54 protein-coding genes and 1 other RNA gene (2 of these 55 running past the window's edge) are annotated in these 56,573 nt (G+C 66.8%); 32 read left to right on the top strand and 23 right to left on the bottom strand.

Annotation, left to right across the window (positions count from 1 at the left end; translation table 11 throughout):
- From LK996_RS09730 to LK996_RS09720, 3 genes are all read left to right on the top strand, one after another.
- Positions 1–1,209, top strand: the 3' portion of a protein-coding gene (locus LK996_RS09730; RefSeq protein WP_230526986.1) for a S8 family peptidase. The gene continues 576 nt to the left of window position 1, outside the view; 1,209 of the gene's 1,785 nt are visible here — the last part of the coding sequence; its start codon lies beyond the left edge, outside the window; its stop codon occupies positions 1,207–1,209.
- 102 nt (positions 1,210–1,311) lie between these two features.
- Positions 1,312–1,743 carry a protease inhibitor I42 family protein gene (locus LK996_RS09725; protein ID WP_230526985.1) on the top strand — a complete coding sequence of 144 codons (432 nt, stop codon included), beginning with the start codon at positions 1,312–1,314 and terminating at the stop codon, positions 1,741–1,743.
- A gap of 50 nt (positions 1,744–1,793) precedes the next feature.
- Positions 1,794–4,082 carry a winged helix-turn-helix domain-containing protein gene (locus LK996_RS09720; RefSeq protein ID WP_230526984.1) on the top strand — a complete coding sequence of 763 codons (2,289 nt, stop codon included), beginning with the start codon at positions 1,794–1,796 and terminating at the stop codon, positions 4,080–4,082.
- 17 nt (positions 4,083–4,099) lie between these two features.
- Here the strand turns inward: LK996_RS09720 and LK996_RS09715 are convergent, their stop codons facing one another.
- Positions 4,100–4,546, bottom strand: a complete 447-nt coding sequence (locus tag LK996_RS09715) for a MarR family winged helix-turn-helix transcriptional regulator (RefSeq protein ID WP_230526983.1) — start codon at positions 4,544–4,546, stop codon at positions 4,100–4,102.
- Positions 4,547–4,794: 248 nt separating this feature from the next.
- Here LK996_RS09715 and LK996_RS09710 point away from each other — a divergent pair, with 248 nt between their 5' ends.
- The 3 genes from LK996_RS09710 to LK996_RS09700 all read left to right on the top strand — a co-directional run bounded on the left by LK996_RS09710 (position 4,795) and on the right by LK996_RS09700 (position 7,266).
- The gene (locus LK996_RS09710; protein ID WP_230526982.1) at positions 4,795–5,241 is read left to right on the top strand and encodes an Ohr family peroxiredoxin; all 447 of its coding nucleotides are present in this window, start codon (positions 4,795–4,797) and stop codon (positions 5,239–5,241) included.
- Between the two features lie 262 nt (positions 5,242–5,503).
- Complete coding sequence (locus LK996_RS09705) at positions 5,504–6,787, top strand: epoxide hydrolase family protein (protein ID WP_230526981.1); 1,284 nt, start codon at positions 5,504–5,506, stop codon at positions 6,785–6,787.
- A gap of 86 nt (positions 6,788–6,873) precedes the next feature.
- Positions 6,874–7,266 carry a hypothetical protein gene (locus LK996_RS09700; protein ID WP_230526980.1) on the top strand — a complete coding sequence of 131 codons (393 nt, stop codon included), beginning with the start codon at positions 6,874–6,876 and terminating at the stop codon, positions 7,264–7,266.
- Positions 7,267–7,371: 105 nt separating this feature from the next.
- Here LK996_RS09700 and LK996_RS09695 read toward each other — a convergent pair whose 3' ends face one another.
- Positions 7,372–7,833: a hypothetical protein gene (locus LK996_RS09695; RefSeq protein WP_230526979.1), complete on the bottom strand. Its 462-nt coding sequence runs from the start codon at positions 7,831–7,833 to the stop codon at positions 7,372–7,374.
- A gap of 138 nt (positions 7,834–7,971) precedes the next feature.
- On the opposite strand from LK996_RS09695, the gene LK996_RS09690 reads away from it, so the two are divergent.
- The 4 genes from LK996_RS09690 (at position 7,972) to LK996_RS09675 (ending at position 10,781) form a co-directional block, all read left to right on the top strand.
- Complete coding sequence (locus tag LK996_RS09690; protein WP_230526978.1) at positions 7,972–9,114, top strand: DUF1254 domain-containing protein; 1,143 nt, start codon at positions 7,972–7,974, stop codon at positions 9,112–9,114.
- A gap of 69 nt (positions 9,115–9,183) precedes the next feature.
- Positions 9,184–9,738, top strand: a complete 555-nt coding sequence (locus LK996_RS09685) for a hypothetical protein (protein WP_230526977.1) — start codon at positions 9,184–9,186, stop codon at positions 9,736–9,738.
- Between the two features lie 36 nt (positions 9,739–9,774).
- Complete coding sequence (locus tag LK996_RS09680; RefSeq protein ID WP_343225874.1) at positions 9,775–10,056, top strand: hypothetical protein; 282 nt, start codon at positions 9,775–9,777, stop codon at positions 10,054–10,056.
- Positions 10,053–10,781 carry a DUF72 domain-containing protein gene (locus tag LK996_RS09675; RefSeq protein WP_230526976.1) on the top strand — a complete coding sequence of 243 codons (729 nt, stop codon included), beginning with the start codon at positions 10,053–10,055 and terminating at the stop codon, positions 10,779–10,781. Before LK996_RS09680 ends, LK996_RS09675 begins: the two co-directional genes overlap by 4 nt.
- 33 nt (positions 10,782–10,814) lie before the next feature.
- On the opposite strand, the gene LK996_RS09670 is transcribed toward LK996_RS09675, so the two are convergent.
- A complete protein-coding gene (locus tag LK996_RS09670; protein WP_425493761.1) occupies positions 10,815–13,121 on the bottom strand; it encodes a GH92 family glycosyl hydrolase in 2,307 nt (768 codons plus the stop codon).
- A gap of 150 nt (positions 13,122–13,271) precedes the next feature.
- On the opposite strand from LK996_RS09670, the gene LK996_RS09665 reads away from it, so the two are divergent.
- From LK996_RS09665 to LK996_RS09650, 4 genes are read left to right on the top strand one after another with little or no spacing between them, the layout of a single operon-like run.
- A complete protein-coding gene (locus LK996_RS09665; RefSeq protein WP_425493759.1) occupies positions 13,272–14,552 on the top strand; it encodes a sugar MFS transporter in 1,281 nt (426 codons plus the stop codon).
- Entirely contained in the window at positions 14,549–15,529 is a 981-nt protein-coding gene (locus LK996_RS09660) for a carbohydrate kinase family protein (RefSeq protein WP_230526974.1), read from the top strand. The genes LK996_RS09665 and LK996_RS09660 overlap by 4 nt, the downstream gene beginning before the upstream one ends.
- On the top strand, positions 15,526–16,758 hold the full coding sequence (locus tag LK996_RS09655; RefSeq protein ID WP_230526973.1) for an AGE family epimerase/isomerase: 1,233 nt from the start codon (positions 15,526–15,528) through the stop codon (positions 16,756–16,758). Before LK996_RS09660 ends, LK996_RS09655 begins: the two co-directional genes overlap by 4 nt.
- A 9-nt stretch (positions 16,759–16,767) precedes the next feature.
- Complete coding sequence (locus LK996_RS09650; protein WP_230526972.1) at positions 16,768–18,159, top strand: glycoside hydrolase family 47 protein; 1,392 nt, start codon at positions 16,768–16,770, stop codon at positions 18,157–18,159.
- On the opposite strand, the gene LK996_RS09645 is transcribed toward LK996_RS09650, so the two are convergent.
- Together LK996_RS09645 and LK996_RS09640 are read right to left on the bottom strand one after the other, a co-directional pair.
- Positions 18,122–18,550 carry a hypothetical protein gene (locus LK996_RS09645; RefSeq protein WP_230526971.1) on the bottom strand — a complete coding sequence of 143 codons (429 nt, stop codon included), beginning with the start codon at positions 18,548–18,550 and terminating at the stop codon, positions 18,122–18,124. The two genes, LK996_RS09650 and LK996_RS09645, sit on opposite strands and share 38 nt — an antisense overlap.
- Positions 18,551–18,683: 133 nt before the next feature.
- Positions 18,684–20,351: a M4 family metallopeptidase gene (locus LK996_RS09640; protein WP_230526970.1), complete on the bottom strand. Its 1,668-nt coding sequence runs from the start codon at positions 20,349–20,351 to the stop codon at positions 18,684–18,686.
- 173 nt (positions 20,352–20,524) lie between these two features.
- Here LK996_RS09640 and LK996_RS09635 point away from each other — a divergent pair, with 173 nt between their 5' ends.
- A complete protein-coding gene (locus LK996_RS09635; RefSeq protein WP_230526969.1) occupies positions 20,525–22,135 on the top strand; it encodes a tetratricopeptide repeat-containing sulfotransferase family protein in 1,611 nt (536 codons plus the stop codon).
- Positions 22,136–22,145: 10 nt separating this feature from the next.
- On the opposite strand, the gene LK996_RS09630 is transcribed toward LK996_RS09635, so the two are convergent.
- The gene (locus tag LK996_RS09630) at positions 22,146–22,631 is read right to left on the bottom strand and encodes a YybH family protein (protein WP_230526968.1); all 486 of its coding nucleotides are present in this window, start codon (positions 22,629–22,631) and stop codon (positions 22,146–22,148) included.
- A gap of 199 nt (positions 22,632–22,830) precedes the next feature.
- Here LK996_RS09630 and LK996_RS09625 point away from each other — a divergent pair, with 199 nt between their 5' ends.
- Both LK996_RS09625 and LK996_RS09620 read left to right on the top strand, forming a co-directional pair.
- Positions 22,831–25,956: a hypothetical protein gene (locus LK996_RS09625; protein ID WP_230526967.1), complete on the top strand. Its 3,126-nt coding sequence runs from the start codon at positions 22,831–22,833 to the stop codon at positions 25,954–25,956.
- 77 nt (positions 25,957–26,033) lie between these two features.
- A complete protein-coding gene (locus tag LK996_RS09620; RefSeq protein WP_230526966.1) occupies positions 26,034–26,213 on the top strand; it encodes a hypothetical protein in 180 nt (59 codons plus the stop codon).
- A 406-nt stretch (positions 26,214–26,619) separates the two neighbouring features.
- Here the strand turns inward: LK996_RS09620 and LK996_RS09615 are convergent, their stop codons facing one another.
- The 7 genes from LK996_RS09615 to LK996_RS09580 form a co-directional block, all read right to left on the bottom strand.
- On the bottom strand, positions 26,620–27,540 hold the full coding sequence (locus tag LK996_RS09615) for an aquaporin (RefSeq protein ID WP_230526965.1): 921 nt from the start codon (positions 27,538–27,540) through the stop codon (positions 26,620–26,622).
- A 35-nt stretch (positions 27,541–27,575) separates the two neighbouring features.
- Entirely contained in the window at positions 27,576–27,950 is a 375-nt protein-coding gene (locus LK996_RS16765) for a VOC family protein (protein ID WP_425493737.1), read from the bottom strand.
- Positions 27,951–28,125: 175 nt separating this feature from the next.
- Positions 28,126–28,680, bottom strand: coding sequence for a hypothetical protein (locus LK996_RS09600; protein WP_230526963.1), 555 nt, complete (start codon positions 28,678–28,680; stop codon positions 28,126–28,128).
- A 64-nt stretch (positions 28,681–28,744) separates the two neighbouring features.
- On the bottom strand, positions 28,745–29,419 hold the full coding sequence (locus LK996_RS09595) for an aquaporin (protein WP_343225873.1): 675 nt from the start codon (positions 29,417–29,419) through the stop codon (positions 28,745–28,747).
- Positions 29,416–29,829 (bottom strand): arsenate reductase ArsC, encoded by a 414-nt coding sequence (locus tag LK996_RS09590; protein WP_230526962.1) that lies wholly within the window; start codon positions 29,827–29,829, stop codon positions 29,416–29,418. Before LK996_RS09590 ends, LK996_RS09595 begins: the two co-directional genes overlap by 4 nt.
- Positions 29,799–30,287, bottom strand: a complete 489-nt coding sequence (locus LK996_RS09585; protein WP_230526961.1) for an ArsI/CadI family heavy metal resistance metalloenzyme — start codon at positions 30,285–30,287, stop codon at positions 29,799–29,801. Before LK996_RS09585 ends, LK996_RS09590 begins: the two co-directional genes overlap by 31 nt.
- Positions 30,284–30,622: an ArsR/SmtB family transcription factor gene (locus LK996_RS09580; RefSeq protein WP_425493736.1), complete on the bottom strand. Its 339-nt coding sequence runs from the start codon at positions 30,620–30,622 to the stop codon at positions 30,284–30,286. The genes LK996_RS09585 and LK996_RS09580 overlap by 4 nt, the downstream gene beginning before the upstream one ends.
- A gap of 83 nt (positions 30,623–30,705) precedes the next feature.
- Between LK996_RS09580 and LK996_RS09575 the strand changes: the two genes are divergently transcribed.
- Positions 30,706–31,194, top strand: coding sequence for an arsinothricin resistance N-acetyltransferase ArsN1 family B (locus LK996_RS09575; RefSeq protein WP_230526959.1), 489 nt, complete (start codon positions 30,706–30,708; stop codon positions 31,192–31,194).
- 214 nt (positions 31,195–31,408) lie between these two features.
- Complete coding sequence (locus LK996_RS09570) at positions 31,409–32,011, top strand: hypothetical protein (RefSeq protein WP_230526958.1); 603 nt, start codon at positions 31,409–31,411, stop codon at positions 32,009–32,011.
- A 170-nt stretch (positions 32,012–32,181) separates the two neighbouring features.
- On the opposite strand, the gene LK996_RS09565 is transcribed toward LK996_RS09570, so the two are convergent.
- The 5 genes from LK996_RS09565 to ssrA all read right to left on the bottom strand — a co-directional run bounded on the left by LK996_RS09565 (position 32,182) and on the right by ssrA (position 35,519).
- On the bottom strand, positions 32,182–32,895 hold the full coding sequence (locus tag LK996_RS09565; RefSeq protein WP_230526957.1) for a hypothetical protein: 714 nt from the start codon (positions 32,893–32,895) through the stop codon (positions 32,182–32,184).
- A 1-nt stretch (position 32,896) separates the two neighbouring features.
- The gene (locus tag LK996_RS09560; RefSeq protein ID WP_230526956.1) at positions 32,897–33,199 is read right to left on the bottom strand and encodes a helix-turn-helix transcriptional regulator; all 303 of its coding nucleotides are present in this window, start codon (positions 33,197–33,199) and stop codon (positions 32,897–32,899) included.
- 65 nt (positions 33,200–33,264) lie between these two features.
- Positions 33,265–33,744: a hypothetical protein gene (locus LK996_RS09555; RefSeq protein ID WP_230526955.1), complete on the bottom strand. Its 480-nt coding sequence runs from the start codon at positions 33,742–33,744 to the stop codon at positions 33,265–33,267.
- Positions 33,741–35,003 (bottom strand): tyrosine-type recombinase/integrase, encoded by a 1,263-nt coding sequence (locus tag LK996_RS09550; RefSeq protein WP_230526954.1) that lies wholly within the window; start codon positions 35,001–35,003, stop codon positions 33,741–33,743. The genes LK996_RS09555 and LK996_RS09550 overlap by 4 nt, the downstream gene beginning before the upstream one ends.
- A 162-nt stretch (positions 35,004–35,165) precedes the next feature.
- Positions 35,166–35,519: a transfer-messenger RNA gene (gene ssrA / locus LK996_RS09545) on the bottom strand.
- 108 nt (positions 35,520–35,627) lie between these two features.
- On the opposite strand from ssrA, the gene LK996_RS09540 reads away from it, so the two are divergent.
- A complete protein-coding gene (locus LK996_RS09540; protein ID WP_230526953.1) occupies positions 35,628–37,487 on the top strand; it encodes a sensor histidine kinase in 1,860 nt (619 codons plus the stop codon).
- A gap of 40 nt (positions 37,488–37,527) precedes the next feature.
- Here the strand turns inward: LK996_RS09540 and smpB are convergent, their stop codons facing one another.
- Positions 37,528–38,049, bottom strand: coding sequence for an SsrA-binding protein SmpB (gene smpB / locus LK996_RS09535; RefSeq protein WP_230526952.1), 522 nt, complete (start codon positions 38,047–38,049; stop codon positions 37,528–37,530).
- A 46-nt stretch (positions 38,050–38,095) separates the two neighbouring features.
- Between smpB and LK996_RS09530 the strand changes: the two genes are divergently transcribed.
- Together LK996_RS09530 and LK996_RS09525 are read left to right on the top strand one after the other, a co-directional pair.
- Positions 38,096–38,527, top strand: coding sequence for a type II toxin-antitoxin system RatA family toxin (locus tag LK996_RS09530; RefSeq protein ID WP_230526951.1), 432 nt, complete (start codon positions 38,096–38,098; stop codon positions 38,525–38,527).
- A gap of 5 nt (positions 38,528–38,532) precedes the next feature.
- Positions 38,533–38,805 carry an RnfH family protein gene (locus LK996_RS09525; protein ID WP_230526950.1) on the top strand — a complete coding sequence of 91 codons (273 nt, stop codon included), beginning with the start codon at positions 38,533–38,535 and terminating at the stop codon, positions 38,803–38,805.
- A 43-nt stretch (positions 38,806–38,848) separates the two neighbouring features.
- Here the strand turns inward: LK996_RS09525 and LK996_RS09520 are convergent, their stop codons facing one another.
- Complete coding sequence (locus LK996_RS09520) at positions 38,849–39,241, bottom strand: outer membrane protein assembly factor BamE (protein WP_230526949.1); 393 nt, start codon at positions 39,239–39,241, stop codon at positions 38,849–38,851.
- 50 nt (positions 39,242–39,291) lie between these two features.
- Here LK996_RS09520 and fur point away from each other — a divergent pair, with 50 nt between their 5' ends.
- On the top strand, positions 39,292–39,696 hold the full coding sequence (fur, locus tag LK996_RS09515; RefSeq protein WP_230527520.1) for a ferric iron uptake transcriptional regulator: 405 nt from the start codon (positions 39,292–39,294) through the stop codon (positions 39,694–39,696).
- On the opposite strand, the gene recN is transcribed toward fur, so the two are convergent.
- Entirely contained in the window at positions 39,693–41,363 is a 1,671-nt protein-coding gene (recN, locus tag LK996_RS09510; protein ID WP_230526948.1) for a DNA repair protein RecN, read from the bottom strand. The two genes, fur and recN, sit on opposite strands and share 4 nt — an antisense overlap.
- A 79-nt stretch (positions 41,364–41,442) precedes the next feature.
- Between recN and hrcA the strand changes: the two genes are divergently transcribed.
- The 4 genes from hrcA to dnaJ all read left to right on the top strand — a co-directional run bounded on the left by hrcA (position 41,443) and on the right by dnaJ (position 46,356).
- Positions 41,443–42,489: a heat-inducible transcriptional repressor HrcA gene (gene hrcA / locus LK996_RS09505; RefSeq protein ID WP_230527514.1), complete on the top strand. Its 1,047-nt coding sequence runs from the start codon at positions 41,443–41,445 to the stop codon at positions 42,487–42,489.
- Positions 42,490–42,564: 75 nt separating this feature from the next.
- Positions 42,565–43,071, top strand: coding sequence for a nucleotide exchange factor GrpE (gene grpE, locus LK996_RS09500; RefSeq protein ID WP_230526947.1), 507 nt, complete (start codon positions 42,565–42,567; stop codon positions 43,069–43,071).
- A gap of 89 nt (positions 43,072–43,160) precedes the next feature.
- Positions 43,161–45,080, top strand: a complete 1,920-nt coding sequence (dnaK, locus tag LK996_RS09495; RefSeq protein ID WP_230526946.1) for a molecular chaperone DnaK — start codon at positions 43,161–43,163, stop codon at positions 45,078–45,080.
- Positions 45,081–45,231: 151 nt separating this feature from the next.
- The gene (dnaJ, locus tag LK996_RS09490) at positions 45,232–46,356 is read left to right on the top strand and encodes a molecular chaperone DnaJ (RefSeq protein WP_230526945.1); all 1,125 of its coding nucleotides are present in this window, start codon (positions 45,232–45,234) and stop codon (positions 46,354–46,356) included.
- A 108-nt stretch (positions 46,357–46,464) separates the two neighbouring features.
- Here dnaJ and LK996_RS09485 read toward each other — a convergent pair whose 3' ends face one another.
- Both LK996_RS09485 and LK996_RS09480 read right to left on the bottom strand, forming a co-directional pair.
- Positions 46,465–47,970 (bottom strand): tyrosinase family protein, encoded by a 1,506-nt coding sequence (locus LK996_RS09485; RefSeq protein ID WP_230526944.1) that lies wholly within the window; start codon positions 47,968–47,970, stop codon positions 46,465–46,467.
- 184 nt (positions 47,971–48,154) lie between these two features.
- Positions 48,155–49,684: a tyrosinase family protein gene (locus LK996_RS09480; RefSeq protein ID WP_230526943.1), complete on the bottom strand. Its 1,530-nt coding sequence runs from the start codon at positions 49,682–49,684 to the stop codon at positions 48,155–48,157.
- A gap of 242 nt (positions 49,685–49,926) precedes the next feature.
- On the opposite strand from LK996_RS09480, the gene dapB reads away from it, so the two are divergent.
- The 5 genes from dapB to carB form a co-directional block, all read left to right on the top strand.
- Positions 49,927–50,658, top strand: a complete 732-nt coding sequence (gene dapB, locus LK996_RS09475) for a 4-hydroxy-tetrahydrodipicolinate reductase (protein ID WP_255656683.1) — start codon at positions 49,927–49,929, stop codon at positions 50,656–50,658.
- 168 nt (positions 50,659–50,826) lie between these two features.
- Positions 50,827–51,969, top strand: a complete 1,143-nt coding sequence (gene carA, locus LK996_RS09470) for a glutamine-hydrolyzing carbamoyl-phosphate synthase small subunit (RefSeq protein ID WP_230526942.1) — start codon at positions 50,827–50,829, stop codon at positions 51,967–51,969.
- 5 nt (positions 51,970–51,974) lie between these two features.
- Positions 51,975–52,391 carry a DUF6973 domain-containing protein gene (locus LK996_RS09465; protein ID WP_230526941.1) on the top strand — a complete coding sequence of 139 codons (417 nt, stop codon included), beginning with the start codon at positions 51,975–51,977 and terminating at the stop codon, positions 52,389–52,391.
- A 28-nt stretch (positions 52,392–52,419) separates the two neighbouring features.
- Entirely contained in the window at positions 52,420–53,772 is a 1,353-nt protein-coding gene (locus LK996_RS09460) for a hypothetical protein (RefSeq protein ID WP_230526940.1), read from the top strand.
- A 5-nt stretch (positions 53,773–53,777) separates the two neighbouring features.
- Positions 53,778–56,573 carry the 5' portion of a carbamoyl-phosphate synthase large subunit gene (gene carB, locus LK996_RS09455; protein WP_230526939.1) on the top strand. Its footprint extends 450 nt past the window's final position, so only the first 2,796 of its 3,246 coding nucleotides appear in the window; it begins with the start codon at positions 53,778–53,780; the stop codon falls past the right edge of the window.

Genomic DNA, 56,573 nt, shown 5'->3' with positions numbered 1-56,573 from the left:
GCGAACCTGCTCCCCGGTTACGACATGATCACGGACAAGGACGTGTCGGGTCGCGCGACCGACCTCCAGGAAGCGGGCGGCTGGGATCTCGGCGACTGGACGACCGCCGGCCAGTGCGGCGCCGGTTCCGGCGCGCGCAACAGCTCCTGGCACGGCACGCACGTGTCGGGCACGATCGCCGAAGTCACCAACAACGGTGTCGGCGGCGCGGGCGTCGCACCGGATGCGCGCATCGTGCCGGTGCGCGTGCTCGGCCATTGCGGCGGTTACACCTCCGACGTCGCCGACGGCATCATCTGGGCCGCCGGCGGCACGGTGCCCGGCGTGCCGGTGAATCCGAATCCGGCCGAAGTGATCAACCTCAGCCTCGGCGGCAATGAAACCTGCCCGCAGGTCACGCAGGACGCGGTCAACATCGCGATCTCTCTGGGCGCCACCGTCGTCGTCGCCGCGGGCAACGACAACACGGATGCGTCGATGCATTCGCCGGCGAGCTGCGCGAACGTCGTGACCGTCGGTGCGTCGGGCTACAGCGGCCAGCGTGCGTCGTATTCGAACTACGGCACGAAGGTCGATCTCGCGGCGCCCGGCGGCGCGGGCGTCGAAGGTTCGCCGAACGGTCACATCTGGTCCACGCTCAACAACGGCACGACCGTACCGAACGCCTTCATCTACGCCGGTTACACCGGCACGTCGATGGCGACGCCGCACGTCGCGGGCATCGTCGCGCTGATGCAGAGCATGGCGCCGAAGCCGCTGACGCCCGCGCAGGTCGAAGGCCTGCTGGTGTCGTCGGCGCGTCCGTTCCCGGTGAAGCCCGATCGCGCGATCGGCGCGGGCATCGTCGATGCGACCGCCGCCGTGCAGCGTGCGCAGACGTTCGGCCAGCCGGTGACCGGTCGTCCGATGACCAGCGGCGTCGCGCAATCGGTGCCGCCGCTCGCTGCGGGCCAGAGCGTGATCTACCAGATCGACGTGCCGGCCAACGCCACGCGCCTGGAGTTCCTGACGTACAACGGTCGCGGCACCGCGCGCCTCTATGCGCAGTACGAATCCGAGCCGATGCCCGCGTCGAACATCGGCGCCTCCGCACGCCCGGGCACGAACCAGACGATCGTGCTCAACACGCCGGCCGCGGGGCGTTACTACCTGAAGATCACCGCGGCCGCCGACCTCGCCGGCGTTTCGGTGCGCGCCACCGTTCGCTGATCCATCGCTGCAACACGCAGGCCGGGCGTTCGCGCCCGGCCTGTTTTCCGGAGACGTGTCATTCCTGTTTCGTTCCATCGCCTCGCCGCGTCGTGCCTGCCGGTGCTCCTGGCCGCGTGCAATGCGTCGAGCGGCGCGCCCGACCACGGCGCCACGCAACCCGATGTTCGACCGCAAGCCACGGCGTGCCACCAGGCGATGGGAAGTCCGCTCGGTCCGCGGCGCATCGTCGACATCGATGCGCGCAATGCGCACGCACCCATCCGCATCAACGTCGGCGATGTGCTGCGCGTCGTCCTGCCGGCCAGCCCCGCGACGGGGCATGCGTGGTCGCTCGACGAACGCGTGCCCGCGTTTCTCTGCGTCGAATCCGATCCCGGCAATCGCGCAATGAGTCCGTCGGGCGCCGCCGATACCTGGACATTCCGCGCGCACGACACCGGCCGCGGCTTGCTGCAATTCAGCTTCAGCCGCCATGGCCTGACGGACGCGACGGACGCCCGCGCCACCACGTTCGACGTTCGCGTCGAGTGACCCGATCCCCGCTACGGCGCGCCTGCCGGTTGGTTTAGCATGGTGGGCTCATGCGCCAGCCACGCTATCAATTCGGCGAGTTCGAACTGGATGCCGCGTCGCGCGCATTGACGCGCGGTGGCGACCGCGTCGCGTTGCCGCCGAAGTCGTTCGAATGCATCGCGTATCTGATCGCGCATCGTGAGCGCGCCGTCGGCCGCGACGAATTGATCGCGGCGGTGTGGGGGCGCGTGGAGGTCAGCGACACGGTCGTCGCGCAGACGATGTTGCGCGCGCGCAAGGCGCTCGACGATACGGGCGAACGGCAGGCGTTCGTGCGCACGGTGCCGAGGTTCGGATATCAGTGGATCGCGCCGGTGAAGGAAGTGGTCGCCGTCGTTGCGCCCGAGCCAGTCGCTCCGCCGATGCCGACGCCGACGTCGACGTCGACGTCCATGGACATCCGCGCATCGCGTACATGGCGTCGCTTTGCGGTCCCGCTCATCGCGTTGCTCGTCGTCGCGGGCGCGTGGGGCGCATGGTCGTACTTCCGCAACGAGGCGACGCAGGACGCCGCGCAGGCGAGCGACCTCGTGCTCGTGCTCCCGGTCGCCGTCGCGCCCAACGATGCGGAAGATGCGTGGGTGCGGCTGGGTGCGATGGATTACGTCGCGAGTCGCCTGCGTCGCAGCGGGTTGAAGGTCGTTCCCAGCGAACAGACGCTGCACCTGAGCGCGCTGGCCAAGCCCGGCACCACCGACGACAGCACTGCATGGAAGGCGCTGCGTGCGAACAGCGGCGCACGTTGGGTCGTGTCGCCCGAGGCGCGGCACGACGCGCGCGGATGGCGCGTGCGCCTGAATGTCCACGATGGCGCCGCGCGCGTCGTCGAAGCCGCCGGCAGCACGCCGCTCGCCGCCGCTGCCGCGGCGACCGACGCCTGGCTGCGTCGCATCGGCCGCACCAGCGGCGACGAGGGCACGCCGAGCGCGCTGACCGAACGCGTGCAACGGATCGACGCGGAGTTGTTCGTGGGCCAGCTCGCGAGTGCGCGCCGCCTGATCGATTCGACGCCCGCGTCGCAGCGCAACGAGCCGCGCCTGCGCCTGCGCGAGGGTCAGCTGGAATTCCGCGCAGGGCGCGTCGACGAAGCATCCCGCATCTTCGCGTCGATCCTGCAGGCGGGCGAGTCGGTGGATCGCGTGGTGCGCGCCGAAGCGTTGATGGGAAGCGGCGCGGTCGAGATTCGTCGCGGGGAGTTCGCGAAGGCGGAATCCTTGTACGCGCAGGCGCTCGCGTTGCTGGAGCAGGGCGGCGCGGACGATCCGGTGCTGATCGGCAACGCGTACAACGGGCGCGGCGTCGCGCGCGTGCAACAGGACAAGATGGACGACGCGGTGCACGACATGGGCATGGCGCGCATCGCGATGCAGCGTTCGGGCAACCTCGTCGAAGCGGCAACGGTCGGCGTCAACCTCGGCCGCATCGAAACGCAACGCGGGCACCTGCCGCAGGCCTTGCAGGAATTCGACGGCGCGATCGCCACGTTCCGCAAGTTCGACGTGCGCGATTACCTCGCCGCCGCGTGGCTCGCGAAGGCCGAAGCGCAGATGGTGCAGGTGCAGCCCGCGCACGCCGCTGCCTCCATGGCGGAAGCCGCGACGCTGGCGAAGTCGATCGAGGACCCTTACCTCGCGTCCGCGATCGCGAACATGCGCGCGCGCACGGCGTTGGCCACCGGCCGCCTGCGTGATGCGGGCACTGCCATCGACGACGTCGCGCGCAATGGCGAAGGCCTCGACGCAATCGTGCAGGAACTCCGCCTGCGCCTCGCGCTCGCACGCGGTGCGAACGCGGAAGCCGGCGCGCTTGCGAAGCGGACGCCGCCGTCCGGCGCCGAGGTGCCAGGCTCGCTGGCGTTGGCCGCCGTGCAGGCGGCGCTGCGCAATCGCGATCTCGACACCGCGCGTGGCTGGGTCGCACGAGCACCGGCCGAAGGGCAGGGCGACGTATCGTGGGACGTGGCGCGCGCGTTGCTGGCGTCCGGCGAAGGCGACGCCGCACGCGCGATCCGCATCGCCCGCGAAGCCGCGGTGCGCATGGAGCGCACCGGTTCGCCCGATGGCCGCGTGCTCGCGGGCCTGCTGCACGCGAAGCTGTTGCTCGCCGGCGGCCAGCGCGACGAAGCGGCCGCGATCCTCGGCGACCTCGATGGATTCGCTGGCGCCGACTATCGCGTCGCGTGGACGACGCTGACGCTGTACCGCGCGCTCGGCGAAAGCGCGATGGTGTCGACCGCGCAAACGCGCGTGCAGGCGTTGCGCGGCGAGCGCGACGCGGCGATCGAACCGGCACTGTAACCAGGCGCCAGACGCAGCTACGCGGATTCCTGCGTCGATTCGATCAGCGTATCGCGCAGCAACACGATCTCCTTCTGCAACCGCGCGAACTCCTTCGCGGTCAGGCCGGTGGAGTGCTTCAGGTCGAAGCCCAGTGCCTTCTCGCGCAGGCGCTTGCCGCTCTTCGTCAGCGTCACGCGCACCTGGCGTTCGTTGTTCGGGTCGCGCGCGCGTTCCACGAGTCCCATCGCTTCGAGCTTCTTGAGGATGGGCGTGAGCGTGTTCGACTCGAGGAAGAGCTTCGCGCCGATGCCGCCGACGGTCTGGTCGCCTTCTTCCGAGAGGGCGACGAGCGTGACGTACTGCGTATAGGTCAGGCCGAGCTCATCGAGCATCGGACGGTAGACCTTGGAGAAGGCGAGGTTGGCCGAGTAGACCGCGAAGCAGAGGAACTCGGACAGCTTCGGGGCGGTGGGGGTTGCCATGGGGCGGCTCCGGGGGTGTGTCGCGTCGCCGGATAATACATCGCATGCGATGCAAGCGCGAACGATGTCGCTGATACATAGGGGTCAATCCGTCGACGCGTGATGTTCGTGAGGCATGCGCGACCTCACTTGACGCCCTTGGGACACATGGGCACGATGCGCGCCTCGCATACGAACCCATCGCATGCGATATATCCGCGACGCCACGAGGCGGGCGGATTGCCCCCAGCAGACCCAAAGGTATCCCCATGACCATCATGCGCGAAAACGTCCTCTTCTCCGGCAAGACCCACACCACGCCGACCCGCCGCGAAGGCGCCAACCCCAACAACCATGGCGTCGACCTGCACGTGGCGGCGCCGGGCGCCGAGGCGATCGTGTTCGAAGACGCCGCGCCGCACCCGACCGCCGAGCAGCTGTTCGCCGGCGCGTGGTCGGCTTGCTACATCACCGCGATCGGCCTGGTCGCGATGCAGAAGAAGGTGAAGCTGCCCGCCGACATGGCCGTCGACATCCAGGTCGACCTGTTGCAGGCCGGCGCCGACTACTTCCTGCGTGCGCGCTTCGACGTCGCGCTGCCGGGCCTGGACCAGGCGACGGCGGAAGCGATCGCGCACGAGGCCGATCTCATCTGCCCGTACTCGAAGGCGACGCGCAACAACATCGACGTCGTGTTGAACGTGCACACCTCGTAACGCAGCAATAACGCGGCCGGTTCGATGCGTCGAACCGGCCGCGTGATGTTGTGCGGCAAGCGGGCATTCGCCGATTGCGCAAGGCAATCGTGCGGCGTAAGAAGAGTGAACGACAGACACCTTCGGTGAGCGGCGGTCACGCAACCCCACATCCCGGCGAACGCGTTCGCCAACTGTCGGTGAACACCACAAGCAGGGGTCAACACATGCGGAGCCGCGCTCCACGTGCGGCGTGCGGCTGCGCGTTTTCGAGGAGGCCACCATGGCCAAACCCACACCACAAGTCCCGCGATCCACGCCTTCGAAGATGCCGGCGGACATGCTCGGCGACTCCGGGGCCGTGAATCTGTTGTCGGAGAAGACCAGCGACTCCACCGCGCTGCGTCCCTTCGAATACCACGCGAAGGACGAAGAGCTCGCCGATCTCAAGCGGCGCATCGAAGCGACGCGCTGGCCCGATGGCGAAACCGTCAACGATTCCACGCAGGGCGTGCAACTGGCGACGATCAAGAAGCTCGCCAACCAGTGGGCGACGAAGTACGACTGGCGAAAGATCGAGATGATGATCAACGCCTACCCGAACTACCTGACGAAGATCGACGGCCTCGACTTCCACTTCATGCACATCCGCTCCAGCCACGAGAACGCGCTGCCGCTCATCGTGTGCCACGGCTGGCCCGGCTCGGTGATCGAGCAGATGAAGATCATCGGGCCGCTCACCGATCCCACCGCGCATGGCGGCAAGGCCGAAGATGCGTTCCACCTCGTGATCCCGTCGATGCCCGGTTACGGGTTCTCCGAACGGCCGTCGACGCCCGGTTGGGGTCCCGAACGCATCGCCGACGCCTACATCGCGCTGATGGAACGCCTCGGCTATACGAAGTACGGCGCCACCGGCGGCGATTGGGGTTCCGTCGTCGTCGACCTGATGGCTTTGAAAGAGCCGCCGGGCCTGGTCGGCATCCACACCAACATGGCCGGCGTCGTGCCACCCGAAATCGACGTTGCGTTGTTCAAGCGCGAACCGATTCCCGCAGGCCTTTCGCCCGAGGAACGCCAGGCGGCCGAGGAACTCGCCGAAACGTACAAGCACATCGGCTACGCGCTGACGATGGCCGACCGCCCGCAGACCACCACCGGCATGACCGATTCACCGATCGGCCTTGCGGCGTGGATGCTGGATCACGACCCGAAGAGCTACGACATGATCGCGCGCTCGATCGACGGCAAGCCCGAAGGCCTGACGCCGGACGACGTGCTCGACAACATCACGCTGTTCTGGCTCACCAACACCCACCTCTCCGCGGCACGCCTGTACTGGGAGAACAAGCTGTCGTACTTCGCGGTCAAGGGCGTGAAGATCCCCGTGGCCGTCAGCACCTTCCCCGACGAGCTGTACACCGCCCCGAAGAGCTGGTCGCAGAAGGCCTACCCGAAGCTCGTGCATTGGAACCGCCTGCCGAAGGGCGGCCACTTCGCGGCCTGGGAGCAACCGGAGCTGTTCACGAAGGAAGTCCGCGCGGGGTTCCGCGCCATGCTGCACTAAGCAAGAACAGGGGTCAGAGCACCTTTTCCGGCGGAAAAGGTACTCTGACCCCGATGCTCCGGACCGGCGCGACAACGTGGATGTGCATGGCGACGCTGCTGGCGGCGTCGTTCGCCACGCCCGCGTGCGCGGATGAAATCGCGACTGCGAAGCGCAAGGACGGCACCACGATCCGCCTCACCGACGAAATGCTGCCTGCGTGCAACCAGGAAAGCCTGCACGGCGCGGCGCGCATCGAGCGCGGCAAGACCGTGCAGCAGGCGTGCTGGGGATTCGACTGGAAGAAGCGCGTGTTCTCGGTGATCCCGCTTGCCCCGCGTTCGATGACGCAGGGCATGGTCAAGGGCGTGATGCGCCTGCTCGACGGCGAGCGCGCCGCCGCGTGGCGCGAGATGCGCCCGCAACAAGCGCTCGACGAAGCCCACGCGCTGCGCATGCGCGCCGATGAGTTTGCGTGGAAGGCGAAGCCGCCGGGCTGATCGCGCTCCGATCGCTGCAATCACGAAGGCATGACGTCGCGGCCATTAAAGCTGCGCGCGGATGATCAACGGAGGAAGCGTCATGCCGCGTGGCGACAAATCGTCTTACTCGTCGAAGCAGAAGCGCCAGGCAGAACACATCGAGGAGTCGGAGAAGAAGGAGGGGCGTTCGACCGCCGCCGCCGAACGCATCGCGTGGGCGACGGTCAACAAGCAGGACGGCGGGGCGAAGGGCAGGAAGGCGACGAAGAAGTCGACGAAGAAGGCCGCGAAGAAGTCGACGAAGAAGGCTGCAAAAAAGTCGACGAAGAAAGCTGCGAAGAAGTCGACGGCGAGGAAGTCGCCGGCGAAGAAGAGCGCACGGAAGTCGACGGCGAGGAAGTCGACGGCGAGGAAATCGACGGCGAGGAAATCGACTGGCAGGAAGTCCGCCGCGAAGAAGACCGGGCGGAAATCGGCGGCAAGGAAGACGACGCGCAGGTCGCCGGCGAAGAAGGCAACGCGCAAGTCGACGGCCCGCAAATCGACCGCCCGGAAGTCCACCGCTCGCAAGTCGACCGGCCGCAAGACGGCCCGAAAGTCTTCCCGCAGGTCCTGACACGCCGCCCGCCCGAAGAAATCCGGGTCGCCGGCCAGTAAAACTACGGTAGTCCCGCGGCCTTGCCGCGGGCATCGTCCGAGCCGACACGAGGCGGAGGCGATGCCATGAAGCGCGCGACGACAGTGATGCTGGGCGCCATGCTGGTGTGCGGTTGCACGGATCGGGGCGCGGATGGAGCGCCGACCGAATCCGCCGCGACATCCGCGACTGCGGCCGGGCCCGCAGCGGCCACGATCGCTGCGACTTCGCCCTCGGCGGCCTCGCCCGCGGCGCAAGCGACGCAACCCGAACCCGGCAGCACCCCCGTCACCGCCGACAACTTCGGCCGCGCCGCCACCGACGTCGCGTTCGGCACCATCGTGCAGCAGGGCGGCTTGGGCAAGTTCCATCACAACCGCGAACTCACGCCGCTCGACAACCAGGTCGTCGTGCGCCAGAACCGCGACACGCTGTATTCCAGCGCAGTGTTCGACCTCGACGCGGGCCCGGTGACGATCACGTTGCCCGATACCGGCGATCGCTTCATGTCGATGCAGGTCTTCGACGAAGACCAGTACACGCACCTGGTCGCCTACAAGCCGGGCAAGTACACGCTCACCAGGCAGGACATCGGCACGCGCTACGCGATGGCTGCGCTGCGCATGCTCGTCGACCCGAATGCGAAGGACGACGTCGGGAAGGTGCACGCGCTGCAGGACGCGGTCGTCGTCGAACAACCCGGCGGCCCGGGCGCGTTCGACGTGCCGAAATGGGACAAGGCGTCGCTCGGCAGGATCACCGATGCGCTGACCGTGCTCGGCGACACGCTGCCCGACAAGAACCGCATGTTCGGCACGAAGGCAGAAGTCGAGCCCGTGCGTCGCCTCATCGGCGTCGGCACCGCGTGGGGCGGCAACCCGGAGAAGGACGCGACGTACCTGAATTTCACGCCGCAACGCAACGACGGCAACACCGTGCATCGCCTCGTGGTGAAGGATGTGCCGGTCGACGGTTTCTGGTCGGTGACCGTGTACGACGCGAAGGGGTTCTTCCAGCAGAACGCGCAGAACGCGTACTCGTTCAACAACATCACCGCGAAGAAGGGCGACGACGGCAGCGTGACCATCCAGTTCGGCGGCTGCGACGGCAACGTGCCCAACTGCCTGCCGATCACGCCGGGATGGAATTACCTGGTGCGCCTGTATCGGCCGCGCGCGGAAGTGTTGTCGGGCGGATGGAAATTCCCGGAGGCCGAGCCCGTCGGGTGATCCGGTCTTGCCGACGGGCGAGGGCATTCACGCGCATTGCGAGCGCCGGAGGTTACAAGTCCGGTCGTCATGGACTTGCAGGCGATGCTCGCGTATTGCGGCTATCTCATCTGGTTGCTGGCCGGCACGGGCGACTTCGCGTGCCATCGGCGCACCGACCTGCCGCGTACCTCCGGCGTCGCGGAGTCGTTCGCGCACCTGTTGCAACTCGCGTTGCTTGGCGGGGCGATCTTCGTCTGGCTCGCCTTCGAGGTCGGGCGCGATGCGTTGCTGATGATGGCGGCATGCGTCGTGGTGCATGCGGTCGTCGGCTACCGGGACACGCGCATCGCATTCGCCAGGCGCCGCGTGGTGTCGCCCATCGAACAGCACCTGCACAGCGTTCTCGACATGGCGCCTTTCATCGCATTCGGATGGATCGCATGGACCGCCTGGCCCGTGCATGGCGAACCGGGATTGACGCTGCGCACACCCGCATTGCCCGCGTGGACCTGGATCGCGATTTTGCTGCCTGCGATCGTCCTCGTGGTTGTCCCGGCGATGATGGAATTCCGGAGCGCCCTGCGGGTGCGCGCGCAGGTCGATCCCGTGCTGGGTGAGCGCTCGCGCGAAGGAGGGCATTGAATCGCCACGCTCACGCCGGATGGTCGTTATCTCATCGTGCGCGGCCGCTTGTGGCGGGCGGCCAATCCCGCGCTGCCTGCGTCCACGCGCGACGCGCTGGTCCAGCAACTCATGCACGCGCGCCGCGACGTCAAGGCGGCGCTTCGCAGCAACGATCCGGTCTCGCTGCGCAAGGCCCGTGACGCCGTGCAGGCGGCCAAGGTCGCGCTGGGCGAGCGCGGTCCCGTGTGGTGGACCGATGGCGCCAGCGATTACAACCGGCACATGGTCAAGAACACGCCATACGCGCAATGGTACGAACTCAAGGTCGATGCATGATCCGCATCGGTTGCGCGGGATGGGCCATTGCGGCGCGGCAGGCCGGATTGTTCGGCGATGGCGCGTCCACGCTGGCCCGATACGCGACGCGGTTTGCCGTCGTGGAAGTGAACTCGACCTTCCATCGCGCGCATCGGCCGGGCACCTTCGTGCGCTGGGCCGGCGCGGTCCCGCGCACGTTTCGCTTCTCGGTCAAGTTGCCGAAGACGATCACGCACGAAGCACGGCTCGTGCGGACAGGTCCGTTGCTCCGTGCGTTCGCAAACGAGATCGCGGGACTGCGGTCGAAGCTCGGCGGCGTGCTCGTGCAATTGCCGCCGTCGCTGGAATTCGATGCGCGCGTGGCCGGTGCCTTCTTCCGCAACCTGCGCACGGTGTTCGAGGTGCCGATCGCTTGCGAACCGCGGCACGGCAGTTGGTTCGGAGCGCGCGCCGATGCGCTGTGGCAACGATTCGACATCGCGCGCGTGGCGGCGGATCCACCCGTGCCCGAAGGCGCGGGCATGCCGGGCGAAGCAGGCCGCTGGCGCTACTTCCGCCTGCACGGGTCGCCGCGGATGTACTACAGCGCCTACGACGACACGCGCCTGGAAGCGTTCGCGCAGGCGCTCGTCGACAGCGACCGCGCACGCCGGCCGGCCTGGTGCATCTTCGACAACACCGCGCACTCGCATGCCGTCGAAGACGCGGCACGATTGCGGGACCTGCTGGGTGCGGGGCGCTGACTCGCGCCCCGTCAGCACCGAATCACGCGCGCATCATCGCGACATCGAATACGGCTGCGCTGCGTTCGCCCCCGGCCACGCCATGTTCGGTTCCGCCTGCATCGTGAAGCGCAACTCGCCGCCGGCCACGATGTCTTCGTGGCGGAGGAACGCGCGATCGAGCGGCGTTCCGTTGAGCGTCGCGCTGCCGATGTAGTGGTGCGCGTCGTCGAGTCCTTCGGCGATCACGGTGAACTGCTTGCCGTTGGGCAGGTTCAACGTTGCGCGCGGCAGGAAGGGGCGGCCGATGATGTACTCGTTGCTGCCCGGCGCGATCGGATAGAACCCGAGCGCGGTGAACACGTACCACGCCGACATCTGGCCGAGGTCGTCGTTGCCCGACAGGCCATCCGGTCGCGGCGAGTATTGGCTCGCCATGATCGGGCCGAGGCGCTGCTGCGTGCGCCAGGGCTGGCCCGCCGCGGAGTACAGGTACGCGACATGGTGGCTCGGTTCGTTGCCGTGCGCGTACCAGCCGATCAGGCCGGTGATGTCTTCCATGTGCTCGAAGGTCTTCGGGTCGACCTTCGCGTCGAACACCGCGTCGAGCTTCGCCAGCAACTTGTCCGCGCCGCCGTGCGCCTGCGCGAGGCCGGCCACGTCGTGCGGCACGTACCACGAGTACTGCCACGCATTGCCTTCGGTGTAATCGGACCCGTACCCGCTGGCGGTCGCGTCGAAGGGCTCGCGGAAACTGCCGTCGCGCTTGCGCGCGCGCATGAACCCCGTCTCCGGATCGAACGCGTTACGCCAGTTCGCTGCGCGCTTCCGGAATGTCGCCGCGACGTCCTTGCGCCCCATCGATTCGGCCACGCGCGCGATGGTCCAGTCGTCGAAGGCGTACTCGAGCGTCTTCGACGCCGCTTCGCCTTCTTCGTCGATCGGCACGTAGCCGAGTTCCATGTATTGCGCGATGCCGTCGTAGGGTCCGTAGCTGGCGCTGGCCACCATCGCGTTCAACGCCGCGTCGGCGTCGTAGTCGCGGATGCCTTTCATGTACGCGTCGGCGATCACCGGCACCGCGTGGTAACCGATCATGCACCACGTCTCCTGGCCATGGAACGCCCAGATCGGCAGGACGCCGTACGGGCTCACGCGTTGCGCGGCGATCAGCGAGCGGATGAAGTCGTTGTTGCGCCGTGCCGGTTGCACGAGCGTGAGCAGCGGATGCAGCGCGCGATAGGTGTCCCACAGCGAGAAGGTCGAATAGTTCGTGAAGCCCTCCGCCTTGTGCACGGCGTTGTCGGGTCCGCGATAACGGCCGTCGCTGTCCATGAACAGGCTTGGGCCCATGAAGGCGTGGTAGAGCGCGGTATAGAAGCTGCGCCGCATCGGCTCGGGTGCATCGACATCGATCGCACCGAGCGCCTCGCTCCATTGCGCCTTCGCATCCGCGCGCACGCGATCGAAATCCCAGTCCTTCATCTCGGCGTCGAGATTGGCGACGGCGCTGTCTTCGCCGACCGGCGAGATCGACACCTTCACCACCAGGGGCTGCCCCGACGCGTCGGCGAAGTCGAGCGCGCCGACCAACTGGCGTCCTTCGATCTGCGCACGCTGGCGCGGGTCGTTGCTGCCCGGCGGCGGGAAACCCTTGTAGGGCACGTCCTGTTCGGTGTCGTGGAATTGATGGCCGCTGACCGGCCGCGAGAAGCGCATCGCGAAGTACAACTGGCGCCCCGGCGCCCAGCCGCGCGTTTCGCGAAAACCGGTGAGCGTGCCATCGGGATGCAACCGCAGCCGCGACCACTGCACCTTGCCCGGATAGTCGTACATGCTCGTGCGCAGATCGACGAGCACGTGCGCGGGCTTGCCCTTCGGGAAGGTGTAGCGATGCACGCCGACACGCGCGCTCGCAGTGAGTTCGGCGCGGATGTCGTAGTCGTCGAGCGTCACCGCATAGTAACCGGGCTGTGCGATTTCGCCGTCGTGCCTGAAGCGCGACGTGTAGCCGCTGCCGGGCTTGTCGACGTCGCCGCGTTCGAGCTTCACTTCGCCCGCGATCGGCATGACGAGCACGTCGCCGAGGTCGGAGTGGCCCGTGCCGGAGAAGTGCGTGTGCGAGAAGCCGACGATGGTGCTGTCGTCATGACGATAGCCCGCCGCCCAACCGTAGCCTTCCTTGCGCGACTTGATCTGCGTGTCCGGGCTGAGCTGGATCATGCCGAACGGCACGACCGCGCCGGGGAAGGTGTGGCCTTCGCCGCCTGTGCCGATGAAGGGGTCGACGGCTGCGTATGCCGCCGCGCCCCGCGTCGCCGATGCCGCCAACGCCCCGCCCGGCATCGCGCTGCAAGCCATTGCGCACCCCGCCAACAACAGGCCGGCCGTTCTCGTCATGTGCATTCCTTCCGGTTTCGGATCACGCCAAAGCGCGCAAACTAGCATTGTTCGCCCGCCTGTGATGCAGTCCGTCAACCCCCCGTGCAGGAACCCGGCATGAGCACACCGTTGGTCGCGTCACGCGCCGCACCGGCCGCGAACACGCGCGTCGCGCTGGTGGCGATGACGGCGATCTTCTTCATGTGGGGCTTCATCACCGAGCTCAACGGCGTGCTGATCCCGCACCTGCAATCGGTGTTCGAACTGACGCACGCGCGCTCGATGTTGCTGGATTCGGCGTTCTTCGGGGCGTACTTCGTGATGGCCGTGCCCGCGGGCAAGGTCGTCGGCAGGCTCGGGTTCAAGATGGGCATCGTGGTCGGGCTGCTCGTCGCCGGCGCGGGCGCGTTGTTGATCCTTCCCGCGGCGCGGATGGGGTCGTTCAACCTGTTCCTGCCGGCGTTGTTCATCCTCGCGACCGGCATCGTGCTGCTGCAGGTCTCGGCGAATCCCTACGTCAGCTTGCTCGGCGCGCCGGAACGCGCCGCGAGCCGGTTGAACTTCGCGCAGGCGGTGAACTCGCTGGGACACACCGTGGGGCCCTACGTCGCGGGCGTGCTGATCTTCAGCGCGACGCTGCTCAGCGCCGAACAACTCGCGGCGCTGCCTGCCGCGGAGCGCGCGTCGACGGTGCAGCCGTTGTACGTCGGCGTCGCGGTTGCGCTGCTCGTGCTCGCGCTGGCGGTGTATCTGTTCCGCATGCCGCCGCTGACCGAAGCCACGGAGCAGGCCGACGCCCGCCGCCACACCTTCGCCGAACTGCTCGCGCTGCCGCACGTGCGCTGGGGCGTGCTCGCAATCTTCTTCTACGTGGGCGTCGAAGTGACCGTCGCGCATTTCATGGTGACGTATGTCTCGCGGCCGGAGATCGGCAACATGTCGAACGAGGCCGCATCGGCGTACCTGTCGTTCTATCACCTCGCCGCGATGATCGGCCGGTTCGTCGGCGCGCTGTTGCTGTTGCGCGCGAACCCGCGTCGCATGCTGCCCGCGGCCGCCGCGATCAACATCGCGCTGCTGCTGGTGACGATGAGCACCGCGGGAAGCGTCGCGACCTGGAGCGTGGTGGCGGTGGGACTGTTCAACTCGATCATGTTCCCGACGATCTTCACCCTGGCGATCGAGCGCCTCGGCCCGATGACGGAGAAGGCGGCGAGCCTGCTGGTCATGGCGATCGTCGGCGGCGCGGTGATTCCGCCGTTGCAGGGGCTGCTGGTCGATGCACTGCAAGCCGGGCAGGGCGAAACCCGTGCGCTGCAGTATGCGTTCGTCGTGTCCGCGCTTTGCTATGCGTACATCGTGTGGTACGGCCTGCGCGGTTCGCGCGTGCGGATGGCCGACCCCGCATGAAGATCGTCTGTTTCGGCGAAGCGCTGATCGATTTCCTTGCGCAGCCCGGCGCCACGCCGGACGCGCCGCGTGCGTTCCTGCAGTACGCAGGCGGTGCGCCGGCCAACGTCGCGGTCGCGGCCGCGCGGCTCGGGGCGCAGACGCAGTTCGTCGGCATGCTCGGTACCGACATGTTCGGCGACTTCCTGCTGGAAAGTTTGCGCGACGCCGGCGTGGACACCTCGCGCATCGTCCGCACCGATGGGGCGAACACCGCGCTGGCGTTCGTGCAACTGGATGCCGATGGCGAGCGCAGTTTCAGTTTCTATCGTCCGCCCGCCGCGGATCTGTTGTTTCGCGACGCGCATTTCCATGAAGCGTCGTTCGCGGACACGGCCGTCTTCCATGTGTGCTCCAACAGCATGACCGAAGCTGCGATCGCGCAGGCGACGCTGCAGGGGATGTCGCGCGCGCGGGCAGCGGGTGCCGTCGTCAGCCTCGATCTCAATTTGCGGCCCGCGTTGTGGCCAGAAGGCGAGGAACCACGGCCGCGTCTTTGGGGCGCGCTGCTGGAAGCGGACCTGGTGAAGCTGGCGCGCAGCGAGCTGGAATATCTCGCCGCGGAGATGCCGGGCGGCGAAGAGGCGGTCGTGCAGCGCATTCTCGACGGACACGCACGCCTCGTGGTCGTCACCGATGGCGCGGCGACGTTGCAGTGGCGCACGCGCGACGCGCGTGGCGAAGTGCCGTCGTTCCGCGTGCGCGCGGTGGATACGACTGCGGCGGGCGATGCGTTCGTTGCCGGTGTGCTGTTCCGCCTCGCGCAACAACGCGTGGATGGCGCGACGTTCCCGGCTTTCGTGTCCGACCCCGCGGTCATCGCCGATGCGCTGCGATTCGGCGCCGCCGTCGGCGCGTTGGCGGTCACGCGCCAGGGCGCATTCGCCGCGATGCCGACCCACGCCGAAGTCATTGCATTGCTCGGTGAACCATCATGACCCCGCTCCCCGATTTCCGCTTGGAAGCCTTCCTGCGCACCCACATCGCGCACACGATGGCCTTCTACCACCCGCGCTGCATCGATCCGGCCGGCGGGTTCTTCCATTACTTCAAGGACGACGGCACGGTATACGACCGCGGCCATCGCCATCTCGTGAGCAGCACGCGCTTCGTCTTCAACTACGCGATGGCCGCGCGCGAGTTCGCCGACGACGTCGTGCTGCGGGCGGAATATCTCGATGCGGTGCGCCACGGGCTCGCGTACCTGCGCGATGTGCATCGCAACCCGTCGACGGGCGGCTACGCGTGGACCCTCCGCGACGGCCGCGTCGAAGACGAGACCTACCACTGCTACGGCGTGGCGTTCGTGCTGCTCGCGTATTCCACTGCGCTGAAGGCCGGCTTCGACGAAGCGCGCGCGTGGATGGACGAGACCTGGCAACTGCTCGAGCAGCGCTACTGGGAGCCGAAGTTCGGCCTGTACCGGGACGAAGCCGACGCGCATTGGCATTTCAGCGGCTATCGCGGCCAGAACGCCAACATGCACATGTGCGAGGCGATGCTCGCGGCGTACGAAGCGAGCGGCGAACGTCGCTATCTCGATCGTGCGCTGATGCTCGCCGACCACATGACGCGGCGCCAGGCCGCGCAGGCCGGCGGCCTCGTGTGGGAACACTACGACGTGGATTGGAACGTCGACTGGACGTACCACCTCGACGATCCCAAACACCTGTTCCGCCCGTGGGGGTTCCAGCCGGGCCACCAGACCGAATGGGCGAAGCTGCTCCTGATCCTCGATCGCCATGTCGACGCCGAGTGGCTGGCGCCGACCGCGCGTCGCCTGTTCGACATCGCGCTCGACCATTCCTGGGACAACGAGTACGGCGGCATGTATTACGGCTTCGCCTTCGAAGGATTGCGCGACGCCGCATCGGGCCGCGCGCGCGTCGAAGGCCCCGCGTGGGTCTGCGACGACGACAAGTATTTCTGGGTGCAGGCCGAATCCATCGCGACGGCGGCGCGCCTCGGAGACTGGGCGTGGTACGACAAGTTATGGGCCTACGCATGGCGGTATTTCGTCGATCACGAACACGGCGCGTGGTATCGCATCCTCGATCGCCGCAACGCAAAGTACGGCGACGAAAAGAGCCCCGCCGGCAAGACCGATTACCACACGATGGGCGCGTGCCATGACGTTTTGCACGTCCTGCGCCATCGTTCCACCTGAGGCGAGCCCATGTCGAATGTGCGTGCGTTGTTGCTGGCCCTGTCGTTGATCCCCGTCGTCGGCGTCGCCGCGGAGAAGCCCGCCGTTGCCCCGGCCGCTGCCGCGCAAACCGTCGACGATGCCGAAGCCGCGCGCCTTGCCGCACGCGTCAAGACCGAGTTCCTGCACGCATGGGGCGGCTACAAGCAGTACGCCTGGGGCCACGACGCACTCAAGCCGCTGAGCAAGAAGCCGCAGGATTGGTACGCGCAATCGCTGCTGATGACGCCGATCGATGCGCTCGACACGATGCTGCTCATGGGCCTGGACGACGAGGCGAAGGCAACGCGCGAGCTGATCGCAAAGCAGCTGTCATTCGACAAGGATCTCGACGTCAAACACTTCGAGGTCGTGATCCGCCTGCTGGGCGGATTGCTGTCCGCGTACCAAGCCACCGGCGACGAACGCCTGCTCGCGCTCGCCGAAGATCTCGGCAAGCGCATGCTGCCGGTGTTCGATACGCCGACCGGCCTGCCGTACGTGAACGTCAACCTGCGCACCGGCAAGGGGCAGGGCATCGATACCAATCCGGCGGAAACCGGCACGCTGCTGCTCGAGTACGGCACGCTGAGCAAGCTCACCGGCAACCCGATGTACTACGAGAAGGCCAAGCGCGCGTTGGTCGAAACGTACAAGCGCCGTTCGAAGATCGACCTCGTCGGCGAGCGTATCGATCCGGTGACCGGCAAGTGGACGCACACGAGCAGCCACATGGGCGCGCGCATCGACTCGTACTACGAGTACCTGTTCAAGTGCTGGAAGCTGTTCGACGACAAGGACTGCCTGGCGATGTGGACGCCGAGCATCGCCGCGGCCAACAAGTACTACCTCGAAGACGTCGACGGCGCCCTGTGGTCCGGCCAGGTCGACATGCACACCGGTGCGCGCACGGGCCACGAGTACGGCGCACTCGATGCGTTCTATCCGGGCATGCTTGCCTATTCCGGCGACATCGAGCACGCGCGTCGCCTGCAGGCATCATCGTTCGCGATGTGGAACCTGCACGGCATCGAGCCCGAGGCCTACGACTATCGCAAGAAGAAGATCACTGCCGCCGGCTATCCGTTACGTCCGGAAATCGTCGAATCCACCTGGTACCTGTATCGCCTCACGGGCGACCCGCAATATCGCGCGATGGGCCGCAAGTTGTTCGAGGACTTCATCAAGCACTGCCGCACCGAGGCGGGCTACGCCGCCATCAAGGACGTGACGACGATGGAGCAGGCGGACGACATGGAGAGCTTCGTGCTCGCCGAAACGTTCAAGTACTTCTATCTGCTGTTCGCGCCGCCGGAGACGCTCGACCTCGACAAGGTCGTGCTGACTACCGAGGCGCACCCGTTGCAGCGTCTCTCGAAGTAGCGCGCATCCCCGCCACGAACTGCAACACCGCGAACACGATGTGTACGCCGGTCGACACGTAGCCCATCGGGAGCATGTCCATCAGGACGAAGAACTGCCAAAGCGCGATGTTCGACGCGCCCAGCAGCGTGTGGACGGCCGAGGCCGTGAAGTGCCATGCGCGCGCGGGCGATGCCTGCGTTCGCCCCACGTAGAGAAAGCAGAACGCGAAGATCGCGGCCAGGCCATGCGCTTCGAGGAAGCCGATGCCGGTCGACGGCTCGCCGCGCAGGGCCGTGCCCAGGGGCCCGACGCCGAAGAAGATCGCGCGGATGTCCATGAAGAACGACGGGACGGCGAACAGTCCGAGGACGATGCCGTTGGCGAACATGAGGCGTTGGCGGGTGGTCATGCCCGCAAGGCTGCCTCGCACGTCGGCGGATTTCAACGAACATAATTAATCGCGCGCGTGCGCGGCGACCCGCGGCGCAACAAAAAACCCGCCGTTGCCGGCGGGTTCTTCGTTACTTCGTGACACGCGTGGATCAGGGCATGCTGACCGCGGCCCAGGTGTCGATGACAGCGTTGTGCTGCGTCGAACCCGCACCGTAGAGGTCGATCGCGGCCTGCGCCGTCGCGGCGCGGGCCGCGGCGTAGTCCGAGTTCGACGTCATGTACACCGTCAGCGCGTGGTACCAGATCTGCATGGCGGCGTCGCGGCCGATGCCGGTCAGGCCGGTGTTGCCGTTGCACACCAGGTTGCTCGGGCCGAGGTTGGCCGGGGTGCCGGCGGCATAGTCGGCGGGCACGACCACGCCTTCGGCGAGCAGGTAGAAGAAGTGGTTCGCCACGCCCGACGAGTAGTGCACGTCCATCGCCTTGAAGTTGCCAAGGCTGATGCCGTTCGACGGGGTGGTGGCGCTCGGGTAGCAGTCCGGCGACAGGCCGTCGAGGTTCGGCTTGAACATCGTGCGGATGAACTTGTTCCAGGCCGGCGTCGTGAAGATCTGTTCGCCGATGACGTAGTTCGGCGGCTGCTTCGCGTTGTTGGCGTAGTACTCGATCATCGCGCCGAAGATGTCCGACGTCGCTTCGTTGAGGCCGCCCGACTCGCTGGCATAGGTCAGGTTGGCGGTCGCAGCCGTCACGCCGTGGCTGACTTCGTGGCCGACGATGTCGATCGAAACGAGCGGACGCACGGTGGTGCCGTTGCCGTCGCCGAAGGACATGCAGAAGCAGTCGTCGTTCCAGAACGCGTTGGTGTAGTTCAGGAAGTAGTGCACCGCGCCGTTCGCGCCCTGGCCGTTGTTGCGGATGCCGTTGCGGTTGAACTTGTTCTTGTAGAAGTCCCACGTCTTCTGGAAGCCGTACATCGCGTCGACGCCGGCGCTGACGCGATCGCTCAGTGCGTTGTTGCCCCAACGGTTGTCCGCGTCGACCATCAGCGTGCCGCCGGTGCGGTAGCCGTTGCCCATGTCGGTGATCGACGTGTTGCCGCGCGTGGGGTCGATCAGCTCGTAGATGCGGCGCGTGTTGTTGAACTGCGTGTTCAGCGTGACGTTGCCGGCGAACAGCGAGAAGCCCGGGCCGATGGACGGGATGACGTTCGGCGGCGGCGGCGTGTTGCCGGTCGGATAACCGGTGCCCGGCAGCGTGCCGGTCTTGATCGCGTTCGTCTTGTCGAGGATCGCGCCGGTGACGGCGTCGACGTAGTAGTGCATGCGAATCGGCGTGCCGTCCTTCGCACGGCCGACGTAGACCACGTCGTGCGCGAGCTTCGGCGTCTTGGCGGCCGGCGCGAAGACGACCAGGCGCGAGGTCGGCGACACGTCGTAAGCCATCGCCCACGCCCTGCCGGCAGTGGCGATCGCGGCGGCGGACGTGATCGTCGGCGTGGTCGACACGTTGATCGCCGACGCCTGGGTCAGGCTCGTGCGCTTGAGCACGCCGGCCTTCGAATGGACGACGAGGTCGCCGCCGATGACCGGCAGGCCCTTGTACGTGCGATCGAAACGCACGTGTTCGGTGCCATCGCGGCCGACGATGACATCGCGCGTGACGAATGCGTCATTGGCGGACAGGCGCGTGGGCACCGGGTTGTTGCGGATGACGCCCAGCGCGCGAGTGGCGATGGTGGCGTTGTCGGCCGCCGCGGCCTGGCCGGCGGCTCCGAAAATGATGGCCACGGAGAGGGCCTTGGCAAGCGACGACATGTTTTCCCCTGGAGATGATTTGCGCGACGCGGATGGGTCGAGCCCGGGCAAGATCGGTCGGACTTATCGAGCCGATAACCCCCCACCGCGGGGGGTGTCCGGGAGACGGGGGGCTGTTGAACTGCGGGGGCGGGTGCGAGGCGCCGGCTCTTCGATCCATTCCGGTATCCGTCATGCACACACCCGATCTTGCGAGCCTGTGGAAGCAGGCGATCCAGCACTTCCAGCACAAGCGCTTCGCCGACGCCGAGTCGCTGTGCCTGCAGCTGGTGCACCACGCGCCCGACAAGCCGCTCGCGTTCGCGATGCTGGCGCAGATCTGCCATGCGGCCGGTCTCGTGCGCGAAGCGACGTTCAACGCGTTCCAGGCGAGCCAGCGGCTCCAGCACGTGCAGGCCGGCGACATCCTCGAAGTGGCGCACGTCCTGCTGGAAGTCGGCGAGTGGCACCTGGCGTACTCCGCGCTGGGCCTGATCGATCCCGAGCACCCCGACAACGCCGGCCTGCTGGTCGAACTGGGTCGGCTGTACAGCAATCTCGAGGATCAGCCGCGCGCGCTGCGTTGCATCGACCTCGCGCGCGCGAAGGGCTTCGACAATGCCTTCGTGGCGAACACGCACGGCATCCTGCGCAGCTTCGTCGGCGAACTCGACGGCGCGGTGGCGTCGTGCGAGGAAAGCATCGCCCAGGCGCCGGGCTTCGGCCACGCGCATTGGTTCCGCGCACAGCTGGGGAGAAAGGAATTCGCGCGCGAGCGCGTGTCGCGCATGCGCGCGGTGCTGGATCGGCCGGAACTCGGCAACGACGACCAGACGTACGTGCAGTACGGGCTGTTCAAGGAACTCGACGCGCTCGGCGAGACGGACGACGCATGGGCTTCGCTCATGGCCGGCGCGCAGGCGCGGCGCAGCGTCACCACGCACGATGTCGCGCACGAGACGACCGCTTACGACGCGCTGATCGAGGCGACGTCGGACAGCTTCTTCGACGTCTGCGGCGACGTGCCGCGCGACAGCACGCCGATCTTCGTCGTCGGCATGCCCCGCACCGGCACCACGCTGCTGGAGCGCATCCTGGGCAACCATCCGCAAATCAGGACGTGCGGCGAGCTCAACGACTTCCGCCAGCAGATGCAGTGGGTGAACAACCAGCGCCTGTCGCTGACGCTGGATGCCGGCATCGGTGACTTCGTCGCGCGGCTCGACCCGACGCTGCTCGGCCGCCGCTACCTGGCGAAGACCGCGTGGAAGGCCGGCGACAGCACGTTCTTCGTCGACAAGCACCCGATGAACTTCCAGTGGTGCGGTGCGATCCTCAAGGCGCTGCCGCACGCGAAGATCCTGCACCTGCGCCGCCATCCGATGGACAGCTGCTTCTCGAACCTGAAGGAGTTGTTCGCGCACAAGTATTACCCGTACAGCTATGCGCTCGATGAGCTGGCGACGCACTACCGCAACTACGCGCGCCTGATGCGCCATTGGCATGCCATCGCGCCCGGTCGCATCCTCGATGTGCGCTACGAAGACCTGGTCGCGCAACCGCAGGTCGAAGCCGATCGCGTGCAGGAGTACCTCGGGTTGCCGTGCGTCGAGGGCGTCACCGACATCCTCGCCAACAAGACGGTCACGACGACCGCGAGCACGCTGCAATTGCGGCAGCCCATCCACACCCGCAACGTCGGCGGATGGCGGCGCCATGCGAAGGGCATGGCGCCTGTCGAAGCGATGCTGGCCGACCTGATCGCCGACTACGAAGCCGAAGGCGCGTTCGCGCTCGCAAGCTGAGGCACGCGCGTCAGCGCGCGTGCCGGTTCGACCAATGGATGTGCGCGATCTTCCAGCCGGCGCCGACGCGGGACAACAGCATCGTTTCCGTCACGATTTCGGCAGGACCGCCCGGTCGTGCGCCCGTCGGCGTGATGCGCTTTTCGCTGAGCACGACGCCGAGGTTGCCGTTCGCCGTCGCATCGCGACGCAGCAACTCGCGCTGGACCTGCGCGAGACCGGCGGCATCGCCCTTCGCCGCGCCGTCGATGTAGGCATCGCGCGTGCCGATGACCTGGCCGTTCGCGATGACCACCGCGTCGGGCGTCATCAGCTGGCGCGCGACTTCGAGTCGATTGCCTGCAAGCGCGGCCATGAAAGCGTTGACCACGTTCGCCGCTTCGTTGGCGGCAGGCGACACCTGCGTGGCCTGCACGGGCTGCGTCGGCGTTTGCGCACCGACCGAACCGGCGGCGAAAGCGATGGCGAGGGAAGAGGCGAGAAGAAGCAGACGCACGGGCAAATACCACGGTGTTGAACGGGGTCGCCATTTGCGCGCGTTTCGCTTCCCTGCGGCCCCCCCGCGGCGGGGGGGGCGGTGCAGTCGTCTCGCAAGGCAATGTCGGCGGGTTGCGCACGTCGTGCCCAACGCATGGCTCGGCCTCTGCCGATCGTCTTCATAGGGGAAATCTGTTGTGAAAACCGCTCGTCTCCGCGTGCGCAGCAAGTCGCTTGTCCGCGCGCAACTCACCGCTTCATTGCTCGTGGCCATGGGGATGGCCCCGTCGATCGTGATGGCACAGGATTGTGCGACTGGCACGCCGGGCCAGACCCAGTGCGCAGGCGCCACTGCCGCGACCGGCGCGTTCGCCACCGCCGTCGGCTACCTGTCGTCCGCGACCGGCGACAACAGCTCGGCCATCGGCAACCAGGCCAGCGCCGCCGGCAACCGGGCCACGGCTGCAGGCAACCTTTCGGTCGCCAGCGGTGCGTACAGCGCGGCCTTCGGCAACATGGCCACCGCTTCGGGCGCCAACAGCGCGGCGTTCGGCAACAACGCACGCGCAACCGCCGTGCAGGCGACGGCGGTCGGCAACTTCGCGAATGCTTCCGGCGGTTACAGCGCGGCGTTCGGTTCGAATGCTGCCGCGACGTCCACGTCGGCCACTGCGGTCGGCGCCAACGCTTCGGCGACCAATACGAACGCATCGGCGTTCGGTCGCTTCTCGATCGCGAGCGGCTCCGCCTCCACCGCGCTCGGCCGCGCCACCAACGCCGCCGGCGCCAGCGCCACGGCCGTCGGCGAACGCGCGAATGCTGCGGGCGGCAACGCCACGGCCGTCGGTTCGTCCGCCAATGCGGCCGGCCTCTGGTCTTCTGCCTTCGGCAACGGCGCGCGTGCGACGGGTGCTTACGGCACGGCGATCGGTGCGCAGGCGCGTGCGACGGGCGTCCTGTCCACCGCGCTCGGCACCGTCAGCGAAGCGACGGGCAAGTACTCGATTGCGCTCGGCAACGATTCGCACGCGTTGAACCAGAACGCACTCGCGGTGGGTTCGTATGCGCGCGCGCTGAACCAGTACTCCATCGCGATGGGTACCGGTGCGTACACCACGGGCGCGTTTGCGATGGCGCTCGGCAACGAGGCGTACGCCAACGGCTTCGACGCCATCGCCATCGGTTACACCGCGGCCGGCATCGGTGACGAAGCCATCGCGATGGGTTCGTACTCGTGGGCATCGGGCAAGAACGGCGTCGCGATCGGCCTGCTGTCGACCGCGGCGTCGGACTACGCGACGGGCGTGGGCGCGTTCGCCAATGCGTACAGCTTCGCGAGCACGGCGATCGGCACGTACTCCAATGCGTTCGGTCAGTTCAGCAATGCCATCGGTGCATACGCCTGGACGGCCGGCGACTTCGCCACCGCCGCCGGTGCGTACAGCTCGGCGCTGGGCAAGATGAGCATCGCCGACGGTGCGTATTCGCAGGCGCGCGGCGAATACAGCCTCGCCGCCGGCGCTTACAGCCTCGCGGTCGCCGACTTCAGCACGGCGGTGGGTCCGCTGGCCGTCGCCGGTGGCGTGTCGAGCGCAGCGCTCGGCGACACCGCCGCTGCGAACGGCGATTACAGCACCGCGCTGGGCGCCTACAGCTACGCGACCGCCCTGAACAGCACCGCGTTGGGTTCGTACTCCGTCGCCGATCGCGAAAACACGATCTCCGTCGGTTCGGCCGGCGCGGAACGCCAGATCACCAACGTCGCCGCGGGCACCGAAGCGACGGACGCGGTGAACAAGGCGCAGCTCGACGCGCTCGCGCTCGAAGCCGGCCACGCGAACGATTACTTCAGCGCCGACGGCGCGGGCGACGGCAGCGACCTGTCGATCACCAGCGGCGGCCTGTCGGTTGCGGCGGGCTCGGGTTCGCAGGCCACCGGCTGGTACAGCACGGCGGTCGGTTCGGGTGCGTTCGCGCACGGTTACGAAAGCACGGCGGTCGGTTTCTATTCCGAAGCGCGCGGTGCGTACAGCTCGGCCTTCGGTTCGGCGCTCGCGTTCGGCCAGGGCACGACGGCGCTCGGTACGTGGGCGTTCGCGGGCGGTGGCTTCGATTGGACGGGTGAGGGCGGACGTCCGGGCAACATCGTCGAAATCGTCAACGGCACGGCCGTCGGTTTCGCGTCGGTCGCTGCGGCTGACGGTGCGACGTCGCTCGGTGCGGAAGCCGAAGCGCGCGGCGTGAACAGCGTCGCGATCGGCGCCGGTTCGATCGCCGATGTCGCGAACACGGTGTCCGTCGGCAGCGCCGGCGCGGAACGCCAGATCACCAACGTCGCGGCCGGCACGTCCGACACCGACGCGGTGAATCTCGGCCAGCTCAACAACGCGCTGGTCGCGGCCGGCGCGAACAACGTCGCGCAGCTCGACTCGGTCGCTGCCGCGCTCGGCGGCGGTGCGTCGCTCGGCTACGACGGCATGCTCGCCATGCCGACGTATGCGGTGCAGGGTGGCAGCTACTACAGCGTGGGCGATGCCTTCGGCGCGATCGACGGTTCGATCTCGTCGCTGACCACGCGCATGGACGCGCTGGAGCAGACGTTCGGCGGCAACCTGCCGCTCGGCACCGGTAACGGCCTCGCGGTCGGCACCGGCAGCAACGCGACCGATGGCACCGACACCGCGTTCGGCTCCAATGCGAACGTCGGCGCCGACAGCGGCACCGCGATCGGCAGCGGCGCGACCATCGCGACCGCAGCGACCGATTCGGTCGCCGTCGGCGCGGGCAGCAGCGTGACCGCCGCGTCCGGCACCGCGATCGGCCAGGGCGCCAGCGCCACGGCCACGGGTGCGGTCGCGATCGGCCAGGGCTCGGTCGCCAACGAAGCGAACACCGTTTCGGTCGGCAGCGCGGGCAACGAGCGTCGCGTCACCAACGTCGCCGAGGGTACGGCGCCGACGGATGCCGCGAATGTCGCGCAGGTGCGTGCCTCGTCGGCGCAGACGCTTGCCACCGCGAATGCGTACACCGACGCGCGCTTCGAAGCCTTCGGTGGCCAGCTCACCAGCATGCAGCAGGAGATCGACCAGCACCTGCGCCTGCAGGACGAGCGCATCGACCAGCAGGGTGCGATGAGCGCGGCCATGCTCAACATGGCGATCAACGCCGCCAACAGCCAGAGCGACCGCGGTCGCCTCGGCGTGGGCGCGGGCTGGCAGAACGGTGAGCAGGCGCTCTCCGTCGGCTACTCGAAGAAGATCGGCGAGCGTGCGTCCTTCAGCCTCGGCGGTGCCTTCAGCAGCGACGACAGCTCGGCGGGCGTCGGCTTCGGTATCGACCTGTAATACCGAAAAGCGGCGCAGCCTCGGGGGGGGATGCGCCGCGCAGGCATCGTGCCGGCTTCGATCATGGAGCCGGCACGATGTTCTGCTCGATCGATGCGACAAAAAAAGCCCGCCGAAAGGCGGGCTTTTTCTTTGGGAGGCCGTGGCAGTTGGTGCTACTCGAAGTCGCGACTGCGTTGCTCGGTCAGCTATTTCTCATCCACCGTCCCGTCGAAGCCCACTACGGCATCGACACCGCAGAGCGGGCAGATGGCTGACTGATCGTCGTCGATCCATTCCGTGATGTCCGCTGGCGGGTAGATCGCGGAACAGTGGATGCATGCCGCGAAGTCGCTCGCAAGCAGCGCTTTTCGGTGATAACTGTCGCCGCACGTTCGCATGGGGCTCAACTCTGGGGCTGCAGCCTGCACTGCAGGTCGATCATCGCGCCCTGGCGCTCGTCGGGCCACATCTCCGTCCACGTCTTGTAAGCGCGCGGCATGCCTTCGATGACGCGCTGCAACTCGTTCTCGGCGTCCCGACGGCGGGGGCGAAGCAGTCGTTAGCGCATGCAACGAAGAAGGCCGGACGTGCTCGCGCCGCACCTTGGTTTTGCGCAGCTTCAGCGCAATTCAATTCCCCCCCACCTCCACTAACGGCCAAAAGCGGGCACCCCCGAGGCCGCTAGACGACCCGATACGTAGTGTGGTCGTCAACGTTTTCGAAGATGATGCGCTTGCCGGTCTCAAAACATAGTTCGACCGTGCTACCGCCTACCACCGGCTTCATCGAATAGTGATCCAGTGGAATCCCGATAACTTCCGCGGCGGCCCCGAGATCCTCGAGCGGGTACTCCCATTCGTAATCCGTGTCCGATCCAGGCTCGGGAGGAGCGTCGCTAATGCGCCAGAACACAATTCCATAGTCGAAATAGAGCCGATGCCAAACTCCACTGAAACGCATGTGGATGACATTTGCAGGCTCTACAAGAACGCCCTTGTGCCAATACTGCTGAAGCAGAACAGCCTCGCAGGCTTTGCCGGCCAACCCTGGCGCTTCGCCATTGACATCCAGTTCCATCATGGGCGTACCTGTCATCTCGGCGTTGGCCTTTAGTGTGCCCTCTATGTCCGCACGGGTCGAAAGCGGACACTCGGCCGCCACTTCAAACCTGACGTCCGGGATCGCCCGCGGACGGATGCCCGCGAACGACTGCGTCAGCGACCGGGCGAAGGTAACCGCGGGGTTCGCGAACGACGTGCTGCCGGTGAACCAGTACGCCGCGAGGATATAGGCAGCGACGAGGGCGGGTACGGCCGCCGGGCGGTGCGCGATGCCCAACAGGATCGTCAGCAACAACCCGAAGGTCGCGATGCCCTCGCTCAGCCACTGCCCGGTTCCCTCGCGCGCATGCGTACCCGGTTGAAGCAACGCCTGGTCGAACATGCCGTGCGCCAGCGCGACGCCGACGATTGCGGCGATGACCTGCACCGCGATGTACGCGGCGGTCTCTCGGCTGGTCAGCGCGCCACGAAGGCGCATCGCGAGCGTCACCACCGGGTTGAAGTGCGCGCCGGACACGGGGCCGAGCGCGACGATCAACACATACAGGATCGCGCAATCGCGGCCATCTACAACCACTACGTCGCGACGACCTGCATCACCTTTGAAACCGAACCGGTGGAAATGGCGAAGTTGACGCGCGGGTCTTCCAGCATCCACTTCGCGTAGTCGCTCTTGCGCACGCTCGGCTGCGCGGCGAACAGTTCGGTGTAGAAGCGGATGCTCCCGTCGAGGTCGGCAACGTTGCGAGCGGAATGCAAACGGTGATCGGCGGCATCGCGTTGCCGAACGACGCGAGCGTCGCGCTGCATGAACGTCTGGGCTTCGAGAAGGTCGCGCACTTCAAGCGTGCGGGCTTCAAGCAGGAAAGATGGATCGATGTCGGCTATTGGCAGTTGTTGCTTTAGGTACACCTGACAGAAAAAGGCCCGCGCTAGGCGGGCCTTTTTCATTATGGTGGAGGTGGGGGGAATTGAATTGCGCCGAAGCTGCGCAAAACTAAGGTGCGGATCGAGCGCGGTGGATTTTGATATGCACACCGATATACCCAAGCGCCCGGCGCGTATCGTCTTGCCTGAGGTAGCCGACCGTCGGGGCCGAATGTCCGCTTTCGGCCAAAAGCGGACATTAGTCGTCGTTCGAACTTGGCCGGAGAGTGCGGGTTATTTCGGCGAGATACCGACGCAGGCCGACCGAGTCCGATGGACCCGGATCAAAGTCATCGAGCATCAGATCCATTACAGATTGCAGCCCGCCGCAACTCGCGACGACTTGTCTAATGAAATTGGTGTCGCCCGCAATGAGCGTCACATCCTGATCTAGTCGACAGATCCACTCATGGTTCTGCGAAAAGACGTAGTGATCGGAAGTGAACCTGAAGTCGGCGCCGAGATAGGACATCACGGCCTCGCGGGAGGGCGCTATCAGTGCAGGGCGACGATCCAACGCCAGGTCCCCCGCCGAGATCACCGCGACCTCCGAAGGGCGGCCCGAATGCACTTTGAAAACGGCATCCCAAATTTCGGCAGGGGCGAAGTCGGAGTATCGATTCCGATCGAATGCCAATCCCGCCCAGTGCGCAAGCCGCATGGGAACATCCGGCGGGTAGTTCGGAAGTAGCGCATCAGCGACAAATTGCTTTGACGTCCCGGTCATCGCAGCCCCATCGACCCGCTTGGCCAAGAGTCGGAGTCTACCCCGGCGTGAATGTCCGCTTTGGGTCGAAAGCGGACACTCGACCGCCACTTCAAACCGAACGTTCGGGGTCTTCCGCCCGCAGCAGCCGAGCGACGCCCAGCGCCGCCGCACCTCCGGCAGCTTGTGCCGCCACGAACAAGGGCACGTCGCCCGGACGGATGCCCGCGAACGACTGCGTCAGCGACCGGGCGAGGGTAACCGCGGGGTTCGCGAACGACGTGCTGCCCGTGAACCAGTACGCCGCGAAGATGTAGGCAGCGACAAGGGCGGGCACGGCTGCCGGGCGGTGCGCGATGCCCAACAGGATCGTCAGCAACAACCCGAAAGTCGCGATGCCCTCGCTCAGCCACTGCCCGATGCCCTCGCGCGCATGCGTGCCCGGTTGAAGCAACGCCTGGTCGAACATGCCGTGCGCCAGAGCGACGCCGACGATTGCGGCGATGGCCTGCACGGCGATGTATGCGGCAGCCTCTCGGCTGGTCAGCGCGCCACGAAGGCGCATCGCGAGCGTCACCACCGGGTTGAAGTGCGCGCCGGACACGGGGCCGAGCACGACGATCAACACATACAGGATCGCGGCCGTCGCGCCAGCATTGGCGAGCAGAGCGATGGCGTCGTTACCCTGCGCCAGCTTGACGCCCATGATCCCCGAACCCACGACGGTGGCCAGCAACAACGCGGTGCCGAGAGCCTCCGCGAACAGGGCGCGCGTCAGTCGGCTCACAGAGCCGCCAGAAGCGCGCGCACGCGCGCGCGGATGTCATCCCGCACCGCGCGGTACGCCGCGTCGTCCATGTCCTTGGGGTCGCTCAGCGCCCAATCCTCGCGGCGTTTCGCAGGCACCCACGGACACGCGTCGCCGCACCCCATCGTGACCACCGCGTCGAACTCGCCGCCGACGTCATCCAGCGACTTCGACGTGTGCATGGTCAGGTCGTACCCGACTTCCGCCATGAAGCGAACCGCTTTCGGGTTGACGACGCCGGAAGGACGCGACCCCGCGCTTAGTGCTTCAACGTCGGCGTCGCCCAACATGCGGGCGAACGCCTCGGCCATTTGACTGCGGTTTGAGTTCTCGACGCAGACGAACAGCACGCGCTTCATCAGCAACACGCCGAAGCCGGCGAGCAGCACGAAGCGCCCTTGTCGACTTTCGGCTTCATGGCCGTGACGGTCGGCGTGCAGGCGGCACCATCGGTCGCGCAGGCCGCATCGGCCGCGTAGTACGTCGTCGCATCGCCGAACGTGTGGAAGGTCTCCCAGCGTGTTCCCTGTGGGTCTTCAGTCCAGTTCTTGTCGGACTGCGCGTAGCAGCAAATGGTCGCTTCCTCCGGAATGACGCTGCCGCCTGCGGCTTCAAGGCGCTTGCCCAGCGTCGCGAGTTCCTCGCCGGAATCAACCTGCAACCCGAGATGGTCGACGCCCGGCGCGCGGCCCGTGTTGGAGATGGCGAAGTTGACGCGTGGGTCTTCCAACATCCACTTGGCGTAGTCGTCCTTGCGCACGCTCGGCGGCGCGGCGAACAGTTCGGTGTAGAAGCGGATGCTCCCGTCGAGGTCGGCGACGTTGAGATGCACGTGGAACCGGTTCATTTCGAAGCTCCTTTTTTGCGCGGCTTACAGGTTGAGGACACCGGGGCGCACGCGCCGGACCCGGCGCAACAGTTCTCGGTGAGGTAGGCGAGCAGGTCGTTCATTTGTTCGTAGTTCGCGCGCACGCGAATCACCCGGCCTTCGCGTTGGTCGATGACCAGGCCGGCCGACCGCAGCACGTTGAGATGCGCCGTCAGCGTGGCCGGCGGTAGGTCAAGGCTCTCGCGCAGCTCGCCGACCGGCAGGCCGTCGGGGCCGGCCTCAACGAGGCGGCGGAATGCCCGGAGGCGCGATTCGTGGCCAAGAGCGGCAAGGCAAGCAAGGGATGAGGACATTTCCATAGTTCCAAGAATATGGAAATGACGAAGGAAGTCAACCGGGCCTTGCCGGCTGACCCAAGGCCCCCGACCATCGCCCGATGGATATCCGACCCGCCGAACAGGACGACGCCGCCGCAATCGCGGCCATCTATAACCACTACGTCGCGACGACCTGCATCACCTTTGAAACCGAACCGGTGTCGACGGTCGAGATGGCAGGGCGCATCGGCGAAGGGCATGACGCGAAGCTGCCGTGGCTGGTGTCGGTGGAAGGCGGTGCAATCACAGGCTACGCATATGCATCGAAGTGGAAAGGGCGGTGCGCGTACCGCTACTCCGTTGAGTCGACGGTTTACCTCGACCAGGCGCGCAAGGGGTGTGGCATCGGCAAGGCGCTGTACGCCGCGCTGATCGATGCACTGCGCGCGCGCGAAATGCAAACGGTGATCGGCGGCATCGCGCTGCCGAACGACGCCAGCATCGCGCTGCATGAGCGACTCGGCTTCGAGAGGGTCGCGCACTTCAAGCGTGTAGGCTTCAAGCAAGAAAGATGGATCGATGTCGGCTACTGGCAATTGCTGCTTTAGGTGCACGTGACACAGGCGTCGATGCGGATGCCCAAAATGGACTTGGCGAACTCGTATGGTTGAAGAGCACTGGTACACCGTCGTGCTTCCGAACGGACGGACACGGGTGCTGCGGACCAAGTATCTAGATGCCTGCATTCGCGAATCAATCGCGCGCATTGGGCGTCAACCGGTTCGGCGCTTCTATAAGTATACGAAGGCAAAGTATGCGGACATGATGGTCAACGACGGGACCATCCGCGTCGGATCGCTTGTCGACTATCAGAATGCGGAGAAGCATTCCGGCGGCGTGCTCGACGAAGCGGAGGGCACGCGAACGACCGTCGTTCAAGCAGGGGCGCACGAGGTATGGACGAACGAGAACATGCCCGAGCCGGTGAAGGCGATTCTGGGCGAGATTCCGGCTAATCAGGCGTGGCACGTTCACGGCAGCACCTTCAGCGCGGTCTATGTCGCAAACGCATTCGTCTACTGCCTCAGCATGAAGTACGACGAAGCGCTTCTCGACGAAAGTCAGTTCGATGCCGATGCCATCGTTGAAATCATCGACACGGCCGGCTTCTTCGCCGCGGTCGACGTCGTGATGGCCGAATACGGGTGCAGATTCTTCAACGCGGTGGAATGCAAGTATGTCGGCCGGGTCGCACCAGACGGTGACCGTAGAACCCTCTACCACGCGGTAGAAGTGAAAGAGGAGCGTTACAGCAAGCAGGCAGAGTGCCGGCTGGTCTGGCGCGCGCGCGACGACACGGTGGACAAACCGGCGATCATGGTTACCCACCGCTCCATTGCAAGCGCGTGCAGGCGCATCTACTGACCAGCGCGCAGTCCCAGCATGCGGGTACTGCCCGCTGGAGCGCGAGGCCGTGAACCGTTGGAATTATTTGTAGAAGCAGGGGGCGGCCGGCTGACGGGCGCGTCGCCAAAGCCGATCTATCCCCCCCGGCTAGTTCACCCGCGTGTTGGTGCAACCGCGGGCACTGCGCTTCAGGGTTCGCAATCCATGTCGCGAAGGTGTCGTTCATACGCGGCTTGGTTCTCCGCGGGGCTTTCCTTGTTCATCAACGCCGCGGCGCCCGGCGATACGTACGGCTTTTCTTTCGTGCGTGTCGATCGGTTCGGGCCAGCATGCGTGCGTGCAGGCACGGCATTGCCGGTTGCAGCGCTCTTGTTCGGTGTCGTACCCGAAGCCTTAAAAGCAGAATCAATAGATTGAGAATCAGCAATCAGAGAATCAGGCGGGCGCGCACCATCGTGTTCCGGTGCTTGCCCGGTGGCGGTACCGGGCACGCACTGTGCGTGGTCGGTGCCGGCACCGGGCAAGCACTGTGCGCAGCCAACAACGACTCCGTCCGCCTGGTCGGGCCGGACCTTGCGGCCGGGCATGGGCGGCAGGTCGCTTTCCCGCTCCTTCATGTGCGGCGATTGATGGCGATCCCATGCCAGAACTTGAATGCAGGACACGCCGTCGACGGTATATCGGGCAATGAACCCGGCATCGGCCAACATCGAAAGGCCGCTGTCCACATCGAGCGCCTCGCCCGCGAATAGCGCGCGGTGCACGCGCGCAGGTCGATCTTCAAGGCGCCCGCCTCGGTCCGCCAAGCACCACAGGCCTGCGAACAGTAGGCGCACCCAATGCGGCAGCGTGGCCAGCACTTCATTCTCGAAAAATCCGGGTTTGATGTTCCGCGCGCGCATGTCATTCCTCGGCCGTGGCTTCGGTCAACCGCGGCTTGCGGGGACGGCCGCGGCGCCCTCGTGCGTGCGCACTGACCGACGTGTTGAGAAGCAGATCGGCTGCATGTGCTTGGCGACACGCGTTCGCCAGCGTGGCCGCGAACTGTTCGATGTCTGACCGGAACCACACCGGCGCGCGGCCTGGTCGCTTTATTGGCGGCGGGAACTGCGGGTGATGGAAGCTGCCGCCGGACCCGTAGAACGTGGTCCTGCCTTCGTGCAGCAGCGCGCGCACTTCAGCGGAATCTAGAAACAACCTATCCATTTGGATGCCATCCGTTGACCGACCGCGTCAGGATCGACCGGTGGCGCGTGATGGCAAAGGGGCATTCAACCGGTAAATGCCACCCATTGATTCAGTCCGCCGCGACGCGCCTGCGCCTGCACCTTGATGACCTTGTCGTGCAAACGCTTCGCGTCCTTCGTGTCGATTGCGGCGGCCCACTTCGTCAGCCCCGCTTCGAAGTCAGCCATCAGTTCGCGTTGGCGGTCATCGGCGCCGAGGTCGACCGCGTCATGCCATTCTTTTTGCCATTGTTCACAGGCAAGCACCCAGCGTGCGGCCTTGCGTGCCGTCATGCCCGTCGCCTTCATCACGTCGATGCAGTGATACGCGCGCCCGTTATCGGGCTTGCCGGCATGGGGTTGTCCCGCACTGCGAAGCAAGGCGGCAACCTCTTGCATTTCAGCGCGCACATCGGGCGTTGGATACCCGCGCGGGTCGTCGGCCGGAAACAGCGCGCGGGCCTCGATCCGCGCGGCCATCATGCGCGCTTGGAGTTTTGCGCCATCCGAAAGTCGCTTGGTCACTTGCGGTCTCTAGCTTCGATAAGGGTCGATGCCCACCATTCAAGAATCACGCGCAGTCGAGGCACGGCGCGCGCGCGGTCGTAGCTGCGCACCGTGTCGGAAAGCGTTTCGTGGTCGAGTACATGTTCGATGTCGACGCGATCGAACATGCGGCTGCCATCGGGGCGGCTCGCCGCGTTGGCCAATGTCGAAAACGAAGATCGGAACCCGTGCGGCGTGTGCGTGCCGGCGAACCCGAGCGAACGGAGAAGCTTGCTTGGCGCCTCCAGCGTCACATGGCCGACCGCCGTTTCGAAAACGAACTCGGACGTGCTCGGCAGCGTCTTCAGCCAGTCCACAACTTGCGGCGCAAGCGGCACGACGTGATCGCCGCGCGAGCCGTCGGAGTTCTTCTGAAGGTCGCGGGGGATGATCCAGACGGGGTTCTTCCCCGTCAGCTTGAATTCCTCCCAGCGCGCGGCGACGACGCGGCCTGGTCGTTGCGCAGTCATGGCGCAAAGGAACAGCGCGCCGCGTACCTGCCACGAAGCTTGCGCCTGGTCGATCTTTCGAAGCAGGTCACCCAGCGCGCGCTGCTCGGTGACAGCGGGCAGTCGCTTGCCGTCGCGCTGCATGGCCTTGCGCCCGCGCATGCCGCTGCCCGGCTTCGTCTCGGGGATCGGGTTGTGCACGACGATGCCGCGCGCGGCCGCCCACCGAAAGATTCCGTTTAGGATTTGCTTGACCTTCTTCGCGGTGTCCGGCTTCTCGCGGTGCAGCTTGTCGAGGAGTGGGGTGACCATCGCCACGTCGATGTTACGAATCGGCGTCTGCCACAACGCGGTCGGCTTGATGTGGAGGTCCAACCGGCCGCGTGTTTTCATCGCGGTGCTGTCCGACCATGCGTCTGCCTTTGCCATTTCGAACCATTGCTCGGCCACGTCCCCGAGCGTCGAGCCGGTAGCGCGCGTAGCGCGGCGCGCATGGTTTTCGGCGTGCTTGATCCCGACCGGGCGGATGCCCGCCTTGACGTTACGGCGCGCGTCTTCCAATGCGGCGCGCGCCTTCGCGAGGCTCATCTCCGGGTACGTGCCGAACACGGCGATGGCGGCGCGGCCGTCGAGGCGGTAACGAAACCGCCAGCTTCGCGTGCCGGTGTCGAGCACATGCAGCGCGAGACCGCCGCCGTCGACGTACACGCCGGGCTTCTTGATGGATGCAATGAACCGATCCGTCAGCGCGCAGTCGCGGCGAGAACGGACGGGCGTGGACGCGACCATTTGTGCATACCGGAGAACCAGTGACGCGGCCGAGTGTATATATCTGCACAACCGGCGCGACATCGATCCGACACGCGGTCGCTACGAAATTGGCAAAAAGCGCAGTAAATTGCTGATAATTAAACAGAAAAAGGCCCGCGCTGGGCGGGCCTTTTTCCTTGTTGGTGGAGGTGGGGGGAATTGAACCCCCGTCCGAAGGCACTCCATCCCCGGCACTACATGCTTAGCTCGCCGTTCGTTCTCGGCCCCTGGCAACACGACGTGCGAAGCACGCCAGGGGACACACCCGCTTTGGGTTAAGCCGAGGCTGACGGGTCGCCACCTCAACCGATCCTGTGATGATGACCCTACATCCACGAGCACAGGCACAAGTGGGTTCGGGGCTAGGCCTTAAGCGGCCAGAGCGTAGACGTCGTCGTTCGCGTCTAGGTTTTTGCAGCTGGATTAACGAGGAAAGCTACCCCCTCGGCATGCGCCAAGTGATTTCGCGACCCCCGTCGAAGCCAGTGCACCCCCGGGAGACATCGATTTCGCTGACCCACCCAGTATAGGGGCGGGTGCCGTGGGGGCAAGTCGTGAAGGGCTGGGGGCCAGCGCGGGTTCATCGCCGCTTATGCTGGGGCCATGCCGATTGCGACGCGTTCCCCCGCCGCGCCCAACGCACCCCGACGCAAGCCGGGCATTGGCGGTTTTGCGCTCGCGGTGCTGGTGCTGGTGGCGTCGACGCTGCTGGTCGTGATCGCGTGGAATGCGGCTCGGCAGAACATGCTGCGCACGGCGCAAGCGGATTTCCGAAGCTCATGCGATGAAGTCGTCGAACTGCTGGCTTCGCGTCTCGTCAATTACGAGCTGACGATCCGTGGAGGCGCCGCCTTGTTCGCCAGCATGGAGCGGCCGACGCCCGCGCAGTGGCACGCGTATGTCGACGGGCTGGACCTGGCGAATCGGTTCCCGTCGATGGTCGGACTCGGCTATGCGGCGAGTGTCGGGCGTTACCAGCTCGAGCGTTTGCAGATCGACCTGCGCGACAGCGGTCGCGGATTGCTGACGGTCTGGCCGCGCGGCGTGCGCGAGCGTTACGCGCCGATCGTCTACCTGGAGCCGCGCACCGCCGAGAATCTCAGCGCGATGGGCTTCGACATGTACTACGACCCCGTGCGCCGCGCCGCGATGGAGCGCGCGATGCGCGAAGCCGCGCCGCGCATGACCTCGCGGGTGAAGCTGGTGCAGGATCTCGATCCGCGCGTGCCCGCATTCCTGTTGTACGTGCCGGTGTTCGCCGGTGGCGTCGCGCCGGAGACGCCGCTGGAGCGCGAGGCCGCGCTCACCGGGTGGGTGTACGCGCCGATCCGCGCCGAACGTTTCGTGCAGGTCGCGCTCGCGCCGGTCAAGCGCAGCGTGCGCTTCCGCCTGTTCGACATCACCGACGGGAAGCCGGAACTCGTCTACGCCGATCCCGTGGATCCGCGCGCGGCGCCGGCGGCGTTCCACCACGTCGTCAACGCGGACGCCTACGGTCGGCGCTGGCGTTTCGAGTTCGCGTCGGCGTCGTTGTTCGATGCGGTGCCTGGGCTGGCGCCGCTGCGTACGGCATTGATCGTCGGCCTGCTCGCGTCGTTGCTGTTGTTCGGCATCGCGTGGTCGCTCGCGCAGACCGAGAATCGCGCGCAGCGTCTCGCGGCGGAGATGTCGGCCGCCGCGCGACGCAGCGAGGCGCGCGTGCAGGCGCTCAATCGCGGCCTCGAAGCGCGCGTGGAAACCCGCACGCGCGAATTGAGCGAAGCCAACCGCGAGCTCGAATCCTTCGCCTACTCGGTGTCGCACGACCTGCGCGCGCCGTTGCGCGCGATCGAGGGATTCAGTCGCGTGCTCGAAGATCGCCACGCACAGGCGCTCGACACGACCGGCCGCGATTACCTGCATCGCGTGCGCAGCGCCGCATCGCGCATGAGCGAATTGATCGAAGCCTTGTTGAAGGTCTCGCGCGTCGCGCGCGGCGACGTGCAACCCGAAGCGCTGGACCTGTCGCGCATGAGCGCGGACATCGTCGCCGAGTTGCGCGCCGCGGAATCCGATCGGCAGGTGACGGTCGACATCGCGCCCGGACTCGCCGCGCAGGCCGACCGCGTGCTCGTGCGCAGCCTGCTGGAGAACCTGCTGGGCAACGCGTGGAAGTTCACGCGCGATCGCGAAGCCGCGCACATCCGCGTCGGCGTCGAAGCCGATGGCCGAACGTTCTACGTGCAGGACAACGGGTCGGGGTTCGACCAGGCGTATGTCGACAAACTCTTCCGCCCGTTCCAGCGCCTGCACGACGACGCACGCTTCGCCGGCGAAGGCATTGGCCTGGCGACGGTGAAACGCATCGTCGAACGCCACGGCGGCACGATCCGCGCGAACGGCGCGCCGGGGCAGGGCGCGAAGTTCATGTTCACCCTGGAAGAGCAAAAACAGGGGTCAGAGCACTATTTCGACCCGAAATAGTGCTCTGACCCCTGTTTTTGCTCTGGGCGCTGTTCCTGCTTCAGGCGTCCTTGTTGTGCCGGCGCAGCAAACGCTGCTTCTCGCGGTTCCAGTCGCGTTCCTTGCTGGCTTCACGCTTGTCGTGCGTCTGCTTGCCGCGGGCGAGGGCGAGTTCGGTCTTGACCTTGTTCGCCTTCCAGTAAAGGGCGGTCGGCACGAGCGTGTAGCCGTCGCGCTGCACGCGGCCGATGAGCTCGTCGATCTCGCGCCGGTGCAGCAGCAGCTTGCGCGTGCGGTGCGCTTCGGCGACGACGTGGGTCGAGGCGGAGATCAGCGGCGTGATCTGCGCGCCGAACAGGTACAGCTCGCCGTCCTTCACGATCGCGTAGCTCTCGCCGATGTTGGCCCGGCCGGCGCGGATCGCCTTCAATTCCCAGCCCTGCAGGGAGATGCCGGCCTCGATCTTCTGTTCGAGGTGGTACTCGTGCTTGGCCCGCTTGTTGAGGGCGATGGTCTTCTGCGCGGGCGTCTTTGCCGCGCCGGAGGCCGGCTTTCCCTTATCCTTGGCCGCTTTCTTGTTCATCCCGCCATTCTCGCGCATGCGGCCCGCGCAAGGCGAACCCGACCCGATGCCCACGATCCAGCGCAGCGCCCTCGTCGAACATTCCGCCGCCCGCATGTTCGCGCTGGTGAACGACATCGCGGCCTATCCGCGCCGCTTCGACTGGTGCGAAGCCGCGCAGGTGCTGGAGGCCGGCGACACGCGCGTGGTCGCGCGGCTCGACCTCGGGCTCGGCTCGCTGCGCACGTGGTTCACCACCGAGAACACGCTCGCGCCGCCGCACCACATCGACATGCACCTGAAGGACGGGCCGTTCAGGAAGCTCCACGGGCGCTGGCAGTTCCATGCGCTCGACGAATCGGCGTGCAAGGTCACGCTGACGCTCGACTTCGAACCGAAGAACAAGTTGCTCGGGCCGGCGTTCGCGCTGGGGTTCCAGGGCCTGGCCGATCGCATGGTCGACGACTTCGTGCGCGCCGCCGACCGCGGCGCGGAGTAGGGCGCATGCGCGTGGAAATCGTGCTCGCGCAGCCACGCGCGTTCGAATCGTGGCAGGTGACGGTGCCGATGGGCGCGACGGTCGCGCATGCGCTCGAGGCCGCGGGGTTCAGCGGCGAACGGCTCGCGGCGCTCGGGATCGATGGCCTTGCGCTGCACGGCGTGCGCGCGACGCCAGAGTCGCAACTGCACGACGCGGACCGCATCGAGTTGCTCAGGCCGCTGGTCGCCGATCCGAAGGACGCGCGCAGGCGCCGCGCGGCATCGCGCGGCAAATAGGGGTCAGCAAATCGATCGGGGTTCGGCGATCGCGCCGCGCGGCTCAGCGGCCGCGCTGCTTCTTCTTGTCGACCGGCAGGTTGCCGTAACGACCGCGCATTTCGTTCGCGAGTTCCTTGTCCTGCTCGGCGAAGTATTCGCCTTCCCAGCGCGCGACCTGGTCGCCTTCGAAGAAGACGGTGAACGTCTTCATCTCCGTCGCGCCGACACGACCGGTGCGCTGCGTGGCGACGTAGTCCCAGCGATCGTGGTGGAAGGGGTCGGCGACCGACGGGCTGCCGAGCAGGTTCATCACCTGGCGGCGATCCATGCCCTGCTGCAACTGTTCGACGTTGGATTTCTCGATCAGGTTGCCCTGGTAGATCGGCTGTCGGTACAGCATGCCGCAACCGGAAACAGAGGCGGCGAGAGCGAGGGCGATGAGCAGCTTGCGCATTCGATGAAGGGGACAGGCGCGGGGAAGGGCCGATGATACACTCCACCGCCATGGAACAGCAGGATCTCCGCAAGGCCGGGCTCAAGGTCACCCATCCGCGCATGCGGATCCTCGAGCTGCTGGAGCAGACCCGCCCGCGGCACATGACCGCGGAGGACATCTACCGCCAGTTGCTGGAGCACGGCGACGAGATCGGCCTGGCCACCGTTTACCGCGTGCTGACCCAGTTCGAGGCCGCGGGCCTGGTGCTGAAGCACAACTTCGAGGGCGGCCACGCGGTGTATGAGCTGGACCGCGGCGAGCACCACGACCACATGGTCGACATCGACACGGGCAAGGTCATCGAGTTCCAGAGCGCGGAAATCGAGGAGCTGCAGCGACAGGTCGCCGAAGCCCACGGTTACGAGATCGAAGAGCACGCGCTCGTGCTCTACGTGCGAAAGAAAAAGCGTTAGTTCGCGTCGGCGAGCAGGCGCCGGGCCGCCGCGCGGGCTTCCTTGCTCACTTCCACGCCGCCCAGCATGCGGGCGAGTTCTTCCTCGCGTTCCTTCGCTTCGAGCCTGCGCACCGCGCTCTGGGTCATGCCGTCGCTGGCGGCCTTGCTGACGAAGTAGTGCGCGTGGCCCTGCGCGGCGACCTGCGGCAGGTGGGTGACGCACAGGGCCTGGCGCTTCGCGCCGAGGGCGCGCAGTTTCTGGCCGACGATGTCGGCCACCGCGCCGCCGATCCCCGAATCCACTTCGTCGAACACCATCGTCGGCACCGCGTCGAGGCCGAGGGCGGCGACTTCGATCGCGAGCGAAATGCGCGACAGCTCGCCGCCCGAGGCGACCTTGCGCAACGCGCGCGGCGGCTGCCCTAGGTTGGCGGCGACGAGGAATTCGATGCGCTCGGCGCCGTGCGGGTCGGGGTCGGCGCCGGTGTTGGGTTCGATCGAGACCGAGAAACGCCCACCGCCCATGCCGAGTTCGCCGATCAGCGCGGTCGTCGACGCGGAGAGCGCATCGGCGGCCTGCGTGCGCGCCTGCGTCAACGCCGCGGCGGCCGTCGACCAGGCGGCGCGCGCCGCGTCGATCTCGCCGTCGAGCGCACGCACGCGGGCTTCCGATCCCTGCAACGACGCGACTTCCGCTTCCACCGCATCGCGTTGCGCGGCGAGTGCATCGGGCGCGACGCGATGCTTGCGCGCGAGGTCGTGCAGTTGCGTGAGCTTGCGATCGAGCGCGTCGAAGGCGTTGGGGTCGAGGTCCAGGTCCGAGCGCACGCGTTCGAGCAGCGAGGCGGCTTCGTCGAGCTGGATCGCGGCCGTGTCGAGCATCGCGTCGATTTCGAGCAGGCGCGGTTCGTGTTCGGCCTGGCGCGCGAGTTCGTTGCGCACCTGCTGCAGCTGGCGGCCGAGCGAAGGGCCGTCTTCGCCGCCGAGCTTCGACGACGCGCCATCGCATGCGGCGATCAGGCCGGCCGCATGCGCATGGCGTTTGTGGGTGGCGACGAGCTCGGCGAACGCGGTCGGCTCCAGCGCATCGCGCGCGAGTTCGACCAGTTGATGTCCGAGGAACGCGATGCGATCGCCGGGATCACCGCGCTGCGACAGCGCATCGCGTTCGCGCACGAGCGCGGTCCAGCGGCGCGCGGCCGCCTGCACGTCGGCGAGCCTGGCGTCGTTGCGGCCGAAGGCGTCGAGCAGCGCAAGCTGGCTCGCGCGCGACATCAGCGCCTGGTGTTCATGCTGGCCGTGGATTTCCACGAGCATCGCGGCGAGCTCGGCGAGTTGCGCGATCGTCGCGGGACGGCCGTTGATCCACGCCTTCGAACCGCCGTCGGCGCGGATCGTGCGGCGCAACTGGCAGGCTTGTCCGTCGTCGTCGAGTTCCTGTTCGCGCAGCCACGCGGCCGCTTCGGGCGCGTCGGCGAGGTCGAACACCGCGACCAGTTCGGCGCGCTGCGCACCGTGGCGCACCACGCCGCTGTCGGCGCGCGCGCCGGACAGGAAGCCCAATGCGTCGACCAGCAGCGACTTGCCGGCGCCGGTTTCGCCGGAGATCACGGTCAGACCGGGTCCGAAATCGAGTTCGGCCGCGCGAACGACGGCGAAGTCCTGGATGGCGAGGTGCGTGAGCATGGCGTTAGCGTAAACGTTCAGGCGTCTCGCACGAAGAGACGGGTTGCGCATGACGGCGCGACGGGCTTATACCGCCGGCATGGTCCATCGTCCGCCCGACCCCGAACTCGACCCGCGCGCACGCCAGTTGCTGCGCACGCTGATCGCGCGCTACATCCGCGACGGCGAGCCGGTCGGTTCGCAGACGCTCGCGCGCCACGCGGGGCTCGACATCAGCCCGGCGACGATCCGCAACATCCTCGCCGACCTGGAGGAAGGCGGCCTGCTCACGTCGCCGCACACCTCCGCCGGGCGCGTGCCGACGACGCAGGGATATCGCGTGTTCGTCGACTCGCTGCTGCAAGTGCGGCCGTTGCCCGACACCGAACTCGCGCGCTTGCGGCAGGAGTTGCCGGCGGGGTCGGGGACGCAGGCCTTGCTCGGGAGCGCGTCGGAACTGCTGTCGGCGATGACGCATTTCGTCGGTGTCGTGGGCGTGCCGCGGCGCGAGCAGTTCGCGTTCCGCCACATCGACTTCGTCGCGCTCGACGGCAACCGCGTGCTGGCGATCCTCGTGTTCGCCGACAACGACGTGCAGAACCGCATCCTCCACACGCGTCGCCCGTTCGATGCGAGCGAACTCGAACGCGTCGCCAACTACCTCAACCAGCACTTCGCCGGCCGCCCGTTGCAGGAGATCCGCGCGACCTTGCTGCACGAATTGCGCGCGGCGCGCGACGAGATGGAAACCCTGCTCGCGCACACCGTCGAACTCGCCGAACAGGCGCTCGCGCCCGGCGGTGGCGACGATGTCGTGCTCGCCGGCCAGACGCGACTGATGGGCTTGCAGGAGCTGTCGGACCTCGACCGCCTGCGCGAACTCTTCGAGGCCTTCGCCCGCAAGCGCGAGATCCTGCAGTTGCTCGAACGCACCGCGCAGGCCCCGGGCGTGCGCATCTTCATCGGCGAAGAGACGGGCATCGCGCCGCTCGAGTCGGTCTCGCTGGTCACCGCGCCGTACACGGCCGGCGGCCGCGTGCTCGGCGTGCTGGGCGTGATCGGGCCCACCCGCATGGCCTACGACCGCGTGATCCCGGTCGTGCAGGCGGCCGCGGGGGTCCTCGGCCAGGCGCTGGATTCGACCTGAGGGGTTGAAACGGCCGCGGCGCGACCGCACGAGAGGGGTTCGGGCGGCGAGGAAGCCGCCAAACGGACCGAACGCATGATCCAGGAAACCCCGCAGGACACGGATGCTGCCCTCGACGGCGAGTTGTCGCCGCAGGACCAGATCGAAGCCCTGAAGGCCGAACTCGAGCAGCTCCGCGCCGAGCAGCTGCGCGAGCGCGCCGACCTCGACAACCAGCGCAAGCGCCTGGCCCGCGACGTGGAGCAGGCCCGCAAGTTCGCCAACGAGCGCCTGCTCAGCGAACTGCTCCCGCTGTTCGACAGCATGGAGGCCGGCCTGGCCGCGGCCGAGAAGGCCGACCCGCTGCGCGAAGGCATGGAGCTGACGCTGCGCCAGTTGCACCGCATCGCCGAGGCCAACGGCCTGGTCGAGGTGGCACCGCAACCGGGCGACACCTTCGACCCCGAACGCCACCAGGCCATGAGCATGGTCGACCCCGGCGCGTTGCCGCCGGGCTCGGTGGCGCAGGTCTTCCAGAAGGGCTACGTGCTGAACGAGAGGTTGTTGCGCCCGGCGCTGGTCGTGGTCGCACGGCACGACTGAGCCTTGAAGGGCGCGCGACGGCCCTTACATCGCATGCATTCCGGCGGCACGTGGCCGCCCAGACATTCAAAGTTTCCGGAGGGAGCGACATGGGCAAGATCATCGGCATCGACCTCGGCACGACCAACTCGTGCGTGGCGATCATGGAAGGCGGCAAGGCGCGCGTCATCGAGAACAGCGAGGGCGATCGCACCACGCCGTCGATCGTGGCCTACACCAAGGACGCCGAAGTCCTCGTGGGCGCCTCGGCCAAGCGCCAGGCGGTCACCAACCCGAAGAACACGTTCTTCGCGGTGAAGCGCCTCATCGGCCGCAAGTTCAAGGACGCCGAGGTCCAGAAGGACATCGACCTGGTGCCGTACCAGATCGTCGAACACGAGAACGGCGATGCGTGGGTCGCGACCGCCGACGGCAAGAAGCTCGCGCCGCAGGAGATCTCCGCGCGCGTGCTCGAAAAGATGAAGAAGACGGCCGAGGCCTACCTCGGCGAGCCGGTGACCGAAGCGGTCATCACCGTGCCGGCCTACTTCAACGACAGCCAGCGCCAGGCGACGAAGGACGCGGGCCGCATCGCGGGCCTGGACGTCAAGCGCATCATCAACGAGCCGACCGCGGCCGCGCTGGCCTACGGCATGGACAAGAAGGGAGGCGACCGCAAGGTCGCGGTCTACGACCTCGGCGGCGGCACGTTCGACGTGTCGATCATCGAGATCGCCTCCGTCGACGGCGAAATGCAGGTCGAAGTGCTGTCGACCAATGGCGACACGTTCCTCGGCGGCGAAGACTTCGACAAGCGCGTCATCGATTACCTCGTCGAGGAATTCCTCAAGGACCAGGGCATCGACCTGCGCAAGGATCCGCTCGCGCTGCAGCGCCTGAAGGACGCCGCCGAGCGCGCGAAGATCGAACTGTCCTCGGCGCAGCAGACCGAAGTGAACCTGCCGTACGTGACGGCCGATGCCTCCGGCCCGAAGCACCTCAACATCAAGCTCACGCGCGCCAAGCTCGAAGCGCTGGTCGACGATCTCGTCAAGAAGACCATCGAACCGTGCCGCATCGCGCTGAACGACGCCGGCCTGCGCGCCAGCGAAATCAGCGAAGTCATCCTCGTCGGCGGCCAGACCCGCATGCCGAAGGTGCAGCAGGCGGTGGGCGAGTTCTTCGGCAAGGAACCGCGCAAGGACGTCAACCCCGATGAAGCCGTCGCGCTCGGCGCGGCGATCCAGGGCGGCGTGCTCGCCGGCGACGTCAAGGACGTGCTGCTGCTCGACGTGACCCCGCTGTCGCTCGGCATCGAAACGCTCGGCGGCGTGTTCACCAAGATCATCGAGAAGAACACCACGATCCCGACCAAGGCCTCGCAGACGTTCTCCACGGCCGAAGACAACCAGTCCGCGGTGACCGTGCACGTGCTGCAGGGCGAACGCGAGCAGGCGCGCTTCAACAAGTCGCTCGCGCGCTTCGACCTCGCCGGCATCGACGCCGCGCCGCGCGGCATGCCGCAGATCGAAGTCTCCTTCGACATCGACGCCAACGGCATCCTGCACGTGCATGCGAAGGACAAGAAGACGGGCAAGGAGCAGAAGGTCGAGATCAAGGCCGGCTCGGGCCTGTCGGACGACGAGATCCAGCGGATGGTGCAGGACGCCGAAGCGCATCGCGAAGACGACAAGAAGTTCCATGAGCTCGTGCAGGCCCGCAACCACGCCGACGCGCTGATCCACTCGGTGCGCACGGCGATCACCGAGCACGGCAGCAAGGTCGGCGGCGATGTGATCGGTCGCGTCGAAGGCGCGCTGTCGGACCTGGAGACCGCGATGAAGGGCGACGACAAGGGCCAGATCGAAGCGAAGACCCGCGCGCTGGAAGAAGCCGCGCAGTCGCTCGCCGCGGCGGCCGGCGGCGGTGGCCCGGGCGGCGATGCCGGCCCGCAGGGCGGTGGTGCGCCCCGCAACGACGACGTCGTCGATGCGGAGTTCACCGAGGTCAAGGAAGACGACAAGAAGTAAGCCGGACGACGTAGACAGGCGTTTACGTGAAGGGTGATTGGCGATGCGGAACGGGCAACCCCCACGACCGTTTCGGGTCCCAATCACCTTTTGCGTGTAAGGTGCCGCGGCTTTTTCCCTCCACGAACGACGAACCACCGATCACGGCTCCATGAGCAAGCGCGACTACTACGAAGTCCTGGGCGTGGCCCGCGACGCCAGCGAAGAAGACCTGAAGAAGGCCTATCGCCGCTGCGCGATGAAGCACCACCCCGACCGCAATCCCGGCGACCACGCCGCGGAAGCCGCGTTCAAGGAGTGCAAGGAAGCCTACGAAGTGCTGTCGGAACCGGCCAAGCGCCGCGCCTACGACCAGCACGGGCATGCCGCGTTCGAGCACGGCATGGGCGGCGGCGCCGGCGGTGCCGGTTACGCCGACATGGGCGATATCTTCGGCGACATCTTCGGCAACATCTTCGGTGGCGGTGCGCGTGGCGGTCCTCGCCGCGGCGCCGACATCGGCTACGTGATGGAACTCGATCTCGAGGAAGCCGTCGCGGGCATCGACAAGCGCATCGAAGTGCCGACGCTCGTCGGTTGCCACCATTGCAACAGCACGGGCTCGGCCGACGGCGTGCTCGAAGATTGCGCGACCTGCCACGGTCGCGGCCAGGTGCGCATGCAGCGCGGCATCTTCCAGATGCAGCAGACCTGCCCGCATTGTGCCGGTCGCGGCAAGACCATCCCCAATCCGTGCAAGCCGTGCATGGGGCAGGGGCGCCTGGAGGAAGAGAAGGTCCTCTCGGTGAAGATCCCCGCGGGCGTCGACAACGGCGACCGCATCCGCCTGTCCGGCGAAGGCGAAGCCGGTCCGCCGGGCACGCCGCCGGGCGACCTGTTCGTGGAAGTGCGCGTGCGTCCGCACGACATCTTCGAACGCGACGGCGACGACCTGCATTGCGAAGTGCCGCTGCGCATCTCGCAGGCCGCGCTCGGCGACACCATCCGCGTGCCGACGCTGCACGGCGACCTCGAACTGCGCATCCCCGCCGAAACCCAGAGCGGCAAGGTGTTCCGCCTGCGCGACCGCGGCGTGCGTTCGGTGCGCAGCCGCGCGCCGGGCGACCTGTACTGCAAGGCCGTCGTCGAAACGCCGGTCAACCTCACGCAGGAGCAGCGCGAGTTGCTGGAGAAGTTCGAATCCACGTTCGTCGGCGAAGGCGCGCGTCGTCACTCGCCGAAGGCGAGCACGTTCCTGGATGGCGTGAAAGGCTTCTGGGACCGCATGACGAATTGAGGATGGAAAGGCAAAAAGGGCAAAAAAGGGGGCAAAAAAGGGGGTCAGAGTACTATTTCGCTCACGAAATAGTACTCTGACCCCCTTTTTTGCCGCTGTTTTTGCTTCTTACTGCCGCACCAGTTCCATCTGCGCGATCATCGGCTTCGCGTTCGCATCGGCCTTTCCGCCCGGCACCACCTTCACGAACAGCATCTCGCGCGCCGAGCTTCCGAGCTTGCGCTTGGCGATGTTCTCCAGGTGCTTCGTGACGTCCCAGCTGTAGAAGTTCTCGCCGAGCGCGCTGTCGAGCTTGCTGTTGGCGCCGCCGTGGTCGTGGAATTCGGCGTCGAAGAAGTTGATGTTGCCGACGTAGGACGACGCTTCCAGCGGCGCGTTCGGCGACGGGCACAGGTACACGTGGTACAGCACGCCCGGCTGCTTCCACGCGTGCAGCTTGCGCATCACCAGGAACGTGCGGCGGTTGTCGGTGTCCAGGCCGAGCACTTCGGTCTGCTTCGCGTTCGCCACGCGCAGCATGCGCACGGTCGTCGCGCCGGCGCCGAGCGTCGCCATCGCATCGGAGGCCGCGACCTTGGTCGACAGCGGCGATTGCGCAGCGACCTTCGCCAGCGTCGTGGTCGACGTCGTGCCGGTCGGCGCCACGACGGGCCGCGGCACGTACGAGTCGTACGCGTAGCCCATCGTCTGGATGCTCCACAGCTGCGTGCTGCGCAGCGCGACGCGCGTGCCGTTCTCGCGCAGCATCGGGAATTGCGTGTTGAGCCACGGGAAGGCGACGGTATCGGTGGGGTTCTTGCCGCCGTTGCGGTTCCAGCTCGCCCACATGCGATCGACCGTGGCGTGATGCAGGGCGAAGATCGGATCGTCCGCCGCGTAGGGAACGCCGCCCATGCCGACGGAGGTGCCGGTCAGCACGTGGATGCGGCCGTGGATGCCCGAGTCCATCGCGCGGCAGAAGCCGATTTCGGCGCCGAAGTTCTCGTAGCGCTCCTTCGTCATGATCGAGGTGATGTCCATCGGATCCGATGGTTCGTTCATCTGGATCGGCTGGCCCGCGTTGGCGATCGCGCGGCGGTTCGGCTTGTACAGCACGCCCCACACGGGATCGTCGGGCAGGCGGAACTGCACGGGGAGGATGCCGCGCTGCGCCGGATCGTCGGAGCAGTAATGCCAGTACGGCATCGAGAAGTCCGCGCGCCCGGTGACCGCGCGTACGACGCGCTCCAGGTAGTACGTGTACATGCGGTGCCACGGCAGGAAGAAGTGCGGGTTCTGCCCCGAGTGCGGCTGGCAGGTGTTCCACATCTCCGTGGCGTACGTGCGCATGGTCGACGGCGTGCTGCCGAAGATGCGCGTGATCTCCGCGTTCTTGCTGGTCTTGCCGTCGGTGAAGTGCTGGTACCACCACCACGTCCAGCTCAGAGGGTTCTCGGGCGCGAGCGCTCTCATCTTGCGCACGGCGTCGGCGTAGATGGCGAGCATTTCTTCGCCCGCGGGCGTTGCGATGTCGGCGCGCGGACCCGCTGCGGCGAATGCGCGCGGCGCGACGGCGTAGACGAACGGAGCGGCGGCGATGCCCTTCAGCAGGGTGCGTCGATTGATCTGGGTCACGTGGGGGTTCCTCCGGCTGCAATGCCGTCTGCGCGGCATCCATGTCGTGCTGGTTCGGCGACGCAGCGCAATGCAAGCGCGCTGCAAAAGTGTCGACAGGGTGGGGGGTGACCAAGTGACGGCGGGGTCAAAGCGGCGAGGCGATGCCGGTACTCGACATCGCCTTCATGTCGCTGACGACGCGTCATTGGCGAACGAGTTCGACCGTGGCGACCATCGCGCCCGCGTCAGCGCGCGCTTTCCCGCCGGGTACGAACGTCACCTGAAGCGCATCGCGCGCCACCGTGCCGCCGCGCTCGAAGCGACGCAGCAACTCGGTGACGTCGAAGCTGTAGAAGTTCGGGCCGAGGGCTTCGTCCAGCTGGTGGCTGGTGCCGTGGTCGTGGAACTCCGCGTCGAAGAAGTTGATCGCGCCGACGTAGGTGTTCTTGTTCAGCGCACTCCCGCGCACCGGACCCAGGTACACGTGGTAGAGCACTTCCGGTTGCTTCCACGTGTGCAGGTTGGTCAACACCAGGTACGTGCGCTGCGGCGCGTCCGCCGGCGCGAGGCCGAGCACGGGCGCGACCTGCTTCGCGGCCGACAGCCGCTCGACGGTGACGCGCGTGGCGGACGTGCCCATCTTCGCGGTGGTCGTGGCGGAGGCCACGCGCTCGGGCTCGCTGGCCTTCAGCGAGGCGAGGCGCTGCGTCGTCGATTGCGCTGCAGTCAGCGTCGACGAGGACGACGTGCGCTTCTTCTTTGGCGCCGGCGGCGCGACCAGGACGTCGTAACCGTAACCGAGCGTGGACGTGCTCAGGAAATCGCGCAGGCGACCGGTCACCGGCTGGCCCAGGCGATCGGAGAACGTGAACTGTGTGTTCAGCCACGTGCCCGTGGTCGGGTTCAGGCCGCCGAAGTTCGCGTTCCAGCTCGCCCACAGTCGGTCGATGTTCGCGTGGTGCACCCAGAACAACGGATCGCGCGCGGAGTTCGGGATCGAACCCATGTTGCTGCTGTTGCCGGTCAGCACGTGGATGCGACCGTGGATGTTGGCGTCGATCGAACGGCAGAAGCCGAGCACGGTGCCGACGTTGCTGTAGGACGCCGACGCCATCGTGGCGGTGATGTCCATCTGGTCGGTCGGCTGGTTGAGGTCGATGCGCTGTCCGCTGTTGGCGAGCGCGAGGCGATCGCTGCGATACAGCGTGCCCCACATCGGATCGCCCGGCATGCGGAACTGCGGCGGGAGGATGCCGCGCTTGGCCGGATCGGCGGACGTGTAGTCCCAGTAGGGCAGCGTGAAGTCGGCGCGACCGCTGACTTCGCGGATGACCTGTTCGTAGAAGAACAGGAACATGCGGTGCCACGGCAGGAAGTGGTTGTAGTTCTGCCCGGCGTGGGATTGGCAGGTATTCCACATCGATGTCGCGAGCGTCTTCCGCGGCGACGAAGTGGAACCGAAGATGCGGGTGATCTCGTTGGCCTTGGTGGTGCCGGTACGCACGAAGTGCGTGTACCACTGCCACATCCAGCTCAGCGGATCGGATTCGGGGCGCGCGAGCATCGCGCGCATGGCGTTGGCGTAGGTCGCCAGCATGTCCTGGCCTGCGGAGGAGGCGATGTCGTAACGCACGAGCGAGGTGGATTGCGCGATGGCGTTCTTCGACAGCCACAACGCCAGCGGCATCGCGCTGGCTCCTTGCAGGAAGCGGCGGCGGGACAGCGAAATCATGGGGGTTCTCCGACGGCGATTGCGATGAGGAGCGCCTCACGTTCGGCCTTGCAGGCCCGACGTTTCGAACGGACGCCCTTCGCATCCCCAAGCGAAGAAAGCGCGCGAATCAGGTCACGCCATCACGGATGTAACGGCGCGATCGCGCGTTTGCGGGATCAACGGTCCTGCGGGCGCAGGTGTGAAGAACGAATCAACGTTCTTGAATGGCGCGCACGCACGAGTTCGGCTAGCCTCATCGCATGGACGACGCGTTGACATCGACTTCACCTGTGCGCCTGCTCATCCACGGCGCGAACGGACGCATGGGGCAGGCATTGCTGCGGCTGGCTGCAGAGCAGCCCAGGCGTTTCGACGTGGTCGGCGCGGTGTCGCGCAGCGTCGGTCAACGCGTGATCGACGGCGTGCCGCAGTTCGCCGCGAGCGAGTTGGCGGGCACGCCCGCGTGCGACGTCGTCGTCGACTTCAGCCTGGCCGAAGCGTTCGACGCGGTGCTCGCGCATTGCCTCGCGCACGGCTGCGCGCTGGTGAGCGGCACGACCGGTTTGTCGGACGAACAACGCAACGCGATCGAAGCCGCGGGCCTGCGCATCCCGGTGTTGTGGGCGTCGAACTTCAGCCTCGGCGTCGCCGTGCTCAACGACCTCGTCGAACGCGCGGCGCGCGCCTTGCCGGGATGGGAGTGCGACATCGTCGAGCAGCACCACGTGCGCAAGCTCGACGCGCCGTCGGGCACCGCGCTCACGCTGGGCGAATCCGCGGGGAAGGGCGGGGCGCAGGCGCGCTATGCGGCGATCCGCGCCGGCGACATCGTCGGCGAGCACACGGTGCAGTTCGCCACGCTCGGCGAACGCATCGAGCTCGTCCACCGCGCCACCAACCGCGACATCTTCGCCCGCGGTGCGCTGCATGCGGCCGGCTGGCTCGCGGGCCGCGCGCCGGGCCGTTACCGGATCGGCGACCTGCTCGGCTGACGCGGCGGCGATACGCCATCGTTTGTCGAAGGCGTCCCGCACCGGTACAATCCCGGCTCGCCTGCTACCTGACAGCTCGGACCGGAAACCACGCCGCGTCCGCGCTTTGCTGCAACCCGCTTCCAGCGGGGCGCGGACAGGGGCAATCCCCCCGACAAGGCGAAGCCCGTGACCCTACCTGCACTCCTCGCGCTCGAAGACGGAACGATCTTCGAGGGCGTTTCCGTCGGCGCGCCCGGCCTGGCCGTCGGCGAAGTGGTGTTCAACACCGCGATGACCGGCTACCAGGAGATCCTCACGGACCCCTCCTACGCGCGCCAGATCGTCACGCTGACGTATCCGCACATCGGCAACACCGGCTGCACCGAACAGGACGACGAAGCGCGCCAGGTCTGGTCCGCCGGCCTGATCGTGCGCGACATCCCGCGCCGCCCGAGCAACTGGCGCAACCAGGTGCCGCTGCCCGAGTGGATGCGCGCGCGCGGCGTCGTCGCGATCGCCGACATCGACACGCGCAAGCTCACCCGCATGCTGCGCGACCGCGGCGCCATGAACGGCGCGCTGCTCGCCGCGAGCTCGCCGGACGAAGAGCTCGACCCCGCGAAGGCCGTCGAAGCCGCCCGCAAGTTCCCTGGCCTCAAGGGCATGGACCTGGCGAAGGAAGTCACCACCCAGACGCCGTACGCGTGGCGAGAAGGCCAGCTCGACCTGGATCGCAACGCATTCGTCGACACGCCGTCGAAGTTCAAGGTCGTCGCCTACGACTTCGGCGTGAAGGCCAACATCCTGCGCATGCTCGCCGAGCGCGGCTGCGACGTGACCGTCGTGCCGGCGCAGACGCCGGCCGACCAGGTGCTCGCGATGCAGCCCGATGGCGTGTTCCTGTCCAACGGCCCGGGCGATCCGGCGCCGTGCGACTACGCGATCGAAGCGATCAAGACCTTCGTCGACAGGAAGCTCCCGACCTACGGCATCTGCCTCGGTCACCAGTTGCTCGGCCTGGCGGTCGGCGCGCAGACGCAGAAGATGAAGTTCGGCCACCACGGCGCGAACCACCCGGTCATCGACCTCGACACCGGCCGCGTGATGATCACCTCGCAGAACCACGGCTTCGCCGTCGACGAAGCGACGCTGCCGAAGAACGCGCGCGTCACGCATCGCTCGCTGTTCGACGGTTCGAACCAGGGCATCGCGCTCACCGACGCGCCCGCGTTCTCGTTCCAGGGCCATCCGGAAGCGAGCCCCGGTCCGCACGACGTCGCGCCGCTGTTCGACCGGTTCATCGAAGCCATGGAGGCGCGCGCGAAGTGAAGCGCGTGAGCCGACGCATCCGCCTGATCGCCGCGACCGGCCTCGTGCTCGCGGCGTATCCGGCCTTCGTGCTCGGCACCGTCTATGCGCAGTGGTTCAGCGCCGACCTGCCGGGGGGACGCAACGGACCGTCGGACGCGTACCGCCACTCGCTCGCCAGCGCGACGGTCGCCTACACCGCGTCGCCGCGGCTGGTCGCGCTCGTGACGCGCGTGATGGAGCGCGACGGCATCGGCAGCGACATGCGCGCGATGGACGCGCACAACAATCGTATCGGTGCGCAGATCGGCGCGCATGCAACGAGTTGGGGAGAGATGCAGGACCGCGTCCTGCATGCCGTGCAAGCAGGCGCCGTGAACACCGCGGACGCCGACACGATCACCTGGCTGCCGCGCGAGCGGTGGCTGGACCGGATGTACTGACCGCCACGCCGTCTAAGGGAGAAGACCCGTGCAAGCTTGGAAGACGTTCGCCGCAATGCCGATGTGGAAGCGATTCGTGTACGCAGCGCCGATCGCGTTCCTGTGCTTCTGGGCCGCGCTTTCGCTGCAGGCGAAGCTCTGGACCGAAGCGGCCATGCTCGTCGTCGAAATGGAAACCGGCGGTGAGATCGAATCGAAGAACAGCTTCTTCAACCTCAAGGGCGAAGTCGGCATCGAGGACGTCAGCATGACGATGTTCGATCCGACCGGCGAGAACAGCATCACGTTCAAGGCCGACCGCGTCGTGGTCGAAACGCCCGGCTTCGGCTGGTACTTCTGGAGCACGATCTTCGTGAGCTCCGAGGAACTGCCGGACCTCGTCGGCGTGCGCATCGAGAATCCGCGCAACGTCGCGACCGATCCGAACACGCCCGGCAACTACACCAACCTGCCGTACGACGCGATGGGCTGCGTGGCCGAAATGCTGACGCCGACCGACCTGCGCGCGATGGGCGTGCCCACGCAGCGCCAGATCCGCATCGCGCTGGAGAAAGTCAGCGATGCCGAGACGACCGCGCGCTTCCGCCTGCGCACCGAGGGCGCCGGCGAGATGGAAATGAAACTGGCGCTCGAACTCAAGCGCCCGGTGAAGATGGAAGACTTCGCCCAGGACGTCGAGGAAGCGCCGCTGAAATCGGTGCAGCTGGACTTCAACGACCTCGGCTTCACCGCCAAGCGCAACGCCTACTGCGCGAAGAAGCACAACCTGACCGCAGCCGCGTTCGCCGACTACCACATGCAGGAGGTCGGACGCTTCCTCGGCGCGCAGGGCGTGTCGCTGGGGCAGGGCACGGCCGCGCAGTACCGCGACTTCGCGACCAACGGCGGCACGCTCCAGCTGCGCACGGCCGGCACGCGCAAGATCACCGCGAACGAGTTCGTCGAACTCTCGCGCATGCAGAAGATGCAGTTGTTCCCGCTGATGATCGCGGCCAACGGCAAGGCGCCGGCGAACTTCGCCTGGAACTACGGCGTGCAGCCCGCGCCGGCCGCAGCAGCAGCCGACGGCGCGGTCGCGATTCCCGTCGCCAACGTCGTCCCGGCGCCCGTCGCCGCGGTGCCGGCCGGCGGCCTGCCCGAAGCGGGCGCGGTCGTCGCCTACGCGCAGCTGCAGTCGCTGACCGGACACCACGTCGACATCACCACCACCTACGGGTCGGTGCGCAAGGGTGTCGTCAAACTCGTCGGCCCGTACGAGGCCAGCGTGCAACTCGACAAGGAAGAAGGCGGGCTGCTGCTGCACATGCCCGCCGATCGCATCACTGAAATCCGCTACACGCCCGTCGCACCCCCGGCGACGCAGGCGGCCAAGGCCAACTGAAGACAATGCCCAAGAGAACCGACCTCAAGACCATCCTCATCATCGGCGCGGGCCCGATCGTCATCGGCCAGGCGTGCGAGTTCGACTACTCCGGTGCGCAAGCGTGCAAGGCGCTGCGCGACGAGGGCTATCGCGTCGTCCTCGTCAACTCCAATCCGGCCACGATCATGACCGACCCCGAAATGGCGGACGCGGTCTACATCGAACCGATCAACTGGCAGACCGTCGAGAAGATCATCGCGAAGGAAAAGCCCGACGCGCTGCTGCCGACGATGGGCGGCCAGACCGCGCTCAACTGCGCGCTCGACCTCGCCGACAACGGCGTACTCGAGAAATACAACGTCGAGTTGATCGGCGCCTCGCGCGAAGCGATCCGCATGGCCGAAGATCGCGAGCTGTTCCGCATCGCGATGCAGGAGATCGGGCTGGAGTGCCCGAAGGCGGCAGTCGCACGCACCTTCGAACAGGCCGTGGAGATCCAGGCGCGCGTCGGCTATCCGACGATCATCCGCCCCTCGTTCACGCTCGGCGGCACCGGCGGCGGCATCGCGTACAACAAGGAAGAGTTCGAGGAGATCGCCAAGCGCGGCCTCGAACTGTCCCCGGTGCACGAGATCCTTGTCGAGGAATCGGTGCTGGGCTGGAAGGAGTTCGAGATGGAAGTGGTCCGCGACAAAGCGGACAACTGCATCATCGTCTGTTCGATCGAAAACCTCGACGCGATGGGCGTGCACACCGGCGACTCGATCACCGTCGCGCCGGCGCAGACGCTCACCGACAAGGAGTACCAGCGCCTGCGCGATGCCTCCGTCGCGGTGCTGCGCAAGATCGGCGTCGACACCGGCGGCTCGAACGTGCAGTTCGGCATCAACGCGCAGACCGGCCGCGTGGTCGTGATCGAGATGAACCCGCGCGTGTCGCGTTCCTCGGCGCTTGCGTCGAAGGCGACCGGCTTCCCGATCGCGAAGGTCGCGGCCAAGCTCGCCGTCGGCTACACGCTCGACGAGCTGCGCAACGAGATCACGGGCGGCAAGACGCCGGCCTCGTTCGAGCCCACGATCGACTACGTCGTCACCAAGATCCCGCGCTTCGCGTTCGAGAAGTTCCCGGCCGCCGATCCGCGCCTGACCACGCAGATGAAGTCGGTCGGCGAAGTGATGGCGATCGGCCGCAGCTTCCAGGAATCGCTGCAGAAGGCATTGCGCGGCCTGGAAACCGGCAAGGTCGGCCTCGATCCCACGGGCCTGGACCTCGCGACGGAAGACGGCATCGCGCAACTGCGCCGCGAACTGAAGGAGCCGGGCCCGGAACGCATGTTCCACCTCGGCGACGCGTTCCGCGCGGGCATGACGGTCGAAGACGTGCATGCGCTGTCGTTCGTCGATCCGTGGTTCCTCGACCAGATCGAAGAACTCATCGCGATCGAGAAGGACGTCGCCGCCGCGGGCCTCGACGCGCTCGACGCGCGCCGCCTGCGCCAGCTCAAGCGCAAGGGCTTCTCGGATGCGCGCATCGCGCAGCTCGCCGGCACCAACGAATCCGCCGTGCGCGCGCTGCGCAAGGCGTTCAACGTGCGTCCGGTGTACAAGCGCGTCGACTCGTGCGCGGCCGAGTTCGCCACGAGCACCGCGTACCTGTACTCGACGTACGAAGACGAGTGCGAAGCCAACCCGACGCAGCGCGACAAGATCATCGTGCTCGGCGGCGGCCCGAACCGCATCGGGCAGGGCATCGAGTTCGACTACTGCTGCGTGCACGCCTCGCTCGCGCTGCGCGAAGACGGGTTCGAGACCATCATGGTCAACTGCAACCCGGAAACCGTGTCGACCGATTACGACACCTCCGATCGCCTGTACTTCGAGCCGCTGACGCTCGAGGACGTGCTGGAGATCGTCGAACTCGAACAGCCCAAGGGCGTGATCGTGCAGTTCGGCGGACAGACGCCGCTCAAGCTCGCGCAGGCGCTGGAAGCCAACGGCGTGCCGGTGATCGGCACTTCGCCGGATTCGATCGACCTGGCCGAAGACCGCGAACGCTTCCAGAAGCTCGTCGACAAGCTCGGCCTGCTGCAGCCGCCCAACGGCACCGCGCGCAACCACGACGAAGCGCTCGCGATCGCGCGCCAGATCGGCTATCCGCTGGTCGTGCGCCCGAGCTACGTGCTCGGCGGCCGCGCGATGGAGATCGTGTATTCCGACGCCGACCTCTCGCGCTACATCCGCGAAGCGGTGAAGGTGTCGAACGATTCGCCGGTGCTGCTCGACCGCTTCCTCGACAACGCGGTGGAAGTCGACGTCGACATCATCGCGGACAAGGACGGCAACGTCCTGATCGGCGGCGTGATGGAGCACATCGAGGAAGCCGGCGTGCATTCGGGCGACTCCTCGTGCTCGCTGCCGCCGTACTCGCTGTCGAAGGACACGCAGGATCGGTTGCGCGAACAAGTCGTCGCGCTCGCGAAGGCGCTGAACGTCGTCGGGCTGATGAACACGCAGTTCGCGATCCAGCAGAACGAAGAAGGGCAGGACACGATCTTCCTGCTCGAAGTGAACCCGCGCGCCTCGCGCACCGTGCCGTTCGTGTCGAAGGCGACCAGCATGCCGCTGGCCAAGATCGCCGCGCGCTGCATGGCCGGCAAGACGCTCGCCGAGCAGGGGGCGACGAAGGAAATCGTGCCGGGCTACTTCTCGGTGAAGGAAGCGATCTTCCCGTTCGCGAAGTTCCAGAACGTCGACCCCATTCTTGGCCCCGAAATGCGTTCGACGGGCGAAGTGATGGGCGTGGGCCGCAGCTTCGGCGCC

The sequence above is a fragment of the Noviluteimonas lactosilytica genome (assembly GCF_020866925.1).
Lineage (GTDB): Bacteria > Pseudomonadota > Gammaproteobacteria > Xanthomonadales > Xanthomonadaceae > Noviluteimonas > Noviluteimonas lactosilytica.
The sequence above is the reverse complement of the archived record's forward strand: the minus strand, read 5'-3'. Positions and strand labels throughout refer to the sequence as shown.

Excerpts from the sequence above, each read along its gene's own strand:
- LK996_RS09685 (WP_230526977.1), top strand. The coding sequence starts at position 9,184 with ATGGACTTGCAGGCGATGCTCGCGTATTGCGGCTATCTCATCTGGTTG.
- dapB (WP_255656683.1), top strand. The coding sequence starts at position 49,927 with ATGGACGACGCGTTGACATCGACTTCACCTGTGCGCCTGCTCATCCAC.
- LK996_RS09525 (WP_230526950.1), top strand. The coding sequence starts at position 38,533 with ATGCGCGTGGAAATCGTGCTCGCGCAGCCACGCGCGTTCGAATCGTGG.
- LK996_RS09580 (WP_425493736.1), bottom strand. The coding sequence starts at position 30,622 with ATGTCCTCATCCCTTGCTTGCCTTGCCGCTCTTGGCCACGAATCGCGC.
- smpB (WP_230526952.1), bottom strand. The coding sequence starts at position 38,049 with ATGAACAAGAAAGCGGCCAAGGATAAGGGAAAGCCGGCCTCCGGCGCG.
- LK996_RS09620 (WP_230526966.1), top strand. The coding sequence starts at position 26,034 with ATGTTCTGCTCGATCGATGCGACAAAAAAAGCCCGCCGAAAGGCGGGC.
- LK996_RS09560 (WP_230526956.1), bottom strand. The coding sequence starts at position 33,199 with ATGGATAGGTTGTTTCTAGATTCCGCTGAAGTGCGCGCGCTGCTGCAC.
- LK996_RS09675 (WP_230526976.1), top strand. The coding sequence starts at position 10,053 with ATGATCCGCATCGGTTGCGCGGGATGGGCCATTGCGGCGCGGCAGGCC.
- LK996_RS09650 (WP_230526972.1), top strand. The coding sequence starts at position 16,768 with ATGTCGAATGTGCGTGCGTTGTTGCTGGCCCTGTCGTTGATCCCCGTC.
- LK996_RS09635 (WP_230526969.1), top strand. The coding sequence starts at position 20,525 with ATGCACACACCCGATCTTGCGAGCCTGTGGAAGCAGGCGATCCAGCAC.
- LK996_RS09690 (WP_230526978.1), top strand. The coding sequence starts at position 7,972 with ATGAAGCGCGCGACGACAGTGATGCTGGGCGCCATGCTGGTGTGCGGT.
- LK996_RS09565 (WP_230526957.1), bottom strand. The coding sequence starts at position 32,895 with ATGCGCGCGCGGAACATCAAACCCGGATTTTTCGAGAATGAAGTGCTG.
- dnaK (WP_230526946.1), top strand. The coding sequence starts at position 43,161 with ATGGGCAAGATCATCGGCATCGACCTCGGCACGACCAACTCGTGCGTG.
- LK996_RS09550 (WP_230526954.1), bottom strand. The coding sequence starts at position 35,003 with ATGGTCGCGTCCACGCCCGTCCGTTCTCGCCGCGACTGCGCGCTGACG.
- fur (WP_230527520.1), top strand. The coding sequence starts at position 39,292 with ATGGAACAGCAGGATCTCCGCAAGGCCGGGCTCAAGGTCACCCATCCG.
- LK996_RS09715 (WP_230526983.1), bottom strand. The coding sequence starts at position 4,546 with ATGGCAACCCCCACCGCCCCGAAGCTGTCCGAGTTCCTCTGCTTCGCG.
- hrcA (WP_230527514.1), top strand. The coding sequence starts at position 41,443 with ATGGTCCATCGTCCGCCCGACCCCGAACTCGACCCGCGCGCACGCCAG.
- dnaJ (WP_230526945.1), top strand. The coding sequence starts at position 45,232 with ATGAGCAAGCGCGACTACTACGAAGTCCTGGGCGTGGCCCGCGACGCC.
- LK996_RS09710 (WP_230526982.1), top strand. The coding sequence starts at position 4,795 with ATGACCATCATGCGCGAAAACGTCCTCTTCTCCGGCAAGACCCACACC.
- LK996_RS09705 (WP_230526981.1), top strand. The coding sequence starts at position 5,504 with ATGGCCAAACCCACACCACAAGTCCCGCGATCCACGCCTTCGAAGATG.
- recN (WP_230526948.1), bottom strand. The coding sequence starts at position 41,363 with ATGCTCACGCACCTCGCCATCCAGGACTTCGCCGTCGTTCGCGCGGCC.
- LK996_RS09480 (WP_230526943.1), bottom strand. The coding sequence starts at position 49,684 with ATGATTTCGCTGTCCCGCCGCCGCTTCCTGCAAGGAGCCAGCGCGATG.
- LK996_RS09640 (WP_230526970.1), bottom strand. The coding sequence starts at position 20,351 with ATGTCGTCGCTTGCCAAGGCCCTCTCCGTGGCCATCATTTTCGGAGCC.
- LK996_RS09670 (WP_425493761.1), bottom strand. The coding sequence starts at position 13,121 with ATGGCTTGCAGCGCGATGCCGGGCGGGGCGTTGGCGGCATCGGCGACG.
- LK996_RS09660 (WP_230526974.1), top strand. The coding sequence starts at position 14,549 with ATGAAGATCGTCTGTTTCGGCGAAGCGCTGATCGATTTCCTTGCGCAG.
- LK996_RS09520 (WP_230526949.1), bottom strand. The coding sequence starts at position 39,241 with ATGCGCAAGCTGCTCATCGCCCTCGCTCTCGCCGCCTCTGTTTCCGGT.
- LK996_RS09540 (WP_230526953.1), top strand. The coding sequence starts at position 35,628 with ATGCCGATTGCGACGCGTTCCCCCGCCGCGCCCAACGCACCCCGACGC.
- LK996_RS09720 (WP_230526984.1), top strand. The coding sequence starts at position 1,794 with ATGCGCCAGCCACGCTATCAATTCGGCGAGTTCGAACTGGATGCCGCG.
- grpE (WP_230526947.1), top strand. The coding sequence starts at position 42,565 with ATGATCCAGGAAACCCCGCAGGACACGGATGCTGCCCTCGACGGCGAG.
- LK996_RS09575 (WP_230526959.1), top strand. The coding sequence starts at position 30,706 with ATGGATATCCGACCCGCCGAACAGGACGACGCCGCCGCAATCGCGGCC.
- LK996_RS09530 (WP_230526951.1), top strand. The coding sequence starts at position 38,096 with ATGCCCACGATCCAGCGCAGCGCCCTCGTCGAACATTCCGCCGCCCGC.
- LK996_RS09645 (WP_230526971.1), bottom strand. The coding sequence starts at position 18,550 with ATGACCACCCGCCAACGCCTCATGTTCGCCAACGGCATCGTCCTCGGA.
- LK996_RS09585 (WP_230526961.1), bottom strand. The coding sequence starts at position 30,287 with ATGAACCGGTTCCACGTGCATCTCAACGTCGCCGACCTCGACGGGAGC.
- LK996_RS16765 (WP_425493737.1), bottom strand. The coding sequence starts at position 27,950 with ATGAAAAAGGCCCGCCTAGCGCGGGCCTTTTTCTGTCAGGTGTACCTA.
- LK996_RS09700 (WP_230526980.1), top strand. The coding sequence starts at position 6,874 with ATGGCGACGCTGCTGGCGGCGTCGTTCGCCACGCCCGCGTGCGCGGAT.
- LK996_RS09570 (WP_230526958.1), top strand. The coding sequence starts at position 31,409 with ATGATGGTCAACGACGGGACCATCCGCGTCGGATCGCTTGTCGACTAT.
- LK996_RS09655 (WP_230526973.1), top strand. The coding sequence starts at position 15,526 with ATGACCCCGCTCCCCGATTTCCGCTTGGAAGCCTTCCTGCGCACCCAC.